57 protein-coding genes (1 of these 57 running past the window's edge) are annotated in these 57,671 nt (G+C 34.2%); 18 read left to right on the forward strand and 39 right to left on the reverse strand.

Annotation, left to right across the window (positions count from 1 at the left end; all coding sequences use genetic code 11):
* Window positions 1–298 precede the first annotated feature (298 nt).
* The 13 genes from ACRBBL_RS20320 to ACRBBL_RS20380 all read right to left on the reverse strand — a co-directional run bounded on the left by ACRBBL_RS20320 (window position 299) and on the right by ACRBBL_RS20380 (window position 17,130).
* A complete protein-coding gene (locus ACRBBL_RS20320; RefSeq protein WP_431370919.1) occupies window positions 299–538 on the reverse strand; it encodes a hypothetical protein in 240 nt (79 codons plus the stop codon).
* Between the two features lie 76 nt (window positions 539–614).
* The gene (locus tag ACRBBL_RS20325) at window positions 615–2,321 is read right to left on the reverse strand and encodes a helix-turn-helix domain-containing protein (protein WP_431370920.1); all 1,707 of its coding nucleotides are present in this window, start codon (window positions 2,319–2,321) and stop codon (window positions 615–617) included.
* A 78-nt stretch (window positions 2,322–2,399) separates the two neighbouring features.
* Complete coding sequence (pbpC, locus tag ACRBBL_RS20330) at window positions 2,400–4,754, reverse strand: penicillin-binding protein 1C (RefSeq protein WP_431370921.1); 2,355 nt, start codon at window positions 4,752–4,754, stop codon at window positions 2,400–2,402.
* 159 nt (window positions 4,755–4,913) lie between these two features.
* Window positions 4,914–5,234: an antibiotic biosynthesis monooxygenase family protein gene (locus ACRBBL_RS20335; RefSeq protein ID WP_431370922.1), complete on the reverse strand. Its 321-nt coding sequence runs from the start codon at window positions 5,232–5,234 to the stop codon at window positions 4,914–4,916.
* 4 nt (window positions 5,235–5,238) lie between these two features.
* Window positions 5,239–8,520: a T9SS type B sorting domain-containing protein gene (locus ACRBBL_RS20340; RefSeq protein ID WP_431370923.1), complete on the reverse strand. Its 3,282-nt coding sequence runs from the start codon at window positions 8,518–8,520 to the stop codon at window positions 5,239–5,241.
* 121 nt (window positions 8,521–8,641) lie between these two features.
* Complete coding sequence (locus ACRBBL_RS20345; protein WP_431370924.1) at window positions 8,642–14,221, reverse strand: MG2 domain-containing protein; 5,580 nt, start codon at window positions 14,219–14,221, stop codon at window positions 8,642–8,644.
* 74 nt (window positions 14,222–14,295) lie between these two features.
* Window positions 14,296–15,336 (reverse strand): isoaspartyl peptidase/L-asparaginase family protein, encoded by a 1,041-nt coding sequence (locus tag ACRBBL_RS20350; RefSeq protein ID WP_431370925.1) that lies wholly within the window; start codon window positions 15,334–15,336, stop codon window positions 14,296–14,298.
* 148 nt (window positions 15,337–15,484) lie between these two features.
* Window positions 15,485–15,763, reverse strand: a complete 279-nt coding sequence (locus ACRBBL_RS20355; protein ID WP_431370926.1) for a hypothetical protein — start codon at window positions 15,761–15,763, stop codon at window positions 15,485–15,487.
* Window positions 15,764–15,784: 21 nt separating this feature from the next.
* Window positions 15,785–16,021 (reverse strand): hypothetical protein, encoded by a 237-nt coding sequence (locus ACRBBL_RS20360; RefSeq protein WP_431370927.1) that lies wholly within the window; start codon window positions 16,019–16,021, stop codon window positions 15,785–15,787.
* A gap of 16 nt (window positions 16,022–16,037) precedes the next feature.
* Window positions 16,038–16,307 carry a hypothetical protein gene (locus ACRBBL_RS20365; protein ID WP_431370928.1) on the reverse strand — a complete coding sequence of 90 codons (270 nt, stop codon included), beginning with the start codon at window positions 16,305–16,307 and terminating at the stop codon, window positions 16,038–16,040.
* 17 nt (window positions 16,308–16,324) lie between these two features.
* A complete protein-coding gene (locus ACRBBL_RS20370) occupies window positions 16,325–16,597 on the reverse strand; it encodes a class I lanthipeptide (RefSeq protein ID WP_431370929.1) in 273 nt (90 codons plus the stop codon).
* 17 nt (window positions 16,598–16,614) lie between these two features.
* Window positions 16,615–16,872, reverse strand: coding sequence for a class I lanthipeptide (locus ACRBBL_RS20375; protein ID WP_431370930.1), 258 nt, complete (start codon window positions 16,870–16,872; stop codon window positions 16,615–16,617).
* Window positions 16,873–16,890: 18 nt separating this feature from the next.
* Complete coding sequence (locus tag ACRBBL_RS20380) at window positions 16,891–17,130, reverse strand: hypothetical protein (RefSeq protein ID WP_431370931.1); 240 nt, start codon at window positions 17,128–17,130, stop codon at window positions 16,891–16,893.
* A 170-nt stretch (window positions 17,131–17,300) separates the two neighbouring features.
* On the opposite strand from ACRBBL_RS20380, the gene ACRBBL_RS20385 reads away from it, so the two are divergent.
* From ACRBBL_RS20385 to ACRBBL_RS20405, 5 genes are all read left to right on the forward strand, one after another.
* Complete coding sequence (locus ACRBBL_RS20385) at window positions 17,301–17,843, forward strand: 3-hydroxyanthranilate 3,4-dioxygenase (RefSeq protein ID WP_431370932.1); 543 nt, start codon at window positions 17,301–17,303, stop codon at window positions 17,841–17,843.
* Window positions 17,844–17,859: 16 nt separating this feature from the next.
* Window positions 17,860–18,561, forward strand: coding sequence for a hypothetical protein (locus tag ACRBBL_RS20390; RefSeq protein ID WP_431370933.1), 702 nt, complete (start codon window positions 17,860–17,862; stop codon window positions 18,559–18,561).
* Window positions 18,562–18,649: 88 nt separating this feature from the next.
* Window positions 18,650–20,203: an L-piperidine-6-carboxylate dehydrogenase gene (gene amaB, locus ACRBBL_RS20395; protein WP_431370934.1), complete on the forward strand. Its 1,554-nt coding sequence runs from the start codon at window positions 18,650–18,652 to the stop codon at window positions 20,201–20,203.
* 133 nt (window positions 20,204–20,336) lie between these two features.
* Complete coding sequence (locus ACRBBL_RS20400) at window positions 20,337–21,290, forward strand: OmpA family protein (protein WP_431370935.1); 954 nt, start codon at window positions 20,337–20,339, stop codon at window positions 21,288–21,290.
* Between the two features lie 12 nt (window positions 21,291–21,302).
* A complete protein-coding gene (locus ACRBBL_RS20405; protein ID WP_431370936.1) occupies window positions 21,303–21,911 on the forward strand; it encodes a hypothetical protein in 609 nt (202 codons plus the stop codon).
* Between the two features lie 241 nt (window positions 21,912–22,152).
* Here the strand turns inward: ACRBBL_RS20405 and ACRBBL_RS20410 are convergent, their stop codons facing one another.
* From ACRBBL_RS20410 to prs, 18 genes are all read right to left on the reverse strand, one after another.
* A complete protein-coding gene (locus ACRBBL_RS20410) occupies window positions 22,153–23,154 on the reverse strand; it encodes an acyl-ACP desaturase (RefSeq protein WP_431370937.1) in 1,002 nt (333 codons plus the stop codon).
* A gap of 33 nt (window positions 23,155–23,187) precedes the next feature.
* Window positions 23,188–24,681 carry a nicotinate phosphoribosyltransferase gene (locus ACRBBL_RS20415; RefSeq protein ID WP_431370938.1) on the reverse strand — a complete coding sequence of 498 codons (1,494 nt, stop codon included), beginning with the start codon at window positions 24,679–24,681 and terminating at the stop codon, window positions 23,188–23,190.
* 112 nt (window positions 24,682–24,793) lie between these two features.
* Complete coding sequence (locus ACRBBL_RS20420) at window positions 24,794–25,345, reverse strand: DinB family protein (RefSeq protein ID WP_431370939.1); 552 nt, start codon at window positions 25,343–25,345, stop codon at window positions 24,794–24,796.
* Window positions 25,346–25,397: 52 nt separating this feature from the next.
* Window positions 25,398–25,934 carry a Crp/Fnr family transcriptional regulator gene (locus tag ACRBBL_RS20425; protein ID WP_431370940.1) on the reverse strand — a complete coding sequence of 179 codons (537 nt, stop codon included), beginning with the start codon at window positions 25,932–25,934 and terminating at the stop codon, window positions 25,398–25,400.
* A gap of 11 nt (window positions 25,935–25,945) precedes the next feature.
* Window positions 25,946–26,581, reverse strand: a complete 636-nt coding sequence (locus ACRBBL_RS20430; protein WP_431370941.1) for a transglutaminase-like domain-containing protein — start codon at window positions 26,579–26,581, stop codon at window positions 25,946–25,948.
* Window positions 26,578–27,333, reverse strand: coding sequence for a metallophosphoesterase (locus tag ACRBBL_RS20435; RefSeq protein WP_431370942.1), 756 nt, complete (start codon window positions 27,331–27,333; stop codon window positions 26,578–26,580). Before ACRBBL_RS20435 ends, ACRBBL_RS20430 begins: the two co-directional genes overlap by 4 nt.
* A 46-nt stretch (window positions 27,334–27,379) precedes the next feature.
* Window positions 27,380–28,234, reverse strand: a complete 855-nt coding sequence (locus ACRBBL_RS20440) for an SIR2 family NAD-dependent protein deacylase (RefSeq protein ID WP_431370943.1) — start codon at window positions 28,232–28,234, stop codon at window positions 27,380–27,382.
* Window positions 28,231–28,791 (reverse strand): prolyl hydroxylase family protein, encoded by a 561-nt coding sequence (locus ACRBBL_RS20445; protein WP_431370944.1) that lies wholly within the window; start codon window positions 28,789–28,791, stop codon window positions 28,231–28,233. Before ACRBBL_RS20445 ends, ACRBBL_RS20440 begins: the two co-directional genes overlap by 4 nt.
* Window positions 28,792–28,838: 47 nt before the next feature.
* Window positions 28,839–29,378, reverse strand: coding sequence for an RNA 2'-phosphotransferase (locus ACRBBL_RS20450; RefSeq protein ID WP_431370945.1), 540 nt, complete (start codon window positions 29,376–29,378; stop codon window positions 28,839–28,841).
* Entirely contained in the window at window positions 29,371–29,985 is a 615-nt protein-coding gene (locus ACRBBL_RS20455; RefSeq protein WP_431370946.1) for a nucleoside 2-deoxyribosyltransferase domain-containing protein, read from the reverse strand. Before ACRBBL_RS20455 ends, ACRBBL_RS20450 begins: the two co-directional genes overlap by 8 nt.
* Window positions 29,982–30,617, reverse strand: coding sequence for a DUF4291 domain-containing protein (locus tag ACRBBL_RS20460; protein ID WP_431370947.1), 636 nt, complete (start codon window positions 30,615–30,617; stop codon window positions 29,982–29,984). The genes ACRBBL_RS20455 and ACRBBL_RS20460 overlap by 4 nt, the downstream gene beginning before the upstream one ends.
* Window positions 30,618–30,622: 5 nt before the next feature.
* Window positions 30,623–31,540 carry an ADP-ribosylglycohydrolase family protein gene (locus ACRBBL_RS20465; RefSeq protein WP_431370948.1) on the reverse strand — a complete coding sequence of 306 codons (918 nt, stop codon included), beginning with the start codon at window positions 31,538–31,540 and terminating at the stop codon, window positions 30,623–30,625.
* Window positions 31,541–31,542: 2 nt separating this feature from the next.
* A complete protein-coding gene (locus tag ACRBBL_RS20470) occupies window positions 31,543–32,019 on the reverse strand; it encodes a macro domain-containing protein (RefSeq protein WP_431370949.1) in 477 nt (158 codons plus the stop codon).
* Entirely contained in the window at window positions 32,016–32,834 is an 819-nt protein-coding gene (locus ACRBBL_RS20475) for a TIGR02452 family protein (protein WP_431370950.1), read from the reverse strand. Before ACRBBL_RS20475 ends, ACRBBL_RS20470 begins: the two co-directional genes overlap by 4 nt.
* A gap of 1 nt (window position 32,835) precedes the next feature.
* Entirely contained in the window at window positions 32,836–33,702 is an 867-nt protein-coding gene (locus tag ACRBBL_RS20480; RefSeq protein WP_431370951.1) for an MBL fold metallo-hydrolase, read from the reverse strand.
* A gap of 88 nt (window positions 33,703–33,790) precedes the next feature.
* A complete protein-coding gene (locus tag ACRBBL_RS20485; RefSeq protein ID WP_431370952.1) occupies window positions 33,791–34,345 on the reverse strand; it encodes an NADAR family protein in 555 nt (184 codons plus the stop codon).
* Between the two features lie 32 nt (window positions 34,346–34,377).
* Window positions 34,378–35,322 carry an ADP-ribosylglycohydrolase family protein gene (locus ACRBBL_RS20490; RefSeq protein ID WP_431370953.1) on the reverse strand — a complete coding sequence of 315 codons (945 nt, stop codon included), beginning with the start codon at window positions 35,320–35,322 and terminating at the stop codon, window positions 34,378–34,380.
* A 78-nt stretch (window positions 35,323–35,400) separates the two neighbouring features.
* Window positions 35,401–36,216 (reverse strand): ribose-phosphate diphosphokinase, encoded by an 816-nt coding sequence (prs, locus tag ACRBBL_RS20495; protein ID WP_431370954.1) that lies wholly within the window; start codon window positions 36,214–36,216, stop codon window positions 35,401–35,403.
* 162 nt (window positions 36,217–36,378) lie between these two features.
* Here prs and ACRBBL_RS20500 point away from each other — a divergent pair, with 162 nt between their 5' ends.
* On the forward strand, window positions 36,379–37,371 hold the full coding sequence (locus ACRBBL_RS20500; RefSeq protein WP_431370955.1) for a hypothetical protein: 993 nt from the start codon (window positions 36,379–36,381) through the stop codon (window positions 37,369–37,371).
* 439 nt (window positions 37,372–37,810) lie between these two features.
* Here the strand turns inward: ACRBBL_RS20500 and ACRBBL_RS20505 are convergent, their stop codons facing one another.
* The 5 genes from ACRBBL_RS20505 to ACRBBL_RS20525 form a co-directional block, all read right to left on the reverse strand.
* Complete coding sequence (locus tag ACRBBL_RS20505; RefSeq protein WP_431370977.1) at window positions 37,811–38,485, reverse strand: NUDIX domain-containing protein; 675 nt, start codon at window positions 38,483–38,485, stop codon at window positions 37,811–37,813.
* Window positions 38,486–38,571: 86 nt separating this feature from the next.
* Window positions 38,572–39,708, reverse strand: a complete 1,137-nt coding sequence (locus ACRBBL_RS20510; RefSeq protein ID WP_431370956.1) for an ATP-binding protein — start codon at window positions 39,706–39,708, stop codon at window positions 38,572–38,574.
* Window positions 39,705–40,334, reverse strand: coding sequence for an HD domain-containing protein (locus tag ACRBBL_RS20515; RefSeq protein ID WP_431370957.1), 630 nt, complete (start codon window positions 40,332–40,334; stop codon window positions 39,705–39,707). Before ACRBBL_RS20515 ends, ACRBBL_RS20510 begins: the two co-directional genes overlap by 4 nt.
* Entirely contained in the window at window positions 40,334–41,086 is a 753-nt protein-coding gene (locus tag ACRBBL_RS20520; RefSeq protein WP_431370958.1) for an SDR family NAD(P)-dependent oxidoreductase, read from the reverse strand. The genes ACRBBL_RS20515 and ACRBBL_RS20520 overlap by 1 nt, the downstream gene beginning before the upstream one ends.
* A gap of 89 nt (window positions 41,087–41,175) precedes the next feature.
* Complete coding sequence (locus ACRBBL_RS20525; RefSeq protein WP_431370959.1) at window positions 41,176–42,045, reverse strand: aldo/keto reductase; 870 nt, start codon at window positions 42,043–42,045, stop codon at window positions 41,176–41,178.
* 548 nt (window positions 42,046–42,593) lie between these two features.
* Between ACRBBL_RS20525 and ACRBBL_RS20530 the strand changes: the two genes are divergently transcribed.
* The 10 genes from ACRBBL_RS20530 to ACRBBL_RS20575 all read left to right on the forward strand — a co-directional run bounded on the left by ACRBBL_RS20530 (window position 42,594) and on the right by ACRBBL_RS20575 (window position 54,542).
* Window positions 42,594–43,589, forward strand: coding sequence for an AAA family ATPase (locus ACRBBL_RS20530; protein WP_431370960.1), 996 nt, complete (start codon window positions 42,594–42,596; stop codon window positions 43,587–43,589).
* Between the two features lie 130 nt (window positions 43,590–43,719).
* A complete protein-coding gene (locus ACRBBL_RS20535) occupies window positions 43,720–44,586 on the forward strand; it encodes a DUF58 domain-containing protein (RefSeq protein ID WP_431370961.1) in 867 nt (288 codons plus the stop codon).
* A 27-nt stretch (window positions 44,587–44,613) separates the two neighbouring features.
* Window positions 44,614–46,293 carry a hypothetical protein gene (locus ACRBBL_RS20540; protein ID WP_431370962.1) on the forward strand — a complete coding sequence of 560 codons (1,680 nt, stop codon included), beginning with the start codon at window positions 44,614–44,616 and terminating at the stop codon, window positions 46,291–46,293.
* Entirely contained in the window at window positions 46,283–47,290 is a 1,008-nt protein-coding gene (locus ACRBBL_RS20545; protein WP_431370963.1) for a vWA domain-containing protein, read from the forward strand. The genes ACRBBL_RS20540 and ACRBBL_RS20545 overlap by 11 nt, the downstream gene beginning before the upstream one ends.
* Before the next feature lie 2 nt (window positions 47,291–47,292).
* A complete protein-coding gene (locus ACRBBL_RS20550) occupies window positions 47,293–47,805 on the forward strand; it encodes a flavodoxin family protein (protein WP_431370964.1) in 513 nt (170 codons plus the stop codon).
* A 3-nt stretch (window positions 47,806–47,808) separates the two neighbouring features.
* Window positions 47,809–48,843, forward strand: coding sequence for a VWA domain-containing protein (locus ACRBBL_RS20555; protein WP_431370965.1), 1,035 nt, complete (start codon window positions 47,809–47,811; stop codon window positions 48,841–48,843).
* Window positions 48,840–49,697 carry a tetratricopeptide repeat protein gene (locus tag ACRBBL_RS20560; RefSeq protein WP_431370966.1) on the forward strand — a complete coding sequence of 286 codons (858 nt, stop codon included), beginning with the start codon at window positions 48,840–48,842 and terminating at the stop codon, window positions 49,695–49,697. The genes ACRBBL_RS20555 and ACRBBL_RS20560 overlap by 4 nt, the downstream gene beginning before the upstream one ends.
* A gap of 26 nt (window positions 49,698–49,723) precedes the next feature.
* On the forward strand, window positions 49,724–51,496 hold the full coding sequence (locus ACRBBL_RS20565; RefSeq protein WP_431370967.1) for a BatD family protein: 1,773 nt from the start codon (window positions 49,724–49,726) through the stop codon (window positions 51,494–51,496).
* Window positions 51,497–51,500: 4 nt separating this feature from the next.
* Window positions 51,501–52,262, forward strand: coding sequence for a tetratricopeptide repeat protein (locus ACRBBL_RS20570; RefSeq protein WP_431370968.1), 762 nt, complete (start codon window positions 51,501–51,503; stop codon window positions 52,260–52,262).
* Window positions 52,263–52,679: 417 nt separating this feature from the next.
* Entirely contained in the window at window positions 52,680–54,542 is a 1,863-nt protein-coding gene (locus ACRBBL_RS20575; protein WP_431370969.1) for a SulP family inorganic anion transporter, read from the forward strand.
* Window positions 54,543–54,661: 119 nt separating this feature from the next.
* On the opposite strand, the gene ACRBBL_RS20580 is transcribed toward ACRBBL_RS20575, so the two are convergent.
* The 3 genes from ACRBBL_RS20580 to ACRBBL_RS20590 form a co-directional block, all read right to left on the reverse strand.
* Window positions 54,662–54,952 (reverse strand): hypothetical protein, encoded by a 291-nt coding sequence (locus tag ACRBBL_RS20580; RefSeq protein WP_431370970.1) that lies wholly within the window; start codon window positions 54,950–54,952, stop codon window positions 54,662–54,664.
* A gap of 355 nt (window positions 54,953–55,307) precedes the next feature.
* The gene (locus ACRBBL_RS20585) at window positions 55,308–55,733 is read right to left on the reverse strand and encodes a hypothetical protein (protein WP_431370971.1); all 426 of its coding nucleotides are present in this window, start codon (window positions 55,731–55,733) and stop codon (window positions 55,308–55,310) included.
* 169 nt (window positions 55,734–55,902) lie between these two features.
* Entirely contained in the window at window positions 55,903–56,496 is a 594-nt protein-coding gene (locus ACRBBL_RS20590) for a CvpA family protein (protein ID WP_431370972.1), read from the reverse strand.
* Between the two features lie 195 nt (window positions 56,497–56,691).
* Between ACRBBL_RS20590 and ACRBBL_RS20595 the strand changes: the two genes are divergently transcribed.
* Both ACRBBL_RS20595 and pheS read left to right on the forward strand, forming a co-directional pair.
* Window positions 56,692–57,048 carry a hypothetical protein gene (locus tag ACRBBL_RS20595; protein ID WP_431370973.1) on the forward strand — a complete coding sequence of 119 codons (357 nt, stop codon included), beginning with the start codon at window positions 56,692–56,694 and terminating at the stop codon, window positions 57,046–57,048.
* 42 nt (window positions 57,049–57,090) lie between these two features.
* Window positions 57,091–57,671, forward strand: the 5' portion of a protein-coding gene (gene pheS, locus ACRBBL_RS20600; protein ID WP_431370974.1) for a phenylalanine--tRNA ligase subunit alpha. It continues 439 nt past the right edge of the window; the window shows 581 of its 1,020 coding nt (coding positions 1–581); it begins with the start codon at window positions 57,091–57,093; its stop codon lies off the right edge, out of view.

Consider the following 57,671-nt stretch of genomic DNA (forward strand, 5'->3'; position numbering starts at 1 on the left):
CCTTAAACAAGAAGTCAATTTCTAATTTTGAATCACAAAAACTTACAGGAGGTTTGAATTATACACACCCAAAAGCGACAGCATGTTCTGCTGGATGTTCAAATGCTCCAGGTTGTCATACGTATACTTGCTAAGTATTGTAAATTGAAAAAAAGAGGTTACCTAAAAAACACTTTTTTAGGTAACCTCTGTGTAATTTATTTTTTGAAAGATAGCTTTTAATATTCCACCATTAATAGTTAAATCTGTTTTTTGAGAAGCTATTTATGGCTTCTTTTTTGTGAACAATGTTATGTTATTATAATGGAAGCGTATCTGGACCTACTGGATTTGTAGTAAGTTCACCTTGAATAGACGTAAGTGTACATGGGGCTGTACCTGAAAATGTGCAATCATCAGTTATGCAATCAACTGTAACTGTGTCGGTGCATTCACCTACAAGTATTGAAGTTCCAACTGGAGTATCTACTCCACCTTTAATATTTTGAATATTGATTAATCTAGCAACCTTTACTTTATTCAATACAAAACGTTTCATAGTTTCTGAGTTTTATTAAAATTAATATCAAATATTATCTTTTTTTGCGGGACAACAATTTTGTAATGGAGACAATTTATGAATTATCACCATCGTTTTTATCTTGTAATTGCAGTTCTTTGATATAGGAGGTAGGATCCATTCCAGTGGCGCTTTTAAAGACTTTAGAGAAGGTTTCTCTCCGGGCATACCCAAACTCATTCGCAATTGCTTTTATAGAATACAATCGAATCTTTTTGTCATTCTTTAAGGTTACCAAAGCCGTATTGATTCGGAGTTCATTTAAATACGCTGTAAATTTTTTCCCTTTATAGGTATTGATAACATGTGATAAGTATGCGGTATTCGTTTTTAATTTTTTTGCAGTATACGCCAGTGTGCAATCTACATGTAAGAATTGTTGTTTAGCTTCAAATTTCGCCAAGTCTTTTAATATTTGCTCAACACCTTCATCATTAATAGCCAAGTCAGTTTTGTGAGTAGTTATTTTTGATTTATTTTTTGGAGATTCGAGTTCGTTCATTCGAATCATCAAAGCATTGAAACGTTTTTTATGTTGCTTTTTATTTTGCTTATATAACAGCCAAAAGAAAATAGCGCAAGCAATTAAAATACCCGAAATCACATATAAATAATTGACAGTTTTTTTCTGTTGTGTATTTTCATCATTTACGGTTTGAAGCTTTTCTTTTAGTTTTGTAATATCGTAATCTTTTATGGTATGATGAACAACGATATCTGTACTATCTTTTTGTTGCGTAAATTCCTCGAAGAGTTTAAAATTATGAGTCGCATTTTTTATATCTTTTTTCTGTAGATATAACGTTGCTAGTTGAAAATACACTTTATCCAATTCAGGAAAAGAAAGCTCTTCTGGTTGTATTAAGTTTTTAATTTTTTCATATTGAAAAATAGCAGAATCATTAGATTTTAATCCTTGATAATTTTTTGCTTTATATAAATAGAAAGTCATAATTTTTCCGGTTTCTCCTGTTTTTTTAATAATAGTATCTAGAGAAACAATTCGATCAATGCTTTGTTGATATTGCTTTTTTTGATAACCTATAATTACTTCAATCAATAATAAATTTATATGAACTGATGGATATTTTTCAGGAGAAGTTTTTTGAAAACCTTGTTTCATAAATATATAAGCAGAATCTAATTTCTTCATCCGTAAATAAGTGTCCGACAACCCTAAATAATTGATTGCTTCTGTACGGTCTTTATTTGCATTATTTAGCAATTCTATTTTTTGAAGGTTTTGTTTAAATTCTATAAGAGCTCCTGTATAATCTCCAACTTGTTTTTTAACCAAGCCAATATTATATGACATTGCAAGAATATCTTTCAAGTTTTGACGCTCTTCAGCTAATGATTTTGCTTTTAAGTAAGAGGCAATCGTTTTTGTATAATTACCTTTTGCTAAATATACATTCCCTTTAAGGATATGGTTTTGAAACAGTAATGTTTTATCTTTCAGTTGTTGTGCTATTTTTTCAGAAGTTTTAGTAAATGTCAAAGCTTCTTCTAAATTTCCTAGGTTTAAATAAATAACTCCTTTTCTATAAAACGCTTTCGCAATTCGTTGTTTGTCTGTTCCTTTTTTGGCTACAATGCACAACGCATCTACATATTTTTTAGCTTCTTTAGGAGTTTTATAAGTAGCGAGGTATAATTTTTCTAATTCTTCAAACGATTTTGTTGTCAATGAATCTGTTTGCCCGAATACGCAGTTAAGACTAAAAAATAGTAAAACAGGTATGAAAAAAGATGATTTCATAGTTGATAAGGTATTAACGTTTCGGGGGAATTCTATTGAAAATGTAAAGTACTAAATTCTTTGTGTAATAAGAAGAAACTACTCCTTAATCTCAATAGTTCGTTTGGCTTCGTTCCCTAATGCATCAACAACGGTGATTTTATGAATGCCAGTTTCTGGTTTAACTTCCATTTCATGAATGGTTTCGGTAGTACCTAAAAATGTTTCATCCAAATACCAAAAGACTTTCGTGTCTGGAATGGAATGTGCCAATCGTAAAATGACACCATTTTTGTTGCCATCAAAATCTTTTGGAAGAAATACTTTGGTGGCTTCTTCTGGATAAATGAAATCCATACTTTTTTGAAATTCGGCAGTACAATCTTTTCGAAAAGGAGGCAAGGTTTTATACAACGGATTTTTATTCTGATAATAATATTCCATCAATGGCGGCAATACAAACCAACTTTTATGCACCATTTGATTTAATGGTTGACAAGACGAATTGACTTGATAACGCTCATCCAAATCTAAATGAACCAATACATGATACGGACAAGGTTTTGTTTTTAATCCGCTTCTAGGAATAAACTGTTTTTCTTTTTCTTCACACAATTCAGAAGCTCTATAACCACTTTGCGAGCAAATATCCACTTCTTCGAGTTCATCATGTGGAATAGCAAACCATTCGCTTTTAGGCAATACATCAAACACATCAAACAAAATTGGAGCAGCGGCAACTGTTCCGACCAATCCTGGACGACCTTCGCCATCGGCATTTCCAACCCAAACGCCAACTACATAATCTTTTGTAGTACCAATTGCCCAAGCATCACGAAAACCAAAACTAGTTCCTGTTTTCCAAGCAATCTGTTTGCTAGAGTCAAAAAACTCCCAATTTTCTTCACCTTCGGGACGATTTACTTCTTTCAAAGATTCATAAGTTAAATACATCGATCCTGCATCAAAGATGGTTTTTTCCGCGGTAAGCGAACCAAAATCCACCGTCTCATCCAATAAAAAAGAAGGCTCGCAAAATTCATTGCTAAAATATTGACCCGAGTTTTCACCAAAATGTGTCAAGGTTGATGAAAAAGCAGCATAGGTTTTACACAAATCCCACAAGTTGCTTTCTGCGCCACCAAGTATTAATGAAAGTCCATAATGATCGGGATTATACGATATATCTTTTAGTTGTAATTTTTTAAGATAATAGTAGAATTTATCCAAGCCAAATTGTTGTAACATTCGTACCGCAGGAACATTCAACGAACGCGACAACGCACGTTTGGCAGTAACCGCGCCATCATAGGTTTCTTTAAAGTTTTTCGGGTTGTAATTACCAATTGTTGTTGGCACATCAACGACTAAGGTGTTTGGTAGTAAATCGCCAGCATCCAGAATTGCCGTATACAAAAACGGTTTCATAATGCTTCCAGTACTTCTCGGTTTGTGAATGACATTTACATCTTTTTGATGCGATTTATCTGTTGGCGTATTTCCAACATAAGCGAGTACTTTTCGTGTTTTTACATCCAAAACAAGTACCGCAGCATTGTACACTTGATTCTGTTGTAATTCTTTGTAATGTTTAGCAACAATAGCATTTGTTTCTTGCTGTAAATAAGTTTCTACAGACGTTTGTACACGTTTTCCTTTCTGTGTTTCTGCAACCTTATCTAGTAAATGTTTTGCAGTTTGTGGTAGTTGATATGGTTTTTGTGGTAAGGGCTCTTCAATCGCCAAATCGTAGGTGAGTTTATCTATAATTTGCTGATCGAATAGTTTTTTGAGCAATCGATTACGTTTGTTTTTTAAGCGTATTTGATTCTTCCCTGGATAAATTAAACTTGGAGCATTTGGCAATACCGCTAAGGTTGCATTTTCTGCCCAAGAAAGTTCTTGAGGTCTTCTTCCAAAATAACGCCAAGCAGCAGCATCTAAGCCAACAACATTTCCGCCAAAAGGCGCATGAGAAGCGTAGAGTTTTAAAATTTCATCTTTAGAATAACGGAATTCTAATCGCGTGGCGAGAATGAGTTCTTTAGCTTTTTCAAAGTACGTGCGCTTTGTTCCTTTTCGCGATAAGCGAATTACTTGCTGCGTTAGGGTACTTCCGCCACGTTGTACTTCGCCCGAAGTCATGTTTTGCCACAATGCTTTGGTCATAGAAACTGGATTAAATCCAGGGTGATTGTAGAAATAGGCATCTTCAAACTGTATGATACAGGTTCTAAATTTTTCGGGAACAGAATCCAATTCAGGAAAACGCCATTGTCCATCATCGGCAATTTTTGCACCCAATAAAATACCTTCACGACTTTCAATGACGGTAGAAGTTGGTACATCAAATAAAGTTTCTGGCAAACAAAAATAATACGCAATCAACAGTATGCAGATGATTGCCGTTTTTATTCTATTATTCTTTATTTTCTTAACGATGTATTTTATCATTTTGCATGTCTATGCGTCAGATCGAGTGGAAAATGCAAGAGCATTTTTTGTGTCGAGATCTACTTTGATATTTTATTACTTTTTGTATTCACATTACTTCTCGATACATTTTTTCTTCATTTCATTATGAAAAAACACTCGAAGTGACGTTAGAAATTTTCAATTAAAACGCTCCTTAAAACTATACTCACGTTCTACTTTACAGATTTTTACATTATAATACGCATACCAATTTTTGATGCCTTTTCGTTGTGCAACTAAGTGATCGGTATGTTGTTTCCATTGCTTAATGGCTTCTAAACTTCCCCAATAACTTACGGTAATTCCAATTTCATTTCGTGCGCTATCAATACCGATAAAACCAGTTTGTTGTTTGGCTAAATCTTCCATTTGTTGTGCCATTTCTGCATAACCTTCTGTTGTTGTCGTTTGAATAGACGTAAAAATGACGGCGTAATAGGGTGTAAATTCTGTGTTCATTATTTTATCTAATTAAGGAAAAACTGCCTGAAAAAATTTGCCCTTCCAATGTTTGAAATTTATACCAATAATCATTACTAGGCATTGGCCTTCCTTTGTATGTGCCATTCCAACCTTCTATTTGTCCGGGTCGAAAATAATAAAGTAATTTTCCATAGCGATCAAAAATATACATAATGGAAGTTTGCTGTACTGCTACAGATATTCCTTTTACATTCCAAGTATCATTTACATAATCGTTGTTTGGCGTAAAAAATTCTGGAAAAGAAATATTAGCGATATCTACAATAGTATCATAACAATCAGGGTTGATAAAAAAGTTGGTCATACTTTTACAGCCATTGTTGTTGGTTACTACAACAAAGATTTCTTCGGTATCGCCTAACGCATAATAAATAGCATTAATAGTATTGATTTCTTGTGCAGCTTCTTCTTCTGATAGGTAAAATTCTAAAGTATAGTCTGTGTTTCCATTTGTGATAATTTCACTGTAAATATCATTCAAGTCAAAATAACCTTCTAAATTAGTATCTATATAGCAATCTGACAGTAACCGTATGCTGGGCGAATTTACAAAGGGTTCTATAATTGGGTTTTCAAAAGATTGAATTGTAAATTGAGTAGTTTCAAAACAATTTGTATCATTATCTTCCACGCGAATATAAATAGTTGCTTGTACAGCAGGAATTGTATAATTTGTACTTAGAGAATTTGTATTGGTTTCAGCATCTACTAGCGAATCATGATAAGAGACCGTAATATTTTGTGTAACGTTTTGTAAAAGCTCGTTTTCTACTTGAGTGAGATCAAAAGGACCATCAATTTCGTTTTCACAAAAACTAATAGAGCTTGGAATTGTAATTTCCAAACTTTCAAAAGTAATGACATTAAATAATGTTACAGCAAAGCAATCACTATCAGTGATTTGTACACGTACGTAGATAGTATCTTGGTTTGTGTTTGCGTTATAGTTAGTATTGATTGCGTCAGTATTTGTATTTGCATTATTTAAAGTTGTGTGATAGGTAATGATTACATTTTGTGATGTATTTGCTGTTAATTCATTTTCTACTTGTGTAAGATCAAAACTACCGTCATCTGCGCAATGCATAATATCACTTGGTGTTGTTATTTGTGGACTTTCGTTAAGAATAATTTCAAATTGTGAGGTTTCAAAACAATTGCTATTGTTTGTGTTTTCTACACGAACAAAAATAGTTTCTTGACCAGGAGAAATTTGATAGTTGGTATTAATTGGATTTGTTCCTGTTGTTGCATCACCCAAACTCGTATAATATGTTACTACAACAGAAATAGTGTTGTTTTGAAGCAACTCATTTTCTATTTGTGTGAGATCAAAAGTAGTGTCGTTTTCACATTGTGTAATGTTGTTAGGTGTTGTTATTTGTGGGGTTTCATTTAGAATAATATCAAATTGCGAAGTTTCAAAGCATTCGCCATTGTTTGCATTTTCTACACGAATAAAAATGGTTTCTTGACCAGGAGAAATTTGATAGTTGGTATTGATTGGGTTTGTCCCAGTGGTAGCATCACCCCAACTTGTATAATAGGTTACTATAACAGCAATTGTATTGTTTTGAAGCAATTCATTTTCTATTTGTGTGAGATTAAAAGTATTATTGTTTTCACATTGAGTAATGTTGTTAGGTGTTGTTATTTGTGGGTTTTCGTTTAGGATAATATCAAATTGCGAAATTTCAAAGCACTCGCTGTTGTTTGTACTCTCCACACGAACGAAAATAGTTTCTTGTCCTGAAGTTATTTGATAGTTTGTATTAATTACATTTGTTCCTAAATTGGCATCTGTCATATTAGCGTGATAGCTTACCGTTACAGGAATTATATTATTTTGAAGTAATTCAGTTTCTATATCTGTAAGCGTGAAAATCCCATTGCTTTCACTTTCACACTGTTCTAAATTTGTAGGTGCAACAATAGAAGGTGTAAAGTTTATTGAAATATTGAAATTTGTAACTGCAAAACAGTTATCATCTACATTTTCAACTCTTACATAGATTATTTCTTCAGTAGCTGTTGTTGTGTAATCTGGATCGATAGCGTTTAAATTTAATTCAGCATCGGATTCTGAATTATGATAACTTACAGTGACAGGGTTACTAGTACTTTGAAGAAGTTCTGGTTCAACGGTAGTTAAATCGTATGTAAAACTAGTAGTATCTTCAGTACAAATTACTAATTCCGAAGGCATAGTTATTTCAGGTGTCGTATCTGTAATAATTAAATTCACTTCTACAACTTCAGTCTCTCCAGTTATTGTATTTTCAATTCTTATATATATTGTTTGTGAGCCTTGTTGGGTATTGTTCCAAATATCGGGTAGTGGATTTGTGCCAGAATTGGCATCAGCAGCATTTATGTGCGAAGAAGTTTCAAAATTATATGCTTCATGTAATCCTGCAGCTCCCCACCATTCACCATTACTAAAGTCATTAGTAGCTATTATTGAAATTGTCAATATTTCTAAGTTGATTCTATATAGAATCGAGGGTGTTACACCATATAATTCACCAAGTTCACTCGCAAGTCCGTAAGTATTGCTGGGAATAATACCTAAATCTACATGTGATATATAATTAAAGTTATTATCTATTGTCACTTCGTACAATCTGGTTGCACCATTTCTTAGCCAAGATATATACATCTTATTGCCAAGTATTACGAAATCACCGCTTGGCATACCTTGTTGAAAGTCATGCCATATGTAAGGAGGGCTCATTTCATCACTATCATACCTATATACTACATTGCTAAAACCACCAAAATACATATTACCTTCTGTGTCAAAAGACAATGAGTTCGATAGAATAGGAATTGGTGATAATCCGGGAATTATACTGGTACTACAATTGTCTTCATTTAACAAACGAATAGAGTTATAATCTGCAATAATGTGAATCATACCATTTTCATCTACTCCAACATCTGTAAGTGCATAAGGAACATTACAGAGGACTTCTGAAGTAACAGGACCTTCCAAGAAGTTTTCGAACTTTATAATACTTCCTGTTCTAGTAGAAATTATGATTCCTTCTTCTATAGTTGTTAAACTATTAAGATAATCTATAAGAATATCAGATTGTATATTTGAGATATTAATTTCTGCAAAACCATCATCACCGCAAATTACATATTCTACAGGATCCATGAATTCTTCTGATTCTATATCAGAAATTGTATTTTTAGAGTTTCCTGAGAAAGTGAAAAGTCCTAAAAAAATAATAAATCCTATTTTGAATTTTGACATATAATTTTATTGTATTTTTCTTCCTTATAGATGTCAATATAAACAAAAGGTTGCGTTCAGTCTAGCATTAAAGCGATAATGCATTGATAGTATTTTTTCTTTTTTTACAATTTTTCTTTAGTTATTTCACCACTTCAATCCATTGTCCTTTAGTTCTCACAAAGAAATCATTATCATACATCGCTTCTGCTTGAACTCCTGGTAAATAGTACTTTCCTAAATAGGAAGCATTTAGTAATACGTTGAAAGTTTTTGCTTTTCCGCGTGGTAAATCAAAATAGAAATTCACACGATCATCTCTAATATCTGTATGTCTGGCTTCGCTAGATGGCGTATTTCCATAATCAGTAAAACGTGTATTCACAATTTCCCAACCTGACGGAAATATTTCTGTCAATGCAATATCACCTATAAATTCAGGCTTGTCGTTTGAAACCGTTACGGTTGCCATAAAATCAGTTCCTTGCGTCAGTTTCGACACATCGATAGTGTTTCCAGCTTTGTCTTTATAGGTTACACGAATAGCTAAGTTTCGCTTTTCCGCTAATTCTTCGCCCAAAGGCAACTTTCCAGTATTTAATACACGCACAAATAATACATTGTCTTCTTTGTTTTCAATTTGAATTGTATTACTTCCTTTTTTAATGTCTAAATCGCGTTGCGCAATGGCTTTTGTCGTTTGAATTGTCTGCGGACTTTTCCCGTTGAAGGTGTATTGCATTTTAATATTCTTTCCGCCATTTTGCGTCACCATTTTACCCATTGCTAACAGACTATATGCAGTAGTTTGCGTGCTCATCCAACGACTTGAGGATAAATCTTTGGCAATTGTTTTAGACAGCTCAATGGTTTTAGGATCTTTTAAAATAACCATTGTTTCCATTGCCATTGCTCTATTTCTATCTACCGAACCATAGGTATAATCATATCGTGCTTTTGATGGCGTAAAGTTGATATTTGCCGTTTTTGCAATTTGTTCAGCAGCTTCTTTTTGAGAAGCCAATGCATACGCAGCTGCCAATCGCCATTTGGCATCGTTTGATAAATTATTCGTTTCACGCAGTCGGTTCATAGAAGCCAAATCTGGGTAACCAGCTAAGGCTAGTGTATACAAACGATATGCTTGCGTTAAATCGTCATAGTGATATCTAGTATCATTTCGCCATGTACGCGCTGCATTTTGCTGATAACTAATCCACTTATTCATAAATGTCAACGGCAAGGTATATCCTTTCTTTTCTGCTTCAATCATAAAATGACCTGCGTAGTTTGTTCCCCAATCATTGACTTGATTTTCACCTATCCAATAGCCCAATCCGCCATTTGAAAGTTGGAAATGTGCCAAACGTTTGATGCCTTTTTCTATATTTTGATTGATTTCTCCTGTTTTCTGAACAGTTAAGTCAAAAATATCTGCGAGATATAATTGTGGAAATACACTTGATGTTGTTTGCTCTATACAACCGTGCGGATAACGAATTAAGTATTGCATACGCGCAGTGAAATCCATTGGTGGTAATGTTGAAAATTCTACGGTAGCTGCGTTGCTTCCATCAACACCAAAAGTATCAAAAGAGAGTGTTTGCGATTCGTTTCCTTGCAAGGTTAATTCGTGAATTTTCTTTGCAATCGGATTTGGATTTTCTACATCCAATTCTACTTTATACGATGCTTTTTCACCATTTCCAGTAGCCACAACTTCTATGGTTTGAATGCCTTTTATTTCGCTTACATCTAAGTCGAAAAACACCATTTTTTCATCTGGCTTGCTAAATGTGAGTGATTTTGTTTTGCTTCCAATTACCGAAATTCCGTTTTGTAATTTCAGCGTAAGCGATACATTTTTCACCTTGTTTTCCATTGCAAAAACAGTGACAGGTAAGGTAACTTTTTCACCTGGACTTAGTTTTCTAGGTGCAGTAGCTAACACCATTAACGGCTTTTTTACTTGCGATGATTGCTCTGCATTTCCATACGCTTCCGTTTTAGGATTTCCGGCCACAACCATGGTACGTACAGCGCCAATATAATTTGGCATGTCAACAGTATGTGATGCCGTTTGTCCAGCTTTCAGTTTGAATGGTCCTAAATATTTTACCACAGGTTTAAAACGATTGGCTTTTTTGTTTTTTCCGCCATTTCCGCCATCGCCGCCACCAATTGCAAACACTTGATCTATGTCTCCACTAAATGCACCAATGATATCATCGTAAATATCCCAAGTACGAACGCCAAGTGCTTGACGTTGATAGAAAAGATCCCAAGGATTTGGTGTTTTAAATCGTGTTAAATCTAACAAACCTTCATCTACAACAGCAATTGTATAGGTCATTTCTTTTTTGCTTTCTTCACTTACTTTTACCGTAAACGATTGTTCTGGACGTAAGGTTTCTGGTACTGAAATTTTAGGTTTGAGAATCGTAGCAGGATTTTCTACCATGATTGGAATCACACCATATAAACGAATTGGTAAATCGTTAGAAACATTGTCATGTTTTTGTACTAGAGAAACATTTACAAACACATTTGGCGCCATTTCACTCGTAATCGGAATTGTCGTTGTGGTTTGCTCTTTGGATGTTTTTACCCATTTTGTGCTCAATACTTCTGTACCGTTTTCAACACTAACCAAAGCACGTCCGCCTTTCCCTGAAGGGAACGTAATGGTTGCTTGCTCTCCAACATTGTATTTGTCTTTGTCTGCTGCAAAAATCAGCATTTTGGCAGATTCTGAGTTGCCATCATTACTTCTGCGCCACCAGTTTTTGTAGAAATATGTTGTTTTTCCTGTAGCATGTCCGCTTTTTGGATCGGAAATATGAATTAAGTAACGTCCGCGATCTTCGTCGGGAATGTTTAGCTTGAAACTTCCTTTTCCATTGGCATTTGTATTAACTGTGAAGGTACGATAGCGTTCGTGATAGTTGCTTCCCGAATAGGAAGATAAATCTTCATACGACGAGCTCCACCACCAACGCCAATTGATTTCATAAATTTTCACTTTCAATCCGTTACGCTTGATTGGATTTCCGCGATCATCAACCGTAACAACTTCAAAAGTATTGTCTTCATCCGTATAAAACGAACCGTATTGTTTTGGTTTGGGTGTTTTTAATCCAACAAAAGAAATGTATGGTGCAAAATCTTTTGAAAATGCGTCAATAGAGAAATCGCCACCGTTTTCAAACACACGCGTTAAAAAAGATGCACGCAACATACCTGGTGCTTTTTTATCCACGTTTATTTTTTTGGAGATGTCAACGACTCCTTCTTCGTTCAGTTTTCCTTTGAACATGATAAATTCTTCCGAATTAAAATTTCGTGTCGGATCGTTGAATTCATAGTTTGGAAATTTCTTGAAAGATGTCTTTGTACTCGTTAATCGCACATTGACTTCTGCTTTTAAGTTTTTCGCAGGTGCGCCATGCAACCAAGCGGCTTTTAGTGTGCCTTCAATTGGTCTGGAATTCGCTAAAATTTCATCATCAAAATCAATATTTATTTTTAAACGATTTGGTTTTACCGTTTCTATTTTGAGCGTTTTAGAGAAGTTTACGCCACCAACACTTACATTGACTTCCCAATTTCCTGTTGGCGCTTCCCGATCCGTTTCAACTGTAAATTTATAGAAGTTATCTACACCTTGCGTCATGATGTTTTTATAGACTAATTTGCCGCGTGCATCGGTAACTTCCATTTTTACAGGATGATTTTTTGGAAGCGGATTTCCTGTATCATTCAACACAAAAGCTAAGTGTAAAGAGTCGCCAGGACGCCAAACACCACGTTCGCCATAAATATATCCGTTGATGCCTTTTTTGATCTTTTTCCCAGCTACATCAAACTTACTCATAGATAATGCACTACCATCATTCAGTTTTATGTATGTAATTTGATTGCCTTTGGAAACTGTTGCAAAGTATGCGTTTTTGTCAGCATCAATGGTCGTTAAACCTTCCGAATCGGTTTGTTTTGATTCAATTTCTTGTTGTTGAAAGTTGTAGAGTGTTACTTTGGCATTGCTCACAGGATCGGTAGATATAATGTCACTTACCGCGAAATAATACGATTTGTTTCCGCCACTTTTTACAATGACACCTAAGTCGGATGCGAGAATGTTTGCTGTAAGGAATTCACTTTGCATATAATACGAATCGGTACATGGATTATCGCGATCATTCCAATTGTATTGATAGTTTCTAAATTCGTACATGCGATTGTCCCAGTACTCTTCTTCATTTTCTTCTTCATCTTCACGATTTTGATAGTAATTGTCGCGTCTGCGCGAACGAGAACTATCTGCAGTAGCGCCATCACCTTCTTCACAAGCATAAAGTGAATATTCTTTTTTAAAGCCAATTTCTACTTGGTAGATAGCACCAGGAGCTGCTTTGAAAAGTGTAGACAAATCAATTCCGTAGGTTTTCCATTGTCCATCATTTTCGTTTTCATTTTCGATTAAATGGATGGTTTTTTTGGCAATGCGTCTTCCAACTTTTCGAATGCTATATCGATCAATTTCGCTTAGATTATTTTCTTGTAAAAACTGCAATACATTGTCTTGATATATTTTAATGATACGTACGTCAACCGCTTTTAAGTTCATCGCCTGAAAGTTGTACGTAAGGTTTTTTGAGTTTGGTAAAATAACACCTTTGCTTACGGCGCGAAGTTTTGGTTTTTGCTGTTCAAATGAGATGCTTTTTTTGTATCCGCTTTTCAGTTTATAATCGTCTTTACTTTTAATACCGGAAAATACTTCCAGCATTGTTGTGCCTTTAATTTTATTTTTTGGATAGATGTTTAAGATGTTTCCATCGGTTGCATACGTGAGCCCTTTTTGATTTGTAATCGTTACCAATCCTGCAAAGTTTTGATTTTTATGTAGTGGATCTGTAAAGTTGATGCTTACTTTTTGCTCAGGACTTTGAGAAACCGTCACACCAATAATTGAGAAGTTGTTTTTTCCAGGAATAGTATAATACGTTCCGCCTTTTGCTTTGGCACTAATTGCGGTTCCAACCCATGAAATTTTCACCTCTGAATTATTGTCTAATCGATTAATACTATCAATTGTAAACTCGTACGTAGTATTGTTAAGAACAGAAGGTTCCCATTTTACATTTAATGTTTTTCCACCTTGTGTTGCAGTGACTAGTTTTTGTAGTTTTTCTGTTGGAATGACATCTGCAGAGCGCAAGGTTCCATTTAAATATTGCCATTCTTTTGAATACGATTGCAAGTCGTTGGTCGTTACAGAAAAGTTTGGAGTTACTGTTTTAAAGACAAAAGTATATGTCTTAAATTCTTCTTTAACATCTTCGTAAATATCTTCTAGTTTAACCGTTACCGAATATTCTGTGTCTGGTTGCAAAGGTGCATCTGGTTGAAAACGCAAGGTTTTGTTGTTTTGAACCAGTAGTTTTCCGCTTACTTTCGGACTAATACTGATGATATCTGTAGATAGTTCTCCTGAATCACCCAAATTTGGCATTTGCTTTTGAAGCCCAATAATAATAGGTTCTGTCACAGAAACTGTTCCTGCGGTGGTTTGATAAATATAATCTTTGAATTCAAATATATTATCTGCTTCCGGATTTCCTGTGTTACAAGAAAAGAAGCTGAGAAATATCCCGAAAAGGACAAGAATAGTACTGTTGCGCATGATGGATTTTTTTGTAAAATAGACAAACTTTCTCATAATATAGATGTTCTTTGAGTATTCGTTATCAGGTAATTAGTATTCGTAAAAAATTGGATAGGATTCGTTTTTTATTACTTTTTATAAATTCCTACAGTTATGTTTCCTTTTTCATCAGCCATTGCACGATACATGCCTGGCGTATTAAATTCTGCAACTAAATTTCCTTTTGCATCTATGGCAATAATTCCGCCGTCGCCTCCCATGTTTTTTAATTTATTTTGTATCACTTCTTGAGCTGCTTCTTGCAACGACATGTTTTTATATTCCATCAATGCAGAAATATCATGTGCTACAGCTGCTCTTATAAAATATTCGCCGTGTCCAGTTCCAGAAACTGCACAAGTTTTGTTGTTTGCATACGTTCCTGCACCAATTATTGGAGAATCTCCTATGCGACTCCATTTTTTATTAGTCATTCCACCTGTAGACGTTCCAGCAGCTAGGTTCCCGTTTTTATCTAAAGCGACACAACCTACAGTTCCGTACTTGTAATCTTTAATATAGGGATCTATATAAGCAGCTTTGTCTTTATCTCCTTTTTTTGCTTTTTGAAGCGAATTGAATCGTCTTTCCGTGAAAAAGTAACTAGTATCTACTACTTCTAAACCTTGTGCTGCGGCAAATTCTTCAGCGCCTTTTCTTGCTAACAAAACATGATTTGAATTTTCCATAACTTTTCGAGCTGCGGAAATTGGGTTTTTTAAATTCGTCACACCTGCAACGGCACCAGCATTTAACGTTTTTCCTTCCATGATAGAAGCATCCAATTCGTTTTTACCATTGTTAGCAAAAACGGCACCTTTTCCAGCGTTGAATAATGGTGAGTTTTCTAAGATATGAATGGTTTGCTCAACAGCATCTAAGCTTGAACCGCCATTTTGCAGAATTTCATATCCTTTGCTGGCAGCTTTCTTTAAAATTGCTTTGTATTCTGCTTCCATTTCAGGAGTCAAATTCTTTTTTAATATTGTTCCTGCGCCGCCATGAATAACCAATCCGAAAGTGTTTACAGGTTTCGTATCAGTTTTTGGTGTTTTTTTTTCGGAAGAAGTATTTGTGCAACTATGTAGTAGAAAAATAGAAAACAGCAATACAAGTGCAGATTTTTTCATGAGAATAAAAATGATTGATTAGTGCATTAAATGTACACAATTTCAAGATGAGAAACGGACTGTTTTTCAGATATTTATTCACAAGTAAAAACAAAAAAAAGCTCCAAAAATATACTTTTGGAGCTTTCGTTTTTGTTATTTTCAAAAATTAACAACCAGTAATGCCTGGCATTGTTTTGATTGAATCACAGAAACAGTTTGTATTTGCCGAAGGGCAGTTTGCTGTTTCAGGTGGACAATTTGCCGTATGACAACCATTTGTTCCTGGTGGACAGGCATTGGTTGGACAATTGTTTGTGCATTGCATTGTTTCAATAGAATCGCAAGGATTCGATAGAAAACCTCCATAAATCGTGTTCATCTGATTAAATGATGCAATTTTTGATTTATGGATAGTTAATTTTTGAGAGATCTTTCTTTTTTTCATAACAATGTATTTATTAGTTTATTAAGCTTCACAAGGAATTCCTTGTGAGGTCTGGCAGTTAAATTGCCATGAAGGTTCGCAATCACAAGCAGAATATAATTCACTATGCCAAGTGCATTGACGTATATCCCACGTAAAATTGCATTGTTTAATATCTATTGTTAATGTAATAGGTATAGGTACACTTTGTGCGCCTCCATTTAGTTTTGAAACGGAAGCCTTTTTAAGTGATAATGATTTTAGTTTCTTTTTTTTCATAATTTAAGTTTTAATATTAAGATTCACAGATTCGTACTGATTCAATACCACAAGCTAAATCCATTGTACCCGGACATGGAATGTTGATAGAATTACAGTTGGTGTGCCATGAAGGCTCACAATGACATGCTGAATATAATTCGCTTTCCCAAGTACAAGTGAATAAATCTTGTGTAAGAGTGCATGTTAAATGTGATTGTATTAACGCACCACCTTTTACGTCTCCAAGTTTTGAAATTTGTTTCTTCCTGAGAGACAGTTTCTTATTTAAATTCTTTTTTTTCATGATTTTAAATTTTATGGTTAAGCGTCACAAACAAGGTGCGAGTTTGGTGAACATCCTGGTTGTTCTGTATATTGACATGGACGATCAATAGATGGTCCGCAGTTTCCATCCCAAGAAGGGTCACAATAACAAGCTGTATACAATTCACTATGCCAAGTGCATGTTTTGATCAATTGGCTTGTGCAGTTTCCGCCACCAAGGGTTATAGCAGCACCACCTTGTACGTCATCGAGTTTGGAAATTCTTTTTTTTCCTAAGTCTAGTCTTTTATTGAGATTCTTTTTTTTCATGGTTTTGATTTTTAAAATTATGCGTCACAAACGTTTATAGATTCTATTGGACATACAATTCCCCAAGATGGACAGTTTATATTTTGTGTATAAGGACAACAAGCCGTGTTTAACTCACTCTGCCAAGTACATGTTTTGATGAATTGACTCGTACAATTTCCGCCACCAACGGTGCATGAAATATGTGAAGCAGCAACTCCACCTTGTACACTACCAAGATTAGAGATTTGTTTTTTCCCTAAGTCTAGTTTTTTATTAAAATTCTTTTTTTTCATGGTTTTAAGTTTTTAGAATTAAGCTTCGCAAGGAATTCCTATGGAAGTTTCACAGTTTATTTCCCAAGAAGTAGGGCAATTACAAGCAGTATATAATTCACTTACCCAAGTTGTGGTACATTGTGTTTGATTGAATGTAAAAACACAATCTCTTATATATCTTGATAAAGGAATTGGAGTTGGTGCTTGCGCCCCACCATTTAGTTTTGAAATGGATGCTTTTTTAAGCGATAACGCTTTTAACTTCTTTTTTTTCATAATTAGTTCTGTTTTTGGTTAACAAAAAAAAGATAGCCAATAATACAATCAACAAAGTATGGTTTTCCCTTACTTAACATTTGCGTGTCAGTTTTGACAGTTAACTTTGTAGAAATGTCAGAGTATCGCTAAAAAATGTGTAATTTTAAAATCTAAAATTCTAAATTATAATGGCTATACAAAAACCGTTTAACCTTAATCAATGGGTTGAAGAAAATAGAGATTTGTTAAAACCGCCTGTAGCAAATAAAAACTTATACAAAGAGGCTGGTGATTATATTGTGATGATTGTTGGCGGACCAAACGCACGAAAGGATTATCACTACAACGAAACCGAAGAGTTATTTTACCAATTAGAAGGAAATATTGAAGTACATATTCAGGAAGATGGTGAAAAGAAAACAATGAAATTAGGTCCTGGTGATATGTATTTGCATCCTGCTGGCGTGCCACATTCTCCTGTGCGTTTTGATAACTCTATAGGCTTGGTTGTTGAACGTAAACGAAAAGGAACCGATTTAATGGATGGTTTGCAATGGTATTGCGATAATTGTAATCATAGACTACATGAAGTTCGATTTCCGTTAGTTGATGTTGAAAAAGATTTCTTGGGACATTTTAAAACATTTTATGCTTCGCAAGACTTATTAACTTGTGATAATTGTGGAACAGTAATGCCTGTTGATGAACGATTTACAGCTGATGAAGAGTAAGCACTTTTTTATTTGTATGAGTTTGGTAATTTTTATGCTTTGCTCGTGTGAACCAGCACCTACAGCCGAAATGGTGATCCAAAAATCTTTGGAAAAAGCACACGGAGGAAAAGCATTATGGGAAACACCAAAATTATTAATTTACGAAAAAACAACTACGTTTTATGATAGTGAAGGCACTGTAGAAAGTGTTAAAAAACAAAGATTTCATAATACGCTACAACCAACATTTACTTCAAAAGTAAAATGGATTGAAGATGATGTTGAAAAACGCATTGTTTTTGATGGAGAACAAACCTCGGTGTTTTTTGATGGTATCTCGCAAACAGATGAAAAAGTAATAGCAGCTGCTTATAAAGAAATTATAGGTGCGCAATATGTGTTATGGCAACCGTATAAATTATTTACAGACGAAGCTTCTTTAACGTATGAAGGAATTGTTCGATTGGAAGATAATACCGATGCATATTCAATAAAAGTTACCTATCCTAACAGTGATACAATATGGTGGTATTATTTTGATATAACTACTTGGTTGCTGAAAGAGAATTTAATTCAACACAGTGAAACAACGTATAGTCAAATTGTAAATATAACACAGGAAGAACATACAGGTTTGCGATTGCATCAAGATCGAAAAAGCTTTAAAATTGATGTAGCGAAAGATGAAAAATATCTTCGTGCCAAATACCATTATACTATCTTAGAATTGAAATGATAAACCGCACATTGTGCAACTAAAGATTAGCATAATTATCTTATCTTTGCAGAAATTTAACAAAAGAATTAAAAAAAGTTATAAATAAATGGGAGCAGTGACTACTGATTTTGGAATCAAAGAAGCCTTAGCAACATTAGGTTTAAAAGATATCAATGAAGGAACTTCAACAGGTTCAAACAATTTTTCAAATGGAGAATTGATTGAATCGTATTCTCCAGTAGATGGGGAATTGATTGGAAAAGTAAAATCTTCAACAAAAGAAGATTATGAAAAAGTGATGGAAGCTGCTACTTCAGCTTTTAAAACTTGGAGAACAATGCCAGCGCCTCAACGTGGAGAAGTTGTGCGTCAGTTTGGAGAAAAATTAAGAGAGAAGAAAGAAGCTCTAGGTAAATTGGTTTCTTATGAAATGGGGAAATCATACCAAGAAGGTTTGGGAGAAGTACAAGAAATGATCGATATCTGTGATTTCGCAGTTGGATTATCTCGTCAACTTCACGGACTTACAATGCATTCTGAGCGTCCAGGACACAGAATGTACGAACAATATCATCCATTAGGAGTTGTTGGAATTATTTCTGCATTTAACTTTCCAGTAGCAGTTTGGGCTTGGAATACAGCTTTAGCTTGGATTTGTGGAGATGTTTGTGTGTGGAAACCATCTGAAAAAACACCAATGTGTGGTGTAGCTTGTCAAAATATAGCAGCTGAGGTTTTTGCTGAAAACAACTTACCAGAAGGAATTTGCTGTTTGGTAAACGGAGATTATAAAGTAGGAGAGTATCTTTCTAAAGACACTCGTATTCCTTTAGTTTCTGCAACAGGATCTACGCGTATGGGTAAAATCGTAGCGAAAGAAGTTGCAGGACGTTTAGGAAAGTCTTTATTAGAATTAGGAGGAAACAATGCAATTATTGTTACACCTGATGCAGATATTAAAATGACTGTAATCGGAGCTGTTTTTGGAGCAGTTGGAACAGCAGGACAACGTTGTACATCGACTCGTAGATTAATTATTCATGATTCTATTTACGATAAAGTAAAAGATGCTGTAGTTGCCGCTTACGGACAGTTACGTATTGGAAACCCACTAGATGAAAATAATCATGTTGGACCAGTGATCGATAAAGATGCTGTAAAAGGATATCAAGCTGCTTTAGAAAAAGTAGTTGCTGAAGGAGGAAACATCGTTGTAGAAGGTGGTGTTTTAGAAGGTGAAGGTTATGAAAGTGGATGTTACGTAAAGCCTGCAATTGCTGAAGCTGATAATTCTTTCGAAATCGTTCAGCATGAAACATTTGCACCAGTTTTATATTTATTAAAATATTCTGGTGATGTAACAAATGCATTAGAAGTTCAAAATGGTGTTGCACAAGGGTTATCTTCTGCAATTATGACAAATAACTTACGTGAAGCAGAAGCGTTCTTATCTGTACAAGGATCTGATTGTGGAATTGCAAACGTAAACATTGGAACGTCTGGAGCAGAAATCGGTGGTGCTTTCGGTGGAGAAAAAGATACAGGTGGTGGACGTGAGTCTGGATCTGATGCTTGGAAAGTATACATGCGTAGACAAACAAATACAATTAACTATACTACTGAATTGCCATTAGCGCAAGGAATTAAGTTTGATCTGTAAATTGCAGTTCATCTAAGATATTGAAAGCCACATCGATAGATGTGGCTTTTTTTGTTTATTCATCTAATTCGTTGATAGAAATTGTTGAGAATTTAATAATTTGAAGCAATATTTAACCATAAATAACGGATATATGAGTAAAAAAACATCTTACCTTTTAGGTATTTTGCTTACAATCATTATTGGAACTATATTGTATTGGTGGCTGTGTTGTCGCGATTGTACGAAGTGTGAAAATAAGAATTGTAAAAACAAAAAAGGCGATGAAAAAAACATCGTAAAAGAAGCTCCTAAAGTAAAAGAAGCTACGTTAAATTCTTTTAAAGTTAAGGATGGTAGTTTTGCATTGAATGCAGAAAATAACTTTAACTTCAAAGGTTCCGATTATCATCTTATGGAGCCTATTTCAGATGATCTTAAGAAAGCTATAGCAGGTTTACAAGCGTATTTAAAAGATAATCCATCTAAGAGAATCAAGGTCATTGGTCATTACACATCGAAGGAAAAAAATAATTCAGCATATCCAAACCTTGGATTGGCAAGAGCAAATGCAATTAAGAACTATATGATGTCACAAGGAGTCCCATCCAAAATTATTGACACATACGGAACGCTTAAAGATGACCTTACACCAAATGCAAATAATGTATTCTTTGGGCCTATCGATTATGAAATCAAAACGATTGCAGATGGTGATACTAGTGAAGCAGATGAATTGAAAATCTTGCGCGATAAGATTGTAGCAAACCCTTTAGTATTGCACTTTAAAACTGGACAAACATCAATTGTTCTTACAGCAGAGCAGCGTCAAAAAATTGCAGACATTTCCAAGTATTTAGACAAAGTAGATAATTCAAGTTGCTTGATTGTTGGACATACCGATAATACGGGAGACGCAGCTAAAAATATTGAATATGGACAAAAAAGAGCTGATTTTGCTAAAAAATACCTAATTGACAATGAAATTTCTAGTTCAAAAATTACAGCAATTTCAAAAGGACAAACTGAGCCAATTGCTGATAATGCAACGGAAGAAGGAAAAGCAAAAAATAGAAGAACGGTAGTAACATTAAAAGAAACAAATTAAAAATATAAAAATATGAATTGGTGTATATTAATCCCAGTATTGGTTGGACTTATCTGTGCAATTTTAGGCTATTTATTAGGAAGGCTTTTTGGTAACAATAATGAAGATGAAAGCGATAATGATTCTAGCGGAATTATTACTAAGTTAGAAACTGAATTAGCAGGATGTGAAACGCAAAATGATAAATATCTAATACGAATTGATGCATTGGAAGCTAAATTGGCAGCATGCGAAAAAAGTAAGATTACTTTGGAAGCTAGAGGTAATGATGATAACTTAAGTATATCTTCTTTTGCTGCTCCGGCTATTAGTGCAATACTTTTTGATGGAGCTGCAGCAAAGGCAGTTTTTGGAAAGAAAGTAAAAGAGAATGATTTAACGTTTGTAGAAGGAATTGGTCCAAAAATTAAAGACTTATTCCATAACCATGATGTAACGACTTGGAAAGCACTTTCTGAAACAAGTGTAGAAAGATGTCAAGAAATATTAAACACTGGAGGAGAACGCTATAAAGTGCATAATCCAGGGACTTGGCCGCGTCAAGCAAAGCTAGCTTACGAAGGTAAATGGCAAGAACTTTTAGATTGGCAAGATATCTTAGATGGAGGAAAAGAAGTATAATTTTAGATACTTAAAATTTCTATATAAAAAATCCGCTTTCTTATGAGAGCGGATTTTTTTATGTTTTTTATTGAAAGATGAATCACTTTTTTAGAACGTCTGATCGAGTAGAATCTCGAAGAGATTTTGTGTCGAAATCTGGCTTGTTTCAAATTCATTTCGAAAATATCTAAGAGCGTAGCGATCTAACAGCAAAGCGATCCAAAAGGCAAAGCCGATCTAAAAGCGAAGTGATCTAACATTAAAGCATTCCATTCGCTTCAACCCATTTGAATTTTGTAATATCTTCTGGAATTGTAACACGATCAGCAATACGTGCCATACGATCTGGTAATTTCATCACATAATCACGTGCTTTTTTGGCAGTATCTGTTAAATCGGTCAACTTATCAATCTCCCAATACGCATTCAATTTTCGCAAGATGTCAACATAATCATGTGTTGTATATACACCTATGCGTTGTGCGGCATTAGAAAAGTTTTCAAAAGCAGTTCCGATAGCTTCTCCAGATTCACGTACAAATTGTGCTGGCATGACAATTTTTTTACGCATCATATCTTCAAAAGCTAACATCATTTCACTTGGGTCGTACTCCAAAATTGTTTTTACAAATTCTCTATATGCTAAATGATGGCGCATTTCATCACCTGCAATGATATTGCACATTTTTCCAAGTAGTGTATTTCCTTTTTTCTTTGCTAGTTGTCCAACTCGCTTATGCGAAATATTGGTTGCTAACTCTTGAAAACTTGTGTAAACAAAGTTTCTATATGGATCATTTGCGGTTCCAATATCGAAACCATCGTTGATAATGTGTTGTGTTGTAATTTCTATTTCGCGCATGTTTACACGACCAGATAAGTACAAATATTTGTTTAAAACATCACCATGGCGATTTTCTTCTCCTGTCCAATGACGAACCCATTTTGCCCAACCATTGTCTCTACCGTTATTTCCATGTTGATTAATTCCTTCTACATCCATTAGCCACGATTCGTACGTTGGTAATGCTTCTTCAGTAATAGTATCGCCGACCAATACAACCCATAAGTCGTATCCTATTTCTTTTGCTTCTTCTCTAATTTGATGCACTTCATCAAAGAAAGTATCTTTTTGAGAATCTGGCAAAAAGTCAGTTGGTTGCCATATTTTTTCGGGGGGAATTAGATATTTGTCCATGTAGCCATCGATTTCTTTCTCAATGGTTTGCATGACTTCTAAACGAATATTTTTTATAGACATTATTGATGGTTTAATAATCTCGCAAAAGTACCACTAAATATCTACAAAAGCCGTTGTTTTCACACAATTAACATCTTGAATCGATTTTGAGATAATTCTCCTAACATCTTGTAATGATTGTTCTTTCACCAGTTTTCCATTTTTAAAAACTGTTGTAAGCAAACCTTCTTTTTCTTCAGTTAAAGTACATTCATCTTTCAATTTAATTTGACCATTTTCAGTATACAATTGTATCAACCCTTTTGCAGATTTTTTTGTACCATCATCCGTAATTGGATCTTTAAAAATAGCACGCCCTTCACCATTTACTTCCACATACGTAGCTTTCATTGCAAAACCAAATGTATCTCGCGTGTTGTATTGATAAGTAAAACTTCCAATTCCTAAGACAACATTGGTAGAAGCAAAGCCTTTTTCTTTTAAGCGTTCGCAAATTTGAGTAGCTCTATCAATTGTAATACTATCGCCATAAATAGCGCCAATTTTAGGATTTAGTACTTTGTATCCTTGCGAGTTTAGGCTTCCACCGAATTCGTCCCACAATAATTCAATAACACCTTTTGCAACGGTTGAATCTTCATGTTCACAACCACAAATAATATCTACAGGATTTCCAGAATCTGGGCGAATTACCAATTTCCCATCACGATTTAGAATTTCTTCTTTTAGTTGTGGTAAATATTCTGTGAGCACTTTCCATAAATCCCAGGTATCTGAAACTACGGAGAGAATTCCTGTTGGATAGGTTTCTAACAAGCGTCTAAACGTTTCTATTTCGTCGTCTTTACTTCCTGCACACATCACGCTGTGTTCGGTAGCATTTACACTTCCAATCACCAATTCTTTAGTGACATCAGTATTGTAATATTTTTCAAGGTTGATCGCAACGGGAAGCGTGTCACTTCCTGTAAAAGACAATGCATGTCCCATTCCGCTCAAAATAGAAGATTCTATTCCCGACATTCCACGCATGGAAAAATCGTGTCCTTGCCAGTTGATGAAGCCTAAGTTTTCCTCATCAGTTTCTTGCGCATATTTCGTTAAAATTGTTTTGTATTGTTTTGCAATGGTAGCCGAAGTACATGGCTGCCAAATAATGTTTGAAAGTAGTGTTTCTAAGTAGTTTGTAATCCAGAAAAACTCTGGAAGTGTATTTACTACGGTAAACATTGGGACACGAATTGGAACTTCTGTTCCTTCAGGTACCGCTTTAATTTCAATAGGTAAGTAGCCTAAATCGTGTAAATCTTCAATATGTGAAATATCGTAATCGACACCTAAATAATGATCGACGTATTTCTTGTACTCTGTAGCAACTTGCTCTTTTGGTTGATTGAAGAATTCGGTGTTGAATTGTTTGATGAGGTATTCTTTCATGAAGTATTGAAGTCCGAAAAAGACAACGCTGTTAATACCTTCAATTCTACTTTTTCGTGGTGTCCAATTCGAATACACTTTGGTTGTTCCTTGCGGATATTGTTCTTTGTGTCCGAGTTTGTAACCGTCTGTCAGCAATAATGGATTCATAGGAATATTATTTTGCGTTAATTATACGCAAATATAAAATGTTTTTTGGAATTGACAAGTGAATCTGTGTTTTATTCGTTGAAACTACAGAAGAAAGATATAGGTTTGTTGCTTATTGTGCAAGCTGTAAGGCTTTTTCTGCTTGCTTTATATGTCTTTCATTATGATAGATTAAAACTCTAAATGTATCACCTAATTTAAGCTTAATTAATTTTGAAATAGAAATTGCAGTTTTGGTTTTGTCAAGGTGTACATGTTTTGCTTTGTCCAACAATTCAATTATTTGATGTTGTTGATCGATGAATTTTTCAAGTGTCTCAATACTGAGTTTAGAGTTTAAAGGATTCATAGACTTGAATGTTTTCATTTTGTTTAAATCTTCACTATAAGAAACTGTTTTACTAAAATACTTTCCAAGCCAATTGCTTTTAAACACTTCAGCACTTTTATGTCTAGCAGTACTTATTTTAGTTGTGAGTTCTGGAATGTAAAAGTCGCCATATCTGTTTAAGTGCTCTATACATTCAAGTGCACTCCAGCTCTTTGAATCTTGTTTCCAATTTAGGTTTTCAATAGGTTGATTTTTTAAACTTTCGGCAGCATTTAAATTCGCTCGCGTAAGCTCTAATAGGTTTTGCAATAATTGTTGTGATGTAGATACCATTGTTTTTTATTGCAAATTTCAGAATACATTTCTTCAAAAAAATTGATTGAAATTAAGATTTTTTAATTCTGGATAGTGTTTCAGGTGTCATTCGTAAATACGAAGCGATATACTTGTTTGGTATTTCTTGAAACAACTGAGGACTCCTTTTTAAAACTCTAGTATACCTTTCCATTGGTGAAGATGTTAGAATATCACGCTCTCTTTCCATTTGTTGTAAAACGAAACTTTCTAAAATAGAAAGCCACAATTTCTTGTTTTCAGCTGATGAGGTAATGAAATTTGTATAGTTTTCTTTACTGATCACTTTTAAGGTCGTTTTTTTAAGCGCTTGAATATAAAGTTCAGACGGTTTTTCATTTAAAAATGAATCTAAAGCAGCGATTAAATTATTCTTATATCCAAATCTAATTGTATGTTCTTCGTATGCATCAACTACAAAAATGCGCAAGCTTCCACTTTTAACTAAATAGATATTGGTATCAATACTTCCCTTTACTTTTAAATATTCATTGCGCTTAAGCTTTATCTCTTTATCCCAGAGATTTTCACTGTGTATTCTATCAATTAATATTGAAATTGGATTCATAATGTCTTTTATCAAAGCTTGAATTCCGTAATATCTTCGTCAGTGTCAAAAATATGTGGATAATGCTCTTTTACATTTCTTTTCATGAAGGCTAACGGAACATCTTCAAAATGCCCATAATCGGCTGTGTATTCCATGAATAAACTTCCATTATCATTGTATTGCTGCAAAAAAGAATCGTTTTCTCCATCAAACTCTAAAGGAGTAACATTGAATTTTCTACATAATGAAGCATTGAAAGCAGGTGAAAGCTTCAACCATTTTTCATTTAAAAAAACATTGACCATTCCGTGTGGCGTGAGTTCGTTTGAACCAAATTTTTCTGTGAGTCGCTCTACAGCAATATGATTTTTAACTTTCCCCAAATGCAGTCGTGCGGGAATTTCTAAAGCTCTCAAACAAGCAATTAATAGAATTGATTTCTCAACACAATTTCCACTTGTTTTTTGAGCAATGACGCTTGCGCGAAAGTTCTCTTTTGAAAGACTAATGCTGTAAGGATCATATTTCCAATCGTCTCGAACTTTGTTATATACTGCAATCGCTTTTTCTTTGTTAGAGATTGAATTGTCTTTGCATGAAGCGATTAGTTTTTGAATGCTAGTATCTTCAAAATCGAAATAATATGTAGTGGTTAAGTACTTCATTTTCTACGAATGACACGCATTTTGTTTCTCCCTTTTTCGTCAGGATACAATTCTGGAAGTGGATCACTTTGCCAAAACTCTTTCGTATCAATATCTAAGATAGACAATTTACCCGTAAAAGCAGCCCCAGTATCCACATCCCATAAATTATGAGCTTTCATTGGTATATTGCAATTAAAGTTTAATGTTGGTGTATGCCCAACATAAATTTCTTTATAATGTCGAAATCGTCTTGGCGTATAGAGTGTATTACTTAATTTTTCTATACCAATCTTATCAGCTAATAGTGCAGATTCAATCAGTGTTCTATCAAAATAGAAATTCTTGTGATAATGTTCTTTTAAAACACCATGCATGGAGGTAAATCCTGCATGTAGAAACAGTCTATTTTGATCGTCAATATAATAGTTTTCTAAATTTTCATAGAATTCCAAATGCTGTTGCTTGTTATAGTTGACACGTTCATAACTTTCTAAAGTTTCTTTTCCGCCATGCATATACCAAACATCATGTACATGACCATCCATTAACCATTCATGACACCAAACATCATGATTTCCACGAATGAAAATACACTTTTGTTTGGTGTTTAGTTTTATAAGAAACTCAACTAATTCTGCAGATTCACTCCAACCATCTACATAATCGCCCATGAAAATTAAAGTGTCTTCTGTGGTTACGTTGGCGCGTTCAAGCACTTGTGTCAATGCTCTAAATCCTCCGTGAATGTCTCCTATAGCGAATGTTCTCATGTGTTTAAATTTTATCTAAAATACTATAAAAATTCACCAAAACATATCAATTTGTATTTGATAACTTATTGATAATGTTTTGTTCTAAAATTTTATAAAACTCACCTAGGAATTCATCACTTGTCATTCGGAATGGTACTGCTCTTTTTTTGTCTTTCATCAATTTAGTGATATTGTTATCTTCTAAATTTACATCCAATACATAGCCGCCGTATTGTAAGGTTTGCTTCACCAATGCTAAAGGCAATGATGTAGCACCAGAAGTTCCAATTACGACTAAAATACCTGTGTTTTTAGAAATTCGCATGGTAGAATCAACTTTGTACAAACGTTCGTTGTAATATTCATCAAACCATAAAATATTTGGACGTAATAGTGATCCGCATTTTGGACATTCTAATTTTTCCCAATCTTTATCTGTTAATTCTTGATCAACACGATCAATTTTGATGTCTTTTGGATAGAGATATACTGCTTTTGAACATTCTACAGAACAACGAACCGTACGCATGTTTCCATGAATTTCATATACTTTGTTTCCAGAACTTCCGCCACGTTGATGCAATCCATCAATATTTTGTGTGATGATGGAAAAATCTTCTGGAATTAATTTTTCAATATTCGCCAACAATGTATGCGAATCGTTTGGTTGTGCATTTTCAAACATTCCTTTGCGGAATAGGTTAAATTGCCAAACTTCATCTTGATGTTTGCTAAAGTATTTGAACGTTCCAAACTCTTCTGGTTTGTGAAATTTTGTTCCTTTTACCCAAATTCCGTCCGAACCTCTATACGTAGGAATTCCGCTTGCTGCAGACAATCCTGCGCCTGTTAAAAATGTGATTTTATTTCTTTTTTCTTTTTGAAAGTTCTCTTTCAATATTTCTTTTAAATTTTTCATGATTCCTCAATTTTCGGAATGTATTTGTACATAATGTCTGTTCGAAGTACGTATTTTGTTCCGCTTTTTAATAAAGCACCTTCATGGCGTAAACCGTGAAGAAATAATAGAGCACTTCCTTTTTTAGGGCGAATCGTAGTTCCAGAATGGAATACAGTTTCTCCACCTACAAAATCATCGTTCAAATAGATCAAAAAACTATATTGACTCGCTTCCGTGTCATTTCGTCTATAGCTTCCATCTCTATGCATTTTGAATCGATGTCCTTCTTCATATTTATAAAATCGAAGCATTTCGTTTAAACCAAAAGCATGACTGTATCCTATTTGCGCAGGAGCATATTCTTTGATTTTGTTCCAGAGAATTTCTGCATGTACTTCATCTTTGTACATAACACGCAAGTTGTTGCGCACGTTAGTCATTAAGACTTGTCTTCCTCGCAAGTTTACTTTAGCTTCTTTATATTTCCTTTTCTCACTCTTGGCAATCAACTCATCACATTCCTCATGCGATAAAAAGTTGTCAATAACGTATATGTGATCTTCTAGTTTTTTCATGACTTCTGTTTTTTGAATTGTACACTGAGCGGAGTAGAAGTGTGCAATTAGAATTCTATAAACTCCGCTGGAACTTTTTCCGTAAGCCAAACACCATTTTCTGATTGGTAAAACGCGTGATTTTGTGCATGCATTTCGCCGCTTCTTACTGTTAGAATGATTGGTTTTCCGCGTCTACTTCCAACATTAATTGCGGTTTCTTTATCGGCGCTCAAATGCACATGTTGTCTCGTTCCTTTGATCAATCCTTTTTCTTGAATGGATGTGATAAATTTTTCAACCGTTCCATGATATAGATAGTTCGGAGGTTCTTTTGATTGTATGCCCAAATCTATATTGACAGAATGCCCTTGACTTGCTCTAATCATCGTTTTGTCTTCATTGAAAGCAAAACGTTTTTTATTGTTCGTAGCCACCACATCTTCTAATTCCTCCATAGAAAGCGAATATGGTTCTACGTTTATTTTTTCAAGTAAAACAGCGACTGAAGTCCAGCCATTTTCATCGAGTGTAATTCCTAGTTTATCAGGATTATGTCTAAGTACATAACTTAGAAATTTGCTTATGCTTTTATTTTTTTTACTCATTGTAATTCCATTTATTTTGCAACAGCGTTTCGGCAATTTCATCAATGAATGAATCGGCAACTAGTTTTGATTTTTCATTGTTCTTTAACGTATGCCATTTTATACCATTCGCTGCTGTCATTTGTTTTGCCCAATTGAGACTTTCTGCATCTTCGGGACTTCCTATTATAAAATGTTTTCCTTTTGGATCTTTTAAATATTCTTGTAAAAAGTATCCAAATTCCCAACGACTTGTGGGACCAATATTGGCAGGAAACACTTCCGATTTTTCTTTGTTCCAATACGTTGGTAGCCAAAAGGCGGTAATGTCGCAAAGTTTTAAGTATTGCAATTCCCAAGGAATTTGCTGATTTCGAACTTTCTCCAATTCACTTTTAGGATTTGGATTGTTTATTTCTGACCAATTTCCTGTGATTGGTTCTGGAGAAACAACTATCATACTTGGGTCTAATCGTGAATCATTTACCAATTTATCTACGATAACACGTCTCCATCCTGTTGTCATTTCTCCACTTGGTGGCGTTGGACCAGCCAAAAACACACCCAATTTTGAAAATACCGTATCGTGACTTCTAGAAAATAACGATCTTATAGCTTCATGCTTCATATTAACTGCAATTTTCGCTGTAATTCCTCGCCTTCTGGTAAAAAAGGACGTTCTGCAGGAATCATCAATTTGTCTAGTTGATTCGATTTTACAAACTCATATTGTTCCGCCACAAATGCAGAGATATCTTCTATTTTTAAAACATCTTCTTTAGCATAACTGCGGATAAATTCATTTCTGATTCCAATCTGAATTGCGCGTCGTTCTAATTTTGCACCATACGGATCATGATCTGGATCCCATTGCAATCGTACATTAGAAGATTTTACAGATTCTTTCCATGTTTCTTGCGATTCGTACAATTCAGGTTTGAATGAAGAATGTACTGCGTTTTCCAAGTATTTTTGAAAAGCTTCACGTTTCAAGTGAATTGCCAAAACGACTTCTTGTCCAACTTTCTTTCCCCAACCATTTCGGTACATCATCCAAAGAAAATTTGGTTTAATCCATGTCATGCGTTCCAAGCTAAATGGTCCGCCAAAAAATTGATTTCTTGTAGCAAAATTCCCGATTGCTGGACGATACGACTGATATACGATTACTTTTTCATCATCGTATTGTGCCATGATGTGATGTCCGTTTTGTGGCCATTCATTATTTTGAGTTGTATAGTTTTGTATGTTTAATTTCATGTTTTCTAATTTTTTTGATAAAACTCACTGTTACGCCAGTTTTCTACCTTGTTTTTCCAGTCTGCTGGAATGTTCTCCTCTTTCGTATTCATGATGGTAATTGCACCAACAATTGCACAAATCGTATCTCTATCGCCTAAAGCGGAAACTGCTCTCCAAATGGCTTCTTGGAAATCTGTTTGATGATGCGCGGCAATCCAAATTGAAATTGGAACTGTGTCTTGTGCAATCATTTTTACACCATTTCCTAAGATTGACACTACGGTTCTTATATCGTAATTTGGTAAAACCGTTATTGATTTTTTGATCTTAGAAGTTGTGTCACAATCAGGCAATTGAGCAACTACTTTTTTGATGAATTCGTTTGGTTCAAGCGTTTTATTCTCAATTTGTAATTGCGTATTGATCGCTGTAGCAATTGCAACTGCCATTGCACCAACACATCCTTCTTCATTTGCATGCGTAATTTCAGATGATAGAAAAGCTTGTGTTGTTACTTTCTTTAAATCATCATAAAAATACGCTCCGATTAAACCAGCACGCATGGCACCGCCATTTCCCATAGAACCCATTCCGCTAAAAGCTGCTTTTGAAACTTCTTTCCAATGTTCTCCAGCTTCAATTGCACGCATGATTCTGTGCATGGCAGGTCCGTAACCTCGATTAAAATCTAAATGATAGTTTCTAGCAAACGCTTTCGCAATAAAATCCTGATTGATTTCACCAAACATTTCCAATGATGTATAGATTGCAATTGCCATTACCGTATCATCTGTGAATTCCCAAGTCGTTTGTGGAATCTCACGAAAGTGAATAGCATTGTAAACAGCGTCTTCTGGACCAAAGAAACTTTCGCCAAAAGCGTCACCAATACTATTGCCAAGCAATGATTTTTGTGCTAATTGTAATCTATGTGTGTTCATGATTATCCAAAATCGTAGACATACGTATCGATGTCGTTTGTTAATACTGTTTTTTCAATAATAGGTTCCACTTTATTCCAAGTTCCGCCAGCTAATCCACAACCAATTCTAGGCATGTGAATACTAGCGTTTAATTCTTTTGCTTTTTCAGCTACTTTCTCCAAACATTGTTCAACAGCATTGTAGCGAATTGGAACTCCGTTACTTCCCGTTTTCATTCCTTGTTGTGCAATCATATTGATTACATATACATATTCTGATACTTGAACGATTTGAATATTTCCTAGTTCAAAATCATTTTTTGCTCTGTTTCTGTGCCAGATTCTATAGGCTTCTTCTGGAGCTTTCCAACGTTTTGAAATCGCTAAGACAAACCCTTTTCCCCATCCGCCTAGATTATTACATATGTGAACAATTATTTTTGTTCCTTTTGCTTGCGGACTTGTAGCATCACCTTTTAGGTATGTTATTGATTTCATGATTCAAATTCTTGTCTAAATGGCGCAATGTATCTTTCATTATTCGCGTAAATCGCGAACACCACTTTTTTAAATTGATTTTTAAAGCTTGTTTCTAAAACTTCTTTGAAAAGTTTTGCAATAACTGCTGGATCATTTCGAAAAACACCACAACCCCAAGCGCCGAGAATTAAGGTGTCATTTCCGTGTGCTACAGAAACTGCCAATACTTTTTCAATTCTTCTACGCATGATGTCTGGAATTTGAGAAACCATACGTTTTTCAGTTTTTTTGACTGCGCCATAGTTTGCCGCTGCTGCCGTAACTACAGAAGCTAATACTGGCTTCTCCAATAATTCTCCAGCATCATTTCTGAAAAAAGGAACGTTTGGACTGAAAATGATATCATCGGTATAGAGATTCGTTTTTAGTGCTCTGTGCTTTTCGTAAAATCCGAAGTTTTCCTTCTGACATAGATATAAACTAGAAGCTGCTGCGAGGCTTTCTTCCTGTGCTAATGATCCATTTAAGAATCCACCGCCAGGATTTTTCGCGGAAGCAAAGTTTAAACACATCACACTTCCTTCATCATGCAATCGTAAAATGGCAGCTAATGAGGTTTCATCAGTAACTTCAAATACAGTTTCGTGTGTTCCTTCAACTTTCGTGTTTGCTACAATTTTATCTAATTGCTCACTTTCATAATAGATAGATTTTTGTTTCGCTTCTATTTGCTCGTAGCCAAAATCTATTTTTTTATCATCCATCATATAAAACCCATTATGTAATATAATTAGGGTTTCTTCTGCGAGTATTTTTCTTTGTGCTCTGTTCATTTTAATTGATTGGCTCTTGCGCCAAAATATTTTTGACAGCTTTTCCAACAGGAATCCGATGTACGGGAATTTTTATGTTGTAGTGCTGTATGTGTTTTTTAATTTCTTTGTCTATTTCATGTTGATCGTATCGCGATGAAAAATGTCCTAAGATCAGTTTGTCTATCTTGATATTTGCAACCATTTTAAATACTTCATCTAAAGAACTGTGTTTGTTTTTGAATGCTTTTGTATTTGTTTCGTCTTTGGTTAAAAATGTCGCTTCATGAATGAGAATTTCGCTGTTGTCATAGCGCTTGTAATCTTCAATTGGCGTATCTCCCGAATATGATAAAATGTTTCTTTTGATTTCATTTGTTAGGAAATGATCTCCATGTTCTTTTTTGATTTGGATCAATTCGTCTTTGTGTAAATTCACAAACTCCGATTTGAGCTTTCGTTTGGTTTCAAATACTTTAAAACTTAAACTTTTCAATAAACCAGGTTGTACTACATGACCATTTTCGATTGCTTCTACTTGAATGGTATTTTTTGTAGCTATGATTGATTTGTCTTCTATTTCTTGCCAATTCGTTCCTTTGTTATGCGGATCAAATTTGGTAAAGAAATCGTTTAGAAACGGAAATGAACCTGAATCTTTCGGATAGTAAATCGTTGGTTTTAAACCTGCAAATAATTGATTGAATTGCATTAAACCTGTCAAATGATCTCTATCGGCATGTGAGATAAATGCATGTTTTATCTTTCCTGCTTTTCCTAATAAATTTGAACAAACGCCATCGCCTGCGTCAAATAGAATTCCTAATTCTTCTATATAATACCAAGTTGCATATAATGCAGTTGAGTATCCGTGTATGGTGAGTTTCATTATTTCTAAATTTTGAATGCTAAGTTTTAAATTTTAAATTATTTTCTAATCTAAATTTGTCACATCGAGTGGAGTCGAGATACTATATTCAAGCATTTTTTTTCAATTGATCTCGAACTTCCATTAAGGCAAAACCTAGTAGATTTTGTCCCCTCCATAAATTCGGATTCGCAGCTTTTTCATTGTTTTCGCTCATTCCAATTCCCCAAATTCGGTCTCTGGGACTGGCTTCTACAAGAATTCTATTTTTGGTGTCTAATAGAAATTGTTTTAAATGTTCGTGTTGTGAAAATTTATGATAATTTCCTTTAACGACAATGTTAAACTTGTGTTCATTCCAAATAACAGGATCAAAGTTTTTAACTTGTCTTCCTAATTTCTTAGCGTCATGTGGATGATTTACAGTTAATATTTCTTTTCGAATTTCCATATCGTTAAAAATACGTGCTTTTTCTGCCATCATCCAATGTTCGGCAGTTTTGTAAACTTCGTTGTTTACGGTAAATTCAACTTCCCACCATTGACTAAAACAGCTTTTTGTGACACTTCCATCTTTAGAAGGTTGATGTCCCCAAAAAAAGAGGAATTTCAACGTTTCTTGTTCGTTGAAGCGTTGTTGTATATGTTGTAATGTATGTTTCATGTCTTTTTATTTTAAATTCTAAATGTTGAATTTTAAATAATACTTTCGTGGAAACGATCAATTAGGTTGTGAATGTCGTCATAACGTGCTAATTGAAATTTCCATGTTTCTGGAATGGCCTTAAAACCATAATAGATTCCTGCCAATCCGCCAGCAATTGCGGCAGTTGTATCTGTGTCTTCTCCTAAGTTGACTGCTTTTAAAACGCAATCTTCATACGAATCAGTAGTTAAAAAACACCACAAAGATGCTTCTAAGGAATTGACAACATAACCACTTCCGCGAATACGTTCAGGATCTCTTTTAGCAATGTCTTGTTGTAAAACTTCATGGTAAAAACCAACTTCCTTTTCATTAAAATCTTGTGTTTTTATAAAAGTATTTACAAGTTCTTTTACTTTTACATACGCTTGAAATTTCTCAGTTCCATTCAATAATAGCAAACAATACTCAACATAAATAAAGCATGCTAAAACTGATCTGAAATGTGCATGTGTCATTGAAGAAATTTCTTTGATGATTTGATAACGTTCTTCAATATTTTCTTCATTTTTTAAGAAATAGACCAATGGGAGAATTCGCATAAGCGAGCCATTTCCATTAGAATATTCATCCATTCCGCCACAAATTTCGGGTGTATGTCCTTGTTCTAATCTATAAATTGCTTGTCGTGTAGTGATTCCGATATCGAAAACACTTCCGTGTGGAGACCAATATGCACGATCAAACCAAGCAACAAATTTTCGTGCAATGATCTTTGTATTGTATCCAGAAAGTAAACCTTCCATTAAGCAAAACGTAAGTGAACTGTCATCTGACCAAGTTCCTAATGGTTGATTGTGTGTTCCATGACCAATCATGTCGGTAGCAGGAAAACGTTCCATTCGGTCTTTACTTAAAAACTCATACGGAACGCCCAAAGCATCACCTGTAGCAACTCCAAATATTCCTCCTTGTAAGCGTTCTAATAAGTTCATAATCTTTTTATTTTAAATGTTAAATTCTAAATGTTGAATTTTAAATTGTTTCTTACTCATAACTCATAACTCAACACTCTATAACTTTATTTGCACTACTTTTTTTGATTTCACATCTCTAAATGAGTTTGTGGTGAAAATTGTTTTATATATACTTTCTAATTGTTCAAATCCTTTGTTAAATATTCCGTGACTTACGATTAAATGTAAATCGCCAGCATTTTTTTCTTGCAATGCTTTTCCGAGTCCTAAAAATGTACCGCCGCCATCGCAAATATCATCTATTACAACCCCTGTTTTGCCTTTTAAATCATCTGAATAGACTGTGAATCCAGATAATTCACCTGTTTTTACATCTCGTTTTTTAGAACATTCTATCACTTCAATTCCTCCTAAATATGCTGATAATTTGTATATCTTTTTCAACGCACCACCATCGGGAGAAATCAATACGATTTCATCTTTTATGGTTGCTAAACATTGTTTTACATATTCATGATTGTCAATTACTTCGACATTGTTTAATAACGCTGGTGTGACTTCTGAATGCGGATCGAAAACAGTGACTTTTTCATAATTTTGACTGTTAATGATATCTGCATATACCTTTACACTTAACGGTTCCCCTGAAACCATGACACGATCTTGACGTGCTGCTGGAACATACGGAATGAACAGGTTAATTTCTTTTACGTTCATTCTTCGTAATGCATCTGTTGCTAATAGAATAAATCCTATATCATTGAAAGAAGTAATGCGTTGCGTAATGATAACAGCATCTTTTACAGCTTCCTTGATCTTGATATGTGGCTCACCTCCTGAAAATGTAAATGTTTCAAAGTCAATTGATTTTCCAAAAGGAGTAAAGTCCGTATCTAAATGTAAATAGTTCATATTAGCGTTATTTGTACGCAAATATAAAACGCTTTTTTCGTTCTGCAAATTATTTTGTGTAAAAATTACATTAATAAGCTTTTTGATAGCAATATTTAATGGTTGAAAAGCTTGAAAAAACGCTTCGTTTTTCGTATCTTTTTATCTTTGAAAAATAGCTATATGAGTGAAGAAAATAAGTATTGTAAAGCCAGTATTCGGCCAATAGAAAACATTGTTGAACATATTAGAATGCGACCTGCAATGTATATTGGTCGTGTTGATGAAACTGGTAATTTGAGAATTATTTCTTTTTTATTTGAATACTTGACAAGTCATATAGAATGGACTAAAACGAATTTTTTATATCTAAAAAATAACACATTTCAAGTTGTTTTCGATAGTGTTTTAAATTTTGAGTTAATTCCAGAAAATATAAATTCATTAGCTTATGAAATGTGTACGTTGCCGGCTTTGTCAGAAACATGTTTGATTCAATCGAATGGAAAGGAACTTATGTATGAAAAAGGCGAGTTGATTTCCGAGAAAGAAATAACAAAAGTAAATGAGTTAGTTATTAGGTTTAAACTTGATACAACGATTTTGAGTAGTAAAAGACTGCCAAAACATTTATTGTTCAATTTCTTTAAACGATATGCTTTTTTGTATCCTGAAAAAGAAATTAATGTGTTTGAAAATGAGCAAACTATTGCTAGTTTTTCATCAAAAGGATTACTAGATTGGTTTGAAATGAAGAGTTTTGAATCGAGACTTTTAATGAAACCTTTCCAAGTTTCTATTGAAGATGCATCAATTGATTTGAAAGCTGAGATTATATTTTCGATTCATGATGCTGAAGAAAACTTTACAACAATTACATTGCCAAGAGCTGATGTTATTAGAGAGAATGGAACACATTCTAAAGGTTTTTTGAAAGGTTTGAATACTGTAATTGATAAGATTCTTGGAGAAACTACACGCAAATTTGAATTTACTGAATATAGAAATTTAGTAGGCGTTTTTAAGTTGTCATATCCAAATATAGAGTTTTACGGTCCTACACGAAATGAAGTCGGAAGTGAAGAATTGGTAGAAGTTTTTGAGAAAGGAACTCAAGAAGCATTGTTAGCAAATAGTAGTTTTAGGAAAACTATTTTGGAGTTATTTGGTTCATAGGTTGTTGGTTTCGCGTGAAGGATAGAGGCATTTGTTGGAGCTCCTCGAAGAGAGCGACTGCCGAGAGTCTGACCGTTTTCGGGCACGCCATTAGCACAATTTAAGAGCTACTATTGATGTCGAAAGGTAAAATTTTGAGACCACTTAAATCGATGGAAAAGAAAAAATATAGGTAGATATATATGTAAGTCAGGAAAATAAATGGAATTAAACTATGTACTAGCCAAAGATATTTTTTTCTTTTAAAAATTAGTACTGATGTTACAAGCGATATGAAACCGATAACTGCAAGAATACAATGATTGAGTAAGGTGAAAAATAGAAGCTCATATTTTAAAAAGAACAGACAATAGACGACGAGCACGCCAAGATTGATGATGGAAATATATTTTAGTTTTCTGTTTGATAGACCCATGCATTAAAAGTAAGGAAAATACACTTACTTAATATCAAATAAGAAACCTTCTTTCTGCAATTTGAAGTATTGTTTTTTGTTGAACTTGAACAAATTGGCTGGTCTTCCGCGGCCTTCTGAGACTTTTTCATCGAGTTCTTCCAAAATTTCAAAACTCATGATTTTTTTACGAAAGTTTCTACGATCAATTTTCTTTTCTAGAATTGTCATGTAGAGTTTTTCCAAGTCGGAGAATAGAAATTTGGTTGAAAGTAAATCAAAACCAATTGGTTCGTAGGTGAGTTTGTTGCGCAAACGTGTTTTGGCTTTTTCTAAAATTACATCATGATCAAAAGAAAGTTCGGGCAATTCACTGATTGGAAACCAAGCAACATCTTGCGCATCTGTATCGGCTTTTATTTCGTGATGAGATGGTTTTACCAACGCAAAATAGGCAACAGAAATGACACGATTTCGCGGATCGCGACCAGGTTTTCCAAACGAATATAGTTGCTCTAAATAGTCAATAGTTACGTTTGTTTCTTCCTGTAATTCACGTTCTACGGCGGTTTCTAAGCTTTCATGCTCTAAAACTAATCCGCCAGGCAATGCCCATGAACCTTGAAATGGCGCGACTTTTCTTTTGATAAGAAGCACGTTCAATTGATGGTCTTTGTACCCAAATACTACGGCGTCAACTGCTACACGAATGTTTTGCATCATGAGACAAAAATACAAATTACCGTGAATTGGCTATAACTTATTTGTAAAAGCCTTTTTAAACTTTTCTTTTTGTTGGCATAAAACTAACTATATTTAATCTTCCTCAAAATTCGAATGGTAGCTTTATACAATTCGTAAATATCTCGATCATACGATTTTAAAAGTGGTTTTGCTTGGTCTAATTTGTCTTTTGCTTGATGAAAACCATTCAAATAACAAATCATATAGGTTGCTGGAAGATTGCGTAAATCGTGATCTTCACTTTCATTGATCGGACTATTTTTTTGTAGTTTTTCTAAGATAGCATTGTTGCTATTGTAAATATGATGCAACATTTTTTTGTCAAAATAAGGCACTTCAAAAATTAAATTGCTTTCCAATTTATACATTCCGTTGGGTTGAAACGTAATAGTTACTTTTTCAAGCGGATAGTATTTATTCTTGTTTTGAAGTCCAAGCGGAACGTATTCTGTAATCGTAAAAACATCCTCTGTATATGTAATTTCAACCTGATCTAACGCAGAATAAAATAACTTTACTTGCTCGTTAATGAGTTCAATATCAACACGCGAATAGAACGTTTTGTTACCTTGTTTTTGTTTGATTCCAGCCCAACAAACAATAAATTGTTCTTTAAAGACTTGGTAATGTGATTCTAAATTTTTGTGTTCGTTTGTGATAAAATTAATCACGCTATCTAAGGTAAGTTTGATATTGTTTTGTGCGTTTTTTTCAATTGTTTTTACAATTTCAGAATTCACATCTTTAATCTCAATATCAAATACTTTGGGCATGGAAATGCTGCCGTCACGTAGAAAAACAGAGCCACCATAATATTTCCAAATGTTCTTTTTGAGTGAAGTGATTTTATCAATGGCGCGAATGGTAACCAAACCAACTACCTTTCCTTTGGGTAAATGCGGAAAGTATATATTTTCGTATTGCACAATTGGCGGATTTGCTAAATAGGCATTGACTAAATTCTGAATTTTACTATCATCAAAAAAGTCAACACCAACAATTTTATTGTCTTCATCTTCTACACCAATAACGATAAATGAATTGTTTTTTGGATTGCTGTTAGAGAGAGCGCAAATATGTTTGAGGAACTTTGCTTTTCCTTCCTTTTCACCAATATTCAACTTTCGCTTTTTATCATAAAAACTATTCTCATCGTTGTGAGCGAGTAAGTTTTTAATCAAAAGGCGTTTATTAATCATACTAAGGTGAGTTCTTTTTGAATATTTTCTCTAGCGATGGTTTCCCATAAATTATGATACTTTTCTGTGTAATAAATTCGTGGACGTTCTAGAAAATGCTGCAATACTTTCTTTCTTCCTTTTTTATACATGAAATCTGGAAACATGGAATATTCCTTGCGAATGTTTTGAGTATATGTATGATAACTTTTCCAAGTAGTTCCTAAAATTGCCAAATCCCAGTCCAAAAGATAGGCATTATCTTGATTTTGAGCATTTAGGATTTCGTGTTTTTTTGTGGAAATGATCAAATTTGCGCAATTTTCTATCTTTTTTGAGTCAATTTGAAGCTTTTTTAGTCGTTTTTGGGCGAATTCAGCACTTTTCAATTCATTGTTACTTTTGGTTGCATTGTAGATAATATCGTGATACCATATAGCAAATTGTAATGTGTCAGAATCATTCAAATCAACCTGATCGTTTGAAGCCAATTGAAGCATGTATTTTATATGATTCAAGTTGTGGTAATGCCGTTTTTTAGTCGTGTAATTTTGATTGATTTCTTTCCAAAGTTGATTCAATAACAATTCATCATCGGTATATTTCGATGTTAAAATTAACCATGATTGATACAACTCGTTTTCCATTATGATTTTTTCAGAATCGTATTTGAAGCTTGTGCAGTACACATCACCATTAAATCAGCAACATTTACATGTGCTGGTCGCGACACAATAAAATAAGCAATCTCGGCAATGTCTTGCGGTGTTAATGGTTGATACCCTTGATATACTTTTTCAGCACGTTCGGTATCTCCTTTAAAACGAACGTCGCTAAACTCTGTTTCTACCAATCCTGGATTAATAGCGCCAACGCGAATTCCGTGTGCGTGTAAATCCATTCGCATTCCTTGGTTTAGTGCGTCAACTGCATGTTTACTGGCACAATACACATTTCCGTTCGGATACACTTCTTTTCCAGCCGAAGATCCAATATTTAAAATATGACCAGATTTTTGTTCCACCATTTGTGGAATAATGGCTTTGCTCACATATAATAATCCTTTAACGTTGATGTCAATCATCGCGTCCCAATCGTCCACACTTCCATTCTGAATAGAATCCTTGCCATGTGCATTTCCAGCATTATTAATCAAAATATCGATGGTTTGAAAATTCTCAGGTAAGGAAGCAACTGCTGCTGCTACTTTTTCATTATTGCGAACATCAAAATTTAGTGTGTGAGTTTCTGTGAGTGAATTCAGTTCTGTTTGCAATTCGTCCAAGCGTTCTTGTCTACGTCCGCAAAGAATCAATCGTATATTATGTTTTGCAAATTCGCGTGCAATCTCGCGTCCAATTCCGCTTGTGGTACCTGTAATAAAAGCTGTTTTTTTCATCTATGTAACAGTTCCTGTACAAACAGGAATCTCTTTAAATTAAACTAAAAATTCTCAATACTAATCTCTAAAACCTCACTACTGCAAAGCTACGGAACTTTATGCCCTTGACTTTCTACCAAAAGCGTAAACCAATCTTCTAACGATAAATCAATTTCTGTTGCTTTTGCAGCATTTGTAATACGTTCTGGCGTTGTTGTTCCAATCACAGGATGTACGTTGGATGGATGTTTTAAAATCCAAGCCAAAACCAATTGATCTTTGGTTGCATTGTACTTTTCTGTAAGATTGTCTAACACGTTATGAATTCTTGAAGTTTGCTCATTTTGTTCTCTAAACACACTTCCCAAAGGTTGCCAAGCCATTGGTAAAATAGAATTTGTAATCATATAATCGAGTGTTCCATCATGCATGGCGTCAAAATCGGTCAATGAAAACTGAATCTGATTGGCAGAAATATCATTTTTAGTACCGATCATTGTCATTTGTGATGGCGTAAAGTTTGAAACACCAAAATTTTTGATTTTCCCTTGTGCTGTCAACTGATCTATTGCTTTGGCAACTTCATCAGGATGCATTAACGGACTTGGTCTGTGCAACAATAACAAGTCTAAATATTCGGTTTGTAAATGTTGCAAAGAAGTTTCAGCAGACCAAATAATATATTCTGCAGAATAATCATAATGTTTAATTGTATTTTGACGATTTTCTGCTTGATATTGAATGCCACATTTTGAAATAATTTCTATACTTTCACGATGTATTCCGCTTTGCGCGAATGCTTTTCCAAAATCGGCTTCCGTAGTATAACCTCCATAAATATCTGCATGATCAAAAGTAGTTACTCCAGCATTTTTACAATGATGCATCAAATCAATCATTTGGGAAGTATTGAGTTGTTTTCCCCAAATTCCCCAAGTCATGGTTCCTGCTATAATTCTTGAATAATTTGTATTCACAGTTTAAAAAAGTTTACTGTAAAAGTACATATAATTAATAGTATTGAGGAAGTCGAAGTATTGAGATTTTTTTATATTCCTTTGAAACGTCTTTGCGAAAGTTTTAAAAAACGTGTGGCAATCTGTTTCTTATTAGTAGATTGCTTCGTCGTGCTTTCTTGGAATGAAGTTTCAAACATAACCACCAAAATACCAAGAGCGAAGTAATCTAAGAAGCGAAGCTGAAATAAAAGCTAATCGTATCTAAAAACCTAAGAAGTCTAAAATAAAAACCTAAAAATAAAACTATAAAGAAGTACTAATAATTCTATAAAATACAATTCAAAAAAAGATGATATAATCGGTGAGCGAAGCAACCGTAAGGCTTTAAGTTATTAACAAACAAATGAGATCGTTAGTGATACATCATACTTTTGAGTTTTAAAGGCTTCAATATATAAATATCCTAAATATTTTAACCAATTATTAACAGCAATAAACGAATAATTTTGACAATTTGCATTGTTAAAAAGTGATTAGTAAATTCACGCCTCAAAAAAAGTACCTAAATGGAAGATACAATAGATATTAGAGCTATTAACGAAAAGATTGAAAAAGAAAGTGCCTTTATCGATTTGCTTACGATGGAAATAAACAAAGTAATCGTTGGACAAAAGCACATGGTAGAACGTTTATTAATTGGTTTGTTAGGAAAAGGACACATCCTTTTAGAAGGTGTTCCAGGATTGGCAAAAACCCTAGCAATTAATACGTTGAGTAAAGCAGTACAAGGAAGTTTTAGTAGAATTCAGTTTACACCGGATTTACTTCCAGCCGATGTTGTGGGAACTATGATCTACAACATGAAAGAGAATGATTTTTCTATTAGAAAAGGACCCATTTTTGCAAACTTTGTCTTGGCAGATGAGATTAACCGTGCGCCAGCCAAAGTGCAATCGGCATTACTTGAAGCAATGCAGGAAAAACAAGTGACTATTGGTGATGAAACATTTGTTTTAGACAAACCCTTCTTAGTAATGGCTACACAAAACCCTGTAGAGCAGGAAGGAACATATCCGTTGCCAGAAGCTCAGGTTGACCGTTTTATGTTGAAAGTTGTGATTGATTATCCAAAAATGGATGAAGAACAATTGATCATGCGTGCAAACTTAAAAGGAAGCTTTGAAACTGTAAATCCAGTCGTTTCTGTAGCACAAATCTTAAAAGCCCAAGAAGCGGTGAAAGATGTCTACATGGATGAAAAGATTGAAAAATATATTTTGGATATCATCTTTGCTACACGTTATCCAGAAAAATACAAACTAGAAGACTTAAAACCATTAATCAGTTTTGGAGCGTCACCTCGTGGAAGTATCAACTTAGCAAATGCGGCTAAATGTTATGCATTCATCAAACGAAGAGGTTACGTAATCCCTGAAGATGTACGTGCAGTAGTACACGATGTATTGCGTCACAGAATCGGAATTACCTATGAAGCAGAAGCTGAAAACATTACTTCCGAAGAAATCATCAACAAAATTGTAAACGAAATTGAAGTACCATAAATGAGTTGTGGATTATTAGTATTGAGTATTGAGATGTTTCTTAAATACAATGCTAGTAATTTGACAAACTGACTGGAAACTGTTTACCGTTCACTGTATACCAAACACTGAACATTGCATACTGAAAATAATGGATACAAAAGAGTTACTTAAAAAAGTACGAAAAATAGAGATTAAAACGCGCCGATTGAGCGATCATATTTTTGGAGGAGAATATCATTCTACCTTCAAAGGTCGTGGAATGACGTTTAGTGAAGTGCGTCAGTATCAATTTGGTGACGATGTACGAAATATTGATTGGAATGTAACTGCGCGTTACAATGAACCATACATTAAAGTATTTGAAGAAGAACGCGAATTGACCATGATGTTAATGGTAGATATTTCTGGATCTGAACTTTTTGGAACGAACACTCAATTTAAAAACGAAACCATCACAGAAATTTCAGCAACGCTCGCTTTCTCGGCAATGCAAAACAATGATAAAGTCGGATTGATTTTATTTTCAGATGACATCGAATTGTTTATTCCACCGAAAAAAGGAAAATCGCATGTATTGCGCATTATTCGCGAACTGTTAGAATTCAAACCAAAAAGCACACAAACAGACGTTTCGCAAGCATTAAAATTCTTATCTAGCGTAATGAAGAAAAAAGCAATTGTCTTTATTCTTTCAGATTTTATTGCAGATGAATACGAACAAACCTTAAAAATTGCAGCCAAAAAGCACGACTTAACAGGAATTCGTATTTATGATGAACGCGAAGAAACAATTCCAAACTTAGGAATTGTACAAATGCTCGATAGCGAAACAGGTGAATCCATGTTGGTAAATACAGGTTCAAAAACAGTCAGAACCAATTACACAAAATATTACAAAGGCAAAGTAAAATACTTTCAAGAATTATTTTCTAGAAGTGGCGCAGGTACTATTAGTGCAAGCGTAGATGAAAGCTATGTAAAAAAACTACTTGGCTATTTTAAAAGAAGAGGCTAAGCAACTATGAATAACGAAGTAAGAAATATGAATAAAAAATCACAAAACTCCAGTCAATACACTTCATTCTTGCGAATGAACGGTTTTTGGATGCTTTTCTTTTTTCTATTCACGACAATAGCACTTGCACAAAAAGTGGAAGCCATTGTCGATTCAACACAAATAAAAATTGGCGAAGAAATAAAACTTTCGCTACTAGTAGAAGCAGATACAACAGCAACCGTAGTTTTCCCGGAAGCAAACAATAGCTTTCTACCATTAGAATTGTTGGAAGCCTACGAAACAGATACCGTAAAGCAAGATGCAAAATATAGTCTCATAAAAAAATACGGAGTTACACAATTTGACTCAGGAACTTATTTTATTCCGAAGCAAAAAATACTCATCAACAACAAGCCATTCTTTACCGATTCTATTCGTATTGCTGTGGCAGATGTTGTTGTAGATACGCTCAAACAGAAAATGTTTGACATCAAAAAAATAACTGCAGTCGAAAAAGGCAGCAGTACTTGGTGGATTTATCTATTAATCGTTTTAGGATTACTTGCATTATTTGCTGCGTATTTTTACTTCTTTGTTTTTCAACTGAAAGAAAAAAAGAAGAAAAAGAAAAAAGCGGAAATTCCACCGTACGATCGTGCTTTATTACAATTGAATGAATTAGATAAATCGAAACTTTTACTCAATTCAGAATACAAAGGTTATTATTCAGAGCTTACCAATATTGTACGTCAATATATTGAGGAAGAAGTACGAATTGATGCGTTAGAAAGTACAACTGCCGAACTCATTCATAAAATAGAAGCGCAAAAAGATGCAGGATATTTAGATTTAAAAGATGAAACCATCAAAAATCTGAAAAATGTATTGCAAACTGCCGATTTGGTAAAATTTGCAAAATCAAAACCAGATGACAACATCATCAAAGCCGATCGTAATTTGGTAGAAAACATTGTAGTTGAAACCAAAGAAGCAATTCCTGAAATCTCAGAAGAAGAATTGCGAAAAGACGAAGAATACAAACTAAAACTGATAGAAGAACAACGTAAAAAACAACGTTTTAGAAATACAGTTATTGGTGTTGTGGCAATGATTATTGCTTTTGGCGGATTAATTGGATATGCAACTTTAGAATACGTAAAAGAAAACACATACGTTGGTCATTCTATGGGCGATTTGTTGGAAGACGAATGGACAACAAGTAAATACGGAACATCTGACTTTACCATTTCCACACCAATAGTGCTAACACGAATGACGCCGCTAAAAAGAAAAGACTCGGTTCCATTGCCTTTTGAAACAGATATTTATAGTTATCAAAGTCATTTAGCACCATTTTCGGTAGACTTAGAAATAACAACATTCAAGCAAAAACCAGAAATTACCTTAGATGATATTGCTGAAAAAATTCTAAAGAAATTTGAAGAAGACGGCGCTAAAAACCTCATTTCAAAATATGATGAATATGAGTCGTCAACAGGAATAAAAGGGTTCAAAGTATTTGGAACAGGAACTTTTGTAGATGACTTAAGCCCATTTAGTAGTACACAAGATAGAGCGTATGAAGCCTATATATTTGAAGAAGGACGAGGCATACAAGTATTAATAATGATGTATGCAGAAGATGATGAAGATGGAAAAACACTTGCTGATCGAATTTTAAGTTCCATCACACTAATAGAAGAAGAAAAAGGAAATGATAGATAATTATACATTTGCACATCCACAATTTTTCTGGTTGCTATTGTTCATTCCATTAGCAATTGCTTGGTATATATGGAAAAAACCTAAGCAATTGGCTGCTGTAAAAATGTCAAGCTTACAAGGATTCAAAGTAAAACAAAGCATATTGCCAAAGCTGAAGCCGATACTTTTTGTATTGCGAATGTTAGCGGTAGCTGCATTAATTACGGCATTAGCACGTCCGCAAACAAAAGAAGTCTCTACCAGAGTCAAAACAAACAAAGGAATTGATATTGTCATGGCAATTGACGTTTCGGCAAGTATGTTATCGAAAGATTTAAAACCAAATCGATTAATTGCTTTAAAAAGAGTTGCATCCGAATTCATTGATGGACGACCAAGTGACCGAATTGGATTAGTTGTATATGCAGGAGAAAGTTTTACAAAAACACCAATTACAACTGATAAAAACATTATTCAAAATGCATTAAAAGATATCAAGTATAAGCATGGCGAATTAACAGGCGGAACAGCAATTGGAATGGGATTGGCAACAGCTGTCAATCGTTTAAAAGATAGTAAAGCCAAAAGTAAAGTCATCATTTTATTGACAGATGGTGAAAATAATGCAGGATTTATTGAACCACAAATTGCCGCCGAATTGGCAGTAGAATACGGTATAAAAACTTATACTATCGGAATTGGAACCAACGGAACGGCTTCTACGCCAGTTGCCATAAACCCAGATGGAACCTTTTTATATAGAAGCATGCAAGTGAAAATTGACGAAAAACTATTAAAGGAAATTGCCAATATCACTGGAGGAAAATATTTTAGAGCCACTAATAGTGAAAAATTAGCGGGAATCTATGAAGAAATTAACAAGCTAGAAAAGACAGAAATCGAAGAATTCCGTTATACAAACTATGAGGAAAAATTCAGGATATTTGTGTTTTTTGCCGGAATTTTATTGTTGATAGAAATCCTATTGCGCAAAACCTTATTTAGAAGTTTTATATAAATATGAGTGCAAAAGGTGTCATAATAATAGGAAGTTCGCGAAGTAAAGGAAACACGTATACCATTGTTTCTCAACTTCAACAACAAACAGGTTTTGATGTGATTGATCTGAAAGCATATAAAATCAATCATTTCGATTACGACCTAAAAAATGAAGATGATTTCAATGCGCTGTTCAAAAAAATAACGGCAACCTATGAAATCTTTGTATTTGCAACACCAATCTATTGGTATACAATGAGCGGTGTACTAAAAGTATTTTTTGATAGAATATCTGATTTTCTATTTGAAGAAAAAGAAATTGGAAGACGCTTACGCGGAAAAAAAATGGGCGTTGTAAGCTGTGGATCGGATCAAGAAATAAAAGAAGGTTTTATAATGCCTTTTACAGAAAGTGCAAACTATTTAGGTATGCAATATCTTGGAGATATTCATACATGGATTGAAAATAAAAAAATAACGCAAGAGGTGGCGCAACGCATCACTGAATTTGCAAATCGTTTGATGGAAAAATAACGTATGTTAGAAGAAAAAAAATATTTTTACTTACTCATCATCATCCCAATTGTGGTGTTGGTATTCGTACTCTTGCAGCTTTGGAAACGAAGCGCACAGCGTAAATTTGCCAATAAACAATTATTGGAACGGCTAAGTCCAGAAAAATCAACGTTTAAGCCTATTTTAAAACTAACAATTTGGTGTTTGGCAATAGGTTCATTAGTAGTTGCTTTAGTCAATCCAAAAATTGGAACAAAATTAGAAACGGTAAAGCGTGAAGGAGTCGATATTGTCTTTGCAGTAGATGTGTCTAAAAGTATGTTGGCAGAAGATATTTCGCCAAGCCGATTGAACAAAGCAAAACGTATTGTATCTGAAATTATAAATAATTTAGGAAGTGATCGTATTGGAATTATCGCTTACGCGGGAAGAGCAGTGCCGCAATTGCCAATTACAACCGATTTTTCGGCAGCAAAAATGTTCTTGGCAAATTTGAATACAGATATGTTATCGTCGCAAGGAACGGCAATTGATGATGCTATACGTTTGGCAAAAACCTATTATGACGATGTAGAACAAACCAATCGTGTGCTTGTCATTATTTCTGATGGAGAAGACCATTCTGCTGGTGCAGGACAATTGGCAGAAGAAGCAACAAAAGAAGGTATAAAAACCTATACAATTGGAGTAGGAACAGCAAAAGGTGGACGCATTCCATTAAAAAGACGCGGTATTATAGAATCATACAAGCGCGATTTGCAAGGTGAAGTCGTTATTACACGATTAAACGAGAAAACACTAAAAAATATCGCATCCGAAGGTGATGGCGAATATATTGATGGAAAGGTCACAGAAGATGCAGTGGCATTTGTTACAGACCGACTATCAACGATGAACAAAACAGAATTTGAAGCTAAAAAATTCTCAGAATTCCAAGATCAATTTCAATGGTTTCTTGGTTTAGGAATCTTCTTATTACTGTTAGATGTTTTTCTATTGGAACGAAAAACAGCATGGTTACAAAAGTTAAACCTATTTAATGAAAAAGGATCATGAAATATGTAAAAAACATTTTATTTGTATTGCTTACTGTTTCTGTGTCATTTGCACAAGATAAAGAAGAGGAAGCATTCAAAAAAGACTCAAAAAATTATACATACGCAGCAAACAATGCCGTAAAAGATAGCAGTTTTGCCAATGCAGAAGCAGAATATCGAAAAGCAATTTCCAAAGATGGCGAAAATGTAGCGGCAAAGTACAACTTAGGAAATGTGTACTATAATAATGAAAGTTACGAAGAAGCATTTAACCGATACAAGCAAGCTTCTGAAGTTGCTACGACTAAAGCTGAGAAACACAAAGCATTTCACAACATGGGCAATGTGTTCATGAATAATAAAGAATACGAAAAAGCAGTTGCGGCTTATAAAAAAGCATTGCGAAACAATCCGTCAGATGATGAAACACGTTACAATTTTGCCTTAGCGAAAGACTTGTTAAAGAAAAATCCTCCGAAAGAAGACGATAAAGATAAAAAGGACAAAGACAAAAAGGAAGATCAAAAAGAACAGGATAAAAAAGATCAAGATAAGAAAGATCAAAAAGACAAAAACGAAGACAAAGGCGATAAAGAGAAAGACAAAGGCGGAAAAGACGATAAGGATAAAGACGGCGAAGGCGATAAAGAAAAGGAGAAGAAAAAGAAAGATAATAAAGATGGTCAAGGAAAAGCTGACCAGAAAGACGATAAAAACAAACAGCAACAACAGAAACCTAAGCCAAATCAGTTGTCTCCACAGCAAGTAAAAAGCTTGTTAAAGGCAATGAATAATGCCGAAAAGAAAACACAGGACAAACTGAACGAGAAAAAGGCGAAAGGCGTAAAAGTAAAAGCTGAAAAAGATTGGTAATTATTAAGAAATAGAGAATAAAGCGATTGAAAACAAAAGCATACATATCAACTATCATTTTCTTGCTATTTGCAGGCGTACTAGCCGCGCAGGTTACTTTTGAAACCAAAGTGAGTAAAAAGAAATTGGGCGTAAATGAGCGTTTGAAAGTAGACTTTGAAATGGACAAAGACGGCGATAATTTTACCGCACCAAGTTTTGCAGGATTCCGTGTGGTAGGTGGACCAATTCAATCCATGAGTCACGTTTGGAACAATGGACAACGTTCGTTCTCAAAAACATACACGTATTTTTTACAACCAACTAAAGAAGGAACGTTTACCATCAAACAAGCAAAAGTTGAAATTGATGGACAAACCTATAAAACATTGCCTGTAAAAATAGCTGTTACCAAAGCAGTTGCAAAACCAAAAGATGGTAGCAATTCAGATTATATAATTTCGGAAGGTTTACATTTGGTGACTGAAGTTTCTAAAGGAAATCCGTACTTAAATGAACCTGTTACAATTACATACAAATTGTATGTAAAAATTGGAATCAATGTAAATGATTATAAAGAACTCGGAAAACCAACGTTCAACAACTTTTGGAGTCAAAGCATGCAAACACAAATGCGTGCACAACGAACAACGTATAAAGGAGAAGATTATTCATATGTTATCCTAAAGCGCTATGTTCTATATCCGCAAAAAACAGGAAAACAAGTTGTTGAGCCTTTTTCAATTGACTTGCAAGTTTCTGTGCCTACACGACGTAGAGATGTATTTGGAAGACGTTATGAAACGGCTCACAAAACAGTATCATCTGCACGAAGAACAATTAATGTCAAAGAATTACCAGAAGCAGGAAAACCAGACGATTTTGGAGGTGCAGTAGGTGATTTTGATTTTCAAGTAACTACTAGTAAAAACTCATTAAATGCTACCGAATCGCTTCAAGCAAAAATAGAAGTATCAGGAAAAGGAAACTTGAAATTATTTGAATTGCCAAAATTAAAACTGCCAAGTTCTCTAGAAGTATACGAACCAGAATTTACGGAACGTGTTTCCACACGAACTGACGGAATGCAAGGAAAAATTTCGGACAGTTATACGGTTGTGCCACAGTACAAAGGGAAGTATCCAATTCCGAGTGTGTCGTTCTCGTATTTTGATCCAGTAGAAGAAGCATACAAAACGTTAACGTCGGACGAAATTATTATTGATGTAGTTGAAGGTCCTGTAAATACAGTTACAACTGATACTGACAACGATCAAAACTCAACTCAAAAACAAGCAGTAGCTGCTACAAGTTCGCAGTTTAGGTTCTTAAAAACTGATGCGAGTTTGATGCCGATTAAAACATCAGATTTCTTCAAATCTAATCTGTTTTACGCATTGTTATTTATTCCTTTCTTCTTCATTCCGATTATATTAATTGCAAGAAGAAAAAAGAGAGCGTTTGATAATGATATTCAAGGAAACAAAACGCGTACTGCCAACCGATTGGCAAAAAAGTACTTATCCGAAGCAAAAAAGAAATTGAACGATAAAGAAGCATTTTATGAAGTGTTAGAACCTGCGTTACACAACTATTTACGTGCAAAACTCAGCATAGAAACTTCAGAATTTAGTAAAGAAAAAATAAGTCAATTATTGTCAGAACGTAACGTACAAGACCAAACCATTAACGACTTTATTGGTTTATTAGAAAGTTGTGAATTTGCGCGTTATACACCAGCAACAAATGTAGCAATCAACAAAGATTACGAGAAATCGGTACAGACCATCTCGCAAATTGACAAACAAATACATAGATAAAGAGATGAAAATTAAGATCACATATTTGCTCCTCGTGTTCATTTCTAGTAGCATGCTAGTATTTGGACAAGAAAACACGAGCTTGTTTGAAGCTGCAAATAAAGCGTATAACGACGGAAACTTTCCAGAAGCAATTACGAAATATAAAGCTATTTTAGAAACAGGAAATCATTCCACAGCAATCTATTACAATCTTGGAAATGCATATTATAAGAGCAACGAGATTGGACCAAGTATTTACTATTTTGAAAAAGCACTACAGCTTTCACCAAAAGATGAAGATATTATTAATAATATGGCGTATGCAAAAAACATGACAATTGATGCCATTGAACCATTGCCAAAAACACAACTTTCAAAATTTGTTAATGGTATCACAGGAACTTTTACTTACAATGAATGGGCATGGATTGCGGTGATTTTTGGATTTTTATGTGTAATTTCATTCTTATTATATCAATTTTCGTATCAAACCTTGAAAAAAAGAATCTACTTTTTAATAAGTTTTATCGCATTCCTTTTTATCTTAGGGGCAGTTGCTATTGCATATCAACAATACGGAAAAGCGCAAGCTGATCGTCCAGCAATTGTATTTGCCAAAGAAACCACTGTAAAAGCAGAGCCAAATTTGCGTAGTGATGAGGTATTTGTATTGCATGAAGGAACAAAAGTACAAGTGTTAGATACGATAGATAACTGGAAAAAAATTCAACTCATTGATGGAAAAATCGGTTGGATTGTTGCTGAAGATGTAAACGAATTATAAAATAAAAAATTGAATAAAATAAAAGCACATACAATTCTTAGGTATTCCCTTCTTTTGGGAATATGTGTGTATGTGTCTTTTTCAATATACACTAAAATCCAGTCTACTTTAGATATGGATAATACGGTGCTTGTAGAGCAAATAGAGTTTGATGTACAAGAAAATGTAGAAGAACAAATTCATTTTGAAGATCAATTTAAAATACTGTCAATGCAAAATGTAAAGCTATTTGTGTGTGTAGATCAAAAATATAAGTGCTATAAAAATATACGTCAATTTTCAATATCTTCTTATTTGGAGTATGATACGCCGCCTCCCAAACATTCTTGTTAATTACCTCAAACAAGAATACAACGTTTTAATTTACACCTCATGATATATGTACTGTATATCGCTCAATAAAATATAACCAAACCTATGAAAAATTTATTTTCTAATATCAAGGGAGATGCTTTTGGTGGAATTACTGCCGGAATTGTAGCCTTACCATTGGCTTTAGCTTTTGGAGTTTCTTCAGGATTAGGACCAAGTGCAGGATTGTACGGAGCCATCTTTATCAGTTTTTTTGCTGCTTTATTTGGAGGAACTAATACACAGATTTCTGGTCCAACTGCACCGATGACAGCCGTAAGTATGGTGGTTATTGCAGGAATCGTTGCAGCCAATGATGGAGATCCTGTAAAAGCCATGCCAGCTATATTAACCGTTTTCTTATTGGCAGGTATAATGCAAATTGGGTTAGGAGCTATAGGTTTAGGAAAGTATATAAAATACATTCCGTATCCAGTAGTTTCAGGGTTTATGACAGCTATTGGAGTAATCATACTAATTACACAAATTTTACCATCAATAGGATATTATCCGAAAGAAGATGATGCTTATGTAGAACAATTTAGACCACGAGCTGAAGAGGTTATTTTAGATAATATCTTAAAAGAAGAACGAAAAGAAGGGATTTTGGTGCTAGAAAACATCGCTGTAACGATGGAACGTGGATCAGAAATAACAGAAGCGGATATAAAAAGAGAGTCTGAAACACTTGCTAAAAACGAAGCTTCAGGTGTTATTGGTGCCTTAAAAATATTACCACGCGCTATAAAAAATATCAATTGGTTGGAAGTATTACTTGCCTTAGGAACTATTTTTATTATTTATGGTTTTAAGCGGATAACCAAATCAATTCCAAGTACATTGGTGGCACTCGTCGTCATGTCGGGAATTGCCTATGGTTTCAATTTACAATACCAACCCATTGAAGAAATTACTGGAAGCTTCCCGAAACCTAACCTTGAAATCATTACAGAATTTAGCTTTGGGAGCATTACGCCGTATATATTTACAGCATTAGCACTCGCACTCTTAGGAGCAATTGACTCTTTATTAACAAGTGTTGTGGCTGATAATATGACCAAAACAAAACACAAACCAAACAAAGAATTGGTAGGACAAGGAATAGGAAATTCTATTGCAGCTATTTTTGGAGGAATTCCAGGAGCAGGAGCAACAATTCGTACCGTAGTGAATATCAATTCTGGAGGAAAAACAAAACTATCAGGAATGATTGCTGGTGTTTTATTATTAATTATTCTTTTAGGATTAGGACCAGTAGCTTCAAAAATTCCAGCAGCAGTATTGGCAGGAATTTTAATTACAGTTGGAATCGGTGTGATGGATTATAAAGGATTAAGAGCTATTCCAAGTTTACCAAAAGACATGAAATTTGGACCTTTAAAACTAAGTTCAGAAGTATTAATTATGCTTATAGTACTTGCATTGTCTACTTTTTGGGACTTAATCTATGCCGTAGGAATCGGATTGGTCATTGCTTCATTAATGTTTATGAAGAAAATTGGAGACATTACAGCAAAAGGTTCAGATATAAAGACTTTGAAAGAAGAAGCTTGGGATGATGAAATAAACTTCCCAGAGAACTTAAAAGAAGAAGTATTTATCAAACACATCAAAGGACCTTTATTCTTTGGTTCAACAAGTGAAATTCAAGCCTTGGCAAAACAATTGCCAGAAACAGCACGTACAGTTATTATTCGGATGGATAGAATGCAATACATTGATCAATCTGGATTGTATACTTTAGAAGATATTTTGGTCGATTTAAGAAGCGCAGGACGTAAAGTCTTGTTTGTAGATGTTCCAAAACAACCACGTTATATGATGGAACGAATAGATATCATTCCTGATTTAATTCCAGAAGAAGACTGTTATGATAATTTTGAAGACTGTCTGCAATGGATTAAAGCGAATGTAAAAGATACAGTTTAAAAAAAGCATATTATTAAAACACAAAAACCGCCAAACTTTCAAAAGTTTGGCGGTTTTTATATTATACAGTTTTTAATAATATTATAAGGCTTACATTTTTTGTAAACTCATAATGTATATTACTTACCGCAATCTTGGTTTTTTATAGCTTCTTCTATAGCAGCTTTGAACTTTTCTTTATCTTCTTCAGAAGTATATTTCTTTTCCAGTTCTTTGCCCATAGCCATCATTTTTTCGCCAAGCTCTTTAGCTTCTTTCATTGCGTCTGCATCACCAGCCATTGCTTTGTCTTTTAAGCCCATCATTTGGCATTGGATATCTGCTAATTTTGCAACATCGCTTTCAATAGAGCCGCCGCAACTTACCATAAAGAATGATACAAGAATTGCTAATAGGATTGTTTTTTTCATATTGTATGAAGGTTTTAAATTAGTTTACTTTTTAATCTTGATTGAGTTCTTTAGGCTATATTTTACAAGATCAATTGTGGGATTACTATTTACATAAAGGGTATGTTTACATAAAACAGCACCGTAAATTAGGCAAAATCTTTTATTTAGAAAGAGATTTCTTAATTAATTTTGAAAACAATGGTAAATGAAAGACTAAAGCATTCTAGTGTCTATCTATAAAATTTGCGTTTATAGTATGTTCCTTCAGCATCTTTTTTAACGTCAAAAACAAGCGTATTGAAGTTCAGGTATGGCTTCCGAAACAGAAATTGTAGAATACGAAAATAGTGGAAGCGGAACGGCTAATTAATACTTAAAACAACAAATCCAATATAAAATCAAATACACTGTATATTCCGTAAAAAATAGATCCTACAAACAAAAGAAATAATACCAAACAGCAACCGCAATTTCCTTTATTTCCATTAAAGTTTGCTTTAAAAACATTATTACCGTTGTTATTGGAAGAATCGTATTCATATTCGTTATACTCAGTAAGTCGATCGTTGGGTAAAAAGAAACCTTGCCAATCGCCATCTGGAATAGACAACACCCAATCGGTATGACAATGTGTGCACTCAAATGTAGTTTCTTGTGAATTTTGCGAAATCTGATTTGAATTTATGACACGAATAAAAGTGCCGTCTAAAGACTTTTTCTCAAATGCTTTTTCAAACGCAGCAAAATCTTGGTCCGAAAAAAACCGTTCTGTCGCAAAACTGGAGCAATGTTCACACATGAATTATAAATGTAATTTTTAGCTATCTATTTTTGATTAGAAGTAATTTTTTCTTTTTTTAATTTTCCTCTCAAAGCAGTTGTATTCAACTTTTTTTGAAAAGGCTTGATACTATCTTCATCATGAAGATGTTTTATTTCAGGATTTACACATTTTTCACACATACCTATTAATTTTCATTTTCTTCAATGTCTTTCAAGTCGTCTTCCTGCGCTTTCTTTTCGTCTGCTTGCTGAGTTTTACTAGTTTTAAAAGAATCTAGTGTTCCATTCTTATTAGTCTCTTCCAACACATAGGCAAACACAAATCCGCCAACTTCTTTTACAGGTTCATACAATGCCGATCCATCAATCTTATCTTGTTCTACAAATGTCATAGTATTGTTGGTGCGCTCAAAAAACACCAAAGCAGCTCCTATAATAACTGCCATTTTCAATCCGCCAAAAGCGCCACCTAAAATTTTATTCAAAATACCTAGCGAAGCAAAATCAGCAACTTTTGTCAACAACTTTCCAGCCATGGTAACAGCTATTAAAATTACAATAAAAGTAATTGCAAATGCAGTTAAATTAACATATTTCTCCTCCCAAGACGGGAAATTCTCAACTAAAAAGTCGCCTGCAAAATATGAAAAGTGGATTGCGCCATACAATCCAGCAATCAAAGCTACTAGTGAAGCAATTTCTACAAAAAGTCCTTTCATAAGTCCGCGCGCAAAGCCAAGTACAATCACGCCACCTATAATGATGTCAATAAAGTTCATGAATATCGAGTTTTAACAAATATAGAACTATTATTGGTAGTGTTTTATTGTATTTCGTTACAGTTGGGAATATCTTGCTTCAAGAAAAATATTCAATATACTTATCAAAATTGATCATTATACCACAAGTTTTCATTTGAAAAATAAAAATATCAACACACGTTACCTACCTTTGCAGCGGAAAAGAAAGAAACAATGGCAAGAGACGAAGTATTAAAAGAACGATGGAATACGCTTGTTGAAAAACTGACGGATCAGTTTGCAGAAGGAGATACCTTAGATTTAGACTCAATTATATACCTAATTGGAGTTCAGGAGCTTGGGCAAATTCATCGAAATTTTAAAAAAGATGACAAAGTAAATCTAATGCATATTGCTATTTGTCGCTTGTTGGAACCGTACGGCTATTATGAGTTTGACTACTTTGACGATGACGGCTGGCCACACTATAAATTTAAAGAAGAATTGCCAACCTTAAAAGCGGGAGAACAAACCGTATTAATGAAAGAAGCAATTGTAAGTTACTTTTTAGAGAAGGAATACATCGAATAAGCTAGTTTTTTCTAAATTTGCAAGCTAAATCAAAATATCGTCATGATAGATAAGATCAAGGAACATATTGCGGAAGTTGAAAAGTTTACAACTCAAGCAAAAGAAGACATAGAAAACTTCAGAATTAAATACTTAGGTAAAAAGGGATTATTAAAACAATTTTTTGCTGAGTTTAAAAATGTTCCGAATGAACAAAGGAAAGATTTCGGTCAAGTAGTAAATCAGTTGCAAAAAGCCGCACAAGACAAAGTCAATGCCTTAAAAGAAGCTTTAGAAAATAATGCTGAAGAAAAAGGTGTGTATGGCGATTTAACACGTCCAGCACAACCAATTGAAATTGGTGCGCGTCACCCAATATCATTGGTAAAAAATCAAATCACAGATATCTTTTCTCGTATTGGTTTTGATGTGTCTGATGGACCAGAAATTGAAGATGATTGGCATAACTTTACTGCCTTAAATCTTCCAGAATATCATCCAGCGCGCGATATGCAGGATACATTCTTCATTCAAACAAATCCAGATATCTTATTACGAACGCATACAAGTTCTGTGCAAGTTCGATACATGGAAAATAACAAACCGCCAATTCGTACAATTTCTCCGGGAAGAGTATATCGTAA

The sequence above is a fragment of the Kordia sp. genome (assembly GCF_050633145.1).
Lineage (GTDB): Bacteria > Bacteroidota > Bacteroidia > Flavobacteriales > Flavobacteriaceae > Kordia.

Excerpts from the sequence above, each read along its gene's own strand:
- ACRBBL_RS20320 (WP_431370919.1), bottom strand. The coding sequence starts at position 538 with ATGAAACGTTTTGTATTGAATAAAGTAAAGGTTGCTAGATTAATCAAT.
- ACRBBL_RS20325 (WP_431370920.1), bottom strand. The coding sequence starts at position 2,321 with ATGAAATCATCTTTTTTCATACCTGTTTTACTATTTTTTAGTCTTAAC.
- pbpC (WP_431370921.1), bottom strand. The coding sequence starts at position 4,754 with ATGATAAAATACATCGTTAAGAAAATAAAGAATAATAGAATAAAAACG.
- ACRBBL_RS20335 (WP_431370922.1), bottom strand. The coding sequence starts at position 5,234 with ATGAACACAGAATTTACACCCTATTACGCCGTCATTTTTACGTCTATT.
- ACRBBL_RS20340 (WP_431370923.1), bottom strand. The coding sequence starts at position 8,520 with ATGTCAAAATTCAAAATAGGATTTATTATTTTTTTAGGACTTTTCACT.
- ACRBBL_RS20345 (WP_431370924.1), bottom strand. The coding sequence starts at position 14,221 with ATGAGAAAGTTTGTCTATTTTACAAAAAAATCCATCATGCGCAACAGT.
- ACRBBL_RS20350 (WP_431370925.1), bottom strand. The coding sequence starts at position 15,336 with ATGAAAAAATCTGCACTTGTATTGCTGTTTTCTATTTTTCTACTACAT.
- ACRBBL_RS20355 (WP_431370926.1), bottom strand. The coding sequence starts at position 15,763 with ATGAAAAAAAGAAAGATCTCTCAAAAATTAACTATCCATAAATCAAAA.
- ACRBBL_RS20360 (WP_431370927.1), bottom strand. The coding sequence starts at position 16,021 with ATGAAAAAAAAGAAACTAAAATCATTATCACTTAAAAAGGCTTCCGTT.
- ACRBBL_RS20365 (WP_431370928.1), bottom strand. The coding sequence starts at position 16,307 with ATGAAAAAAAAGAATTTAAATAAGAAACTGTCTCTCAGGAAGAAACAA.
- ACRBBL_RS20370 (WP_431370929.1), bottom strand. The coding sequence starts at position 16,597 with ATGAAAAAAAAGAATCTCAATAAAAGACTAGACTTAGGAAAAAAAAGA.
- ACRBBL_RS20375 (WP_431370930.1), bottom strand. The coding sequence starts at position 16,872 with ATGAAAAAAAAGAATTTTAATAAAAAACTAGACTTAGGGAAAAAACAA.
- ACRBBL_RS20380 (WP_431370931.1), bottom strand. The coding sequence starts at position 17,130 with ATGAAAAAAAAGAAGTTAAAAGCGTTATCGCTTAAAAAAGCATCCATT.
- ACRBBL_RS20385 (WP_431370932.1), top strand. The coding sequence starts at position 17,301 with ATGGCTATACAAAAACCGTTTAACCTTAATCAATGGGTTGAAGAAAAT.
- ACRBBL_RS20390 (WP_431370933.1), top strand. The coding sequence starts at position 17,860 with ATGAGTTTGGTAATTTTTATGCTTTGCTCGTGTGAACCAGCACCTACA.
- amaB (WP_431370934.1), top strand. The coding sequence starts at position 18,650 with ATGGGAGCAGTGACTACTGATTTTGGAATCAAAGAAGCCTTAGCAACA.
- ACRBBL_RS20400 (WP_431370935.1), top strand. The coding sequence starts at position 20,337 with ATGAGTAAAAAAACATCTTACCTTTTAGGTATTTTGCTTACAATCATT.
- ACRBBL_RS20405 (WP_431370936.1), top strand. The coding sequence starts at position 21,303 with ATGAATTGGTGTATATTAATCCCAGTATTGGTTGGACTTATCTGTGCA.
- ACRBBL_RS20410 (WP_431370937.1), bottom strand. The coding sequence starts at position 23,154 with ATGTCTATAAAAAATATTCGTTTAGAAGTCATGCAAACCATTGAGAAA.
- ACRBBL_RS20415 (WP_431370938.1), bottom strand. The coding sequence starts at position 24,681 with ATGAATCCATTATTGCTGACAGACGGTTACAAACTCGGACACAAAGAA.
- ACRBBL_RS20420 (WP_431370939.1), bottom strand. The coding sequence starts at position 25,345 with ATGGTATCTACATCACAACAATTATTGCAAAACCTATTAGAGCTTACG.
- ACRBBL_RS20425 (WP_431370940.1), bottom strand. The coding sequence starts at position 25,934 with ATGAATCCAATTTCAATATTAATTGATAGAATACACAGTGAAAATCTC.
- ACRBBL_RS20430 (WP_431370941.1), bottom strand. The coding sequence starts at position 26,581 with ATGAAGTACTTAACCACTACATATTATTTCGATTTTGAAGATACTAGC.
- ACRBBL_RS20435 (WP_431370942.1), bottom strand. The coding sequence starts at position 27,333 with ATGAGAACATTCGCTATAGGAGACATTCACGGAGGATTTAGAGCATTG.
- ACRBBL_RS20440 (WP_431370943.1), bottom strand. The coding sequence starts at position 28,234 with ATGAAAAATTTAAAAGAAATATTGAAAGAGAACTTTCAAAAAGAAAAA.
- ACRBBL_RS20445 (WP_431370944.1), bottom strand. The coding sequence starts at position 28,791 with ATGAAAAAACTAGAAGATCACATATACGTTATTGACAACTTTTTATCG.
- ACRBBL_RS20450 (WP_431370945.1), bottom strand. The coding sequence starts at position 29,378 with ATGAGTAAAAAAAATAAAAGCATAAGCAAATTTCTAAGTTATGTACTT.
- ACRBBL_RS20455 (WP_431370946.1), bottom strand. The coding sequence starts at position 29,985 with ATGAAGCATGAAGCTATAAGATCGTTATTTTCTAGAAGTCACGATACG.
- ACRBBL_RS20460 (WP_431370947.1), bottom strand. The coding sequence starts at position 30,617 with ATGAAATTAAACATACAAAACTATACAACTCAAAATAATGAATGGCCA.
- ACRBBL_RS20465 (WP_431370948.1), bottom strand. The coding sequence starts at position 31,540 with ATGAACACACATAGATTACAATTAGCACAAAAATCATTGCTTGGCAAT.
- ACRBBL_RS20470 (WP_431370949.1), bottom strand. The coding sequence starts at position 32,019 with ATGAAATCAATAACATACCTAAAAGGTGATGCTACAAGTCCGCAAGCA.
- ACRBBL_RS20475 (WP_431370950.1), bottom strand. The coding sequence starts at position 32,834 with ATGAACAGAGCACAAAGAAAAATACTCGCAGAAGAAACCCTAATTATA.
- ACRBBL_RS20480 (WP_431370951.1), bottom strand. The coding sequence starts at position 33,702 with ATGAAACTCACCATACACGGATACTCAACTGCATTATATGCAACTTGG.
- ACRBBL_RS20485 (WP_431370952.1), bottom strand. The coding sequence starts at position 34,345 with ATGAAACATACATTACAACATATACAACAACGCTTCAACGAACAAGAA.
- ACRBBL_RS20490 (WP_431370953.1), bottom strand. The coding sequence starts at position 35,322 with ATGAACTTATTAGAACGCTTACAAGGAGGAATATTTGGAGTTGCTACA.
- prs (WP_431370954.1), bottom strand. The coding sequence starts at position 36,216 with ATGAACTATTTACATTTAGATACGGACTTTACTCCTTTTGGAAAATCA.
- ACRBBL_RS20500 (WP_431370955.1), top strand. The coding sequence starts at position 36,379 with ATGAGTGAAGAAAATAAGTATTGTAAAGCCAGTATTCGGCCAATAGAA.
- ACRBBL_RS20505 (WP_431370977.1), bottom strand. The coding sequence starts at position 38,485 with ATGCAAAACATTCGTGTAGCAGTTGACGCCGTAGTATTTGGGTACAAA.
- ACRBBL_RS20510 (WP_431370956.1), bottom strand. The coding sequence starts at position 39,708 with ATGATTAATAAACGCCTTTTGATTAAAAACTTACTCGCTCACAACGAT.
- ACRBBL_RS20515 (WP_431370957.1), bottom strand. The coding sequence starts at position 40,334 with ATGGAAAACGAGTTGTATCAATCATGGTTAATTTTAACATCGAAATAT.
- ACRBBL_RS20520 (WP_431370958.1), bottom strand. The coding sequence starts at position 41,086 with ATGAAAAAAACAGCTTTTATTACAGGTACCACAAGCGGAATTGGACGC.
- ACRBBL_RS20530 (WP_431370960.1), top strand. The coding sequence starts at position 42,594 with ATGGAAGATACAATAGATATTAGAGCTATTAACGAAAAGATTGAAAAA.
- ACRBBL_RS20535 (WP_431370961.1), top strand. The coding sequence starts at position 43,720 with ATGGATACAAAAGAGTTACTTAAAAAAGTACGAAAAATAGAGATTAAA.
- ACRBBL_RS20540 (WP_431370962.1), top strand. The coding sequence starts at position 44,614 with ATGAATAAAAAATCACAAAACTCCAGTCAATACACTTCATTCTTGCGA.
- ACRBBL_RS20545 (WP_431370963.1), top strand. The coding sequence starts at position 46,283 with ATGATAGATAATTATACATTTGCACATCCACAATTTTTCTGGTTGCTA.
- ACRBBL_RS20550 (WP_431370964.1), top strand. The coding sequence starts at position 47,293 with ATGAGTGCAAAAGGTGTCATAATAATAGGAAGTTCGCGAAGTAAAGGA.
- ACRBBL_RS20555 (WP_431370965.1), top strand. The coding sequence starts at position 47,809 with ATGTTAGAAGAAAAAAAATATTTTTACTTACTCATCATCATCCCAATT.
- ACRBBL_RS20560 (WP_431370966.1), top strand. The coding sequence starts at position 48,840 with ATGAAATATGTAAAAAACATTTTATTTGTATTGCTTACTGTTTCTGTG.
- ACRBBL_RS20570 (WP_431370968.1), top strand. The coding sequence starts at position 51,501 with ATGAAAATTAAGATCACATATTTGCTCCTCGTGTTCATTTCTAGTAGC.
- ACRBBL_RS20575 (WP_431370969.1), top strand. The coding sequence starts at position 52,680 with ATGAAAAATTTATTTTCTAATATCAAGGGAGATGCTTTTGGTGGAATT.
- ACRBBL_RS20580 (WP_431370970.1), bottom strand. The coding sequence starts at position 54,952 with ATGAAAAAAACAATCCTATTAGCAATTCTTGTATCATTCTTTATGGTA.
- ACRBBL_RS20585 (WP_431370971.1), bottom strand. The coding sequence starts at position 55,733 with ATGTGTGAACATTGCTCCAGTTTTGCGACAGAACGGTTTTTTTCGGAC.
- ACRBBL_RS20590 (WP_431370972.1), bottom strand. The coding sequence starts at position 56,496 with ATGAACTTTATTGACATCATTATAGGTGGCGTGATTGTACTTGGCTTT.
- ACRBBL_RS20595 (WP_431370973.1), top strand. The coding sequence starts at position 56,692 with ATGGCAAGAGACGAAGTATTAAAAGAACGATGGAATACGCTTGTTGAA.